51 protein-coding genes, 1 pseudogene and 1 riboswitch (1 of these 53 only partly in view) are annotated in these 56,106 nt (G+C 71.4%); of the genes and pseudogenes, 20 read left to right on the top strand and 32 right to left on the bottom strand.

All coding sequences use genetic code 11. From position 1 onward, the window contains the following. On the top strand, positions 1-147 hold the 3' portion of the coding sequence (locus tag ACFVYL_RS07550) for a hypothetical protein (RefSeq protein WP_389713577.1). The gene continues 105 nt to the left of window position 1, outside the view; 147 of the gene's 252 nt are visible here — the last part of the coding sequence; its start codon lies off the left edge, out of view; its stop codon occupies positions 145-147. Between the two features lie 101 nt (positions 148-248). Here ACFVYL_RS07550 and ACFVYL_RS07545 read toward each other — a convergent pair whose 3' ends face one another. The 5 genes from ACFVYL_RS07545 to tsaD form a co-directional block, all read right to left on the bottom strand. Then, a complete protein-coding gene (locus ACFVYL_RS07545) occupies positions 249-731 on the bottom strand; it encodes a DUF6099 family protein (RefSeq protein WP_389713576.1) in 483 nt (160 codons plus the stop codon). Between the two features lie 302 nt (positions 732-1,033). Then, entirely contained in the window at positions 1,034-1,369 is a 336-nt protein-coding gene (locus ACFVYL_RS07540; RefSeq protein ID WP_389713575.1) for a nucleotide pyrophosphohydrolase, read from the bottom strand. After that, positions 1,353-2,531, bottom strand: coding sequence for an ATP-binding protein (locus ACFVYL_RS07535; RefSeq protein WP_389713573.1), 1,179 nt, complete (start codon positions 2,529-2,531; stop codon positions 1,353-1,355). The genes ACFVYL_RS07540 and ACFVYL_RS07535 overlap by 17 nt, the downstream gene beginning before the upstream one ends. Before the next feature lie 122 nt (positions 2,532-2,653). Next, a complete protein-coding gene (locus ACFVYL_RS07530) occupies positions 2,654-3,046 on the bottom strand; it encodes a cell division protein SepF (RefSeq protein WP_389713571.1) in 393 nt (130 codons plus the stop codon). Positions 3,047-3,157: 111 nt separating this feature from the next. Beyond that, positions 3,158-4,228 carry a tRNA (adenosine(37)-N6)-threonylcarbamoyltransferase complex transferase subunit TsaD gene (gene tsaD / locus ACFVYL_RS07525; protein ID WP_389713570.1) on the bottom strand — a complete coding sequence of 357 codons (1,071 nt, stop codon included), beginning with the start codon at positions 4,226-4,228 and terminating at the stop codon, positions 3,158-3,160. Between the two features lie 144 nt (positions 4,229-4,372). On the opposite strand from tsaD, the gene cbiE reads away from it, so the two are divergent. Then, positions 4,373-5,623 carry a precorrin-6y C5,15-methyltransferase (decarboxylating) subunit CbiE gene (gene cbiE, locus ACFVYL_RS07520; protein ID WP_389713568.1) on the top strand — a complete coding sequence of 417 codons (1,251 nt, stop codon included), beginning with the start codon at positions 4,373-4,375 and terminating at the stop codon, positions 5,621-5,623. Further along, a complete protein-coding gene (cobM, locus tag ACFVYL_RS07515) occupies positions 5,620-6,369 on the top strand; it encodes a precorrin-4 C(11)-methyltransferase (RefSeq protein WP_389713567.1) in 750 nt (249 codons plus the stop codon). Before cbiE ends, cobM begins: the two co-directional genes overlap by 4 nt. An 84-nt stretch (positions 6,370-6,453) precedes the next feature. On the opposite strand, the gene ACFVYL_RS07510 is transcribed toward cobM, so the two are convergent. Then, positions 6,454-7,593: a cobalt-precorrin-5B (C(1))-methyltransferase gene (locus ACFVYL_RS07510; RefSeq protein WP_389713566.1), complete on the bottom strand. Its 1,140-nt coding sequence runs from the start codon at positions 7,591-7,593 to the stop codon at positions 6,454-6,456. A 17-nt stretch (positions 7,594-7,610) separates the two neighbouring features. On the opposite strand from ACFVYL_RS07510, the gene ACFVYL_RS07505 reads away from it, so the two are divergent. Beyond that, positions 7,611-8,378: a cobalt-precorrin-6A reductase gene (locus ACFVYL_RS07505; RefSeq protein ID WP_389713565.1), complete on the top strand. Its 768-nt coding sequence runs from the start codon at positions 7,611-7,613 to the stop codon at positions 8,376-8,378. A 115-nt stretch (positions 8,379-8,493) separates the two neighbouring features. Here ACFVYL_RS07505 and ACFVYL_RS07500 read toward each other — a convergent pair whose 3' ends face one another. From ACFVYL_RS07500 to ACFVYL_RS07490, 3 genes are read right to left on the bottom strand one after another with little or no spacing between them, the layout of a single operon-like run. Beyond that, positions 8,494-10,032, bottom strand: coding sequence for a precorrin-2 C(20)-methyltransferase (locus ACFVYL_RS07500; protein WP_389713563.1), 1,539 nt, complete (start codon positions 10,030-10,032; stop codon positions 8,494-8,496). After that, positions 10,029-10,670 carry a precorrin-8X methylmutase gene (locus ACFVYL_RS07495; RefSeq protein WP_389713561.1) on the bottom strand — a complete coding sequence of 214 codons (642 nt, stop codon included), beginning with the start codon at positions 10,668-10,670 and terminating at the stop codon, positions 10,029-10,031. Before ACFVYL_RS07495 ends, ACFVYL_RS07500 begins: the two co-directional genes overlap by 4 nt. After that, positions 10,667-11,950, bottom strand: a complete 1,284-nt coding sequence (locus tag ACFVYL_RS07490; protein ID WP_389713937.1) for a cobalamin biosynthesis protein CobG — start codon at positions 11,948-11,950, stop codon at positions 10,667-10,669. Before ACFVYL_RS07490 ends, ACFVYL_RS07495 begins: the two co-directional genes overlap by 4 nt. Before the next feature lie 120 nt (positions 11,951-12,070). Further along, a riboswitch (cobalamin riboswitch) is annotated at positions 12,071-12,187 on the top strand. A gap of 37 nt (positions 12,188-12,224) precedes the next feature. On the opposite strand from ACFVYL_RS07490, the gene cobN reads away from it, so the two are divergent. Further along, positions 12,225-15,830, top strand: a complete 3,606-nt coding sequence (gene cobN / locus ACFVYL_RS07485; RefSeq protein WP_389713559.1) for a cobaltochelatase subunit CobN — start codon at positions 12,225-12,227, stop codon at positions 15,828-15,830. 50 nt (positions 15,831-15,880) lie between these two features. Here the strand turns inward: cobN and ACFVYL_RS07480 are convergent, their stop codons facing one another. Together ACFVYL_RS07480 and ACFVYL_RS07475 are read right to left on the bottom strand one after the other, a co-directional pair. Next, positions 15,881-16,720: an IS5 family transposase gene (locus tag ACFVYL_RS07480; RefSeq protein WP_389713558.1), complete on the bottom strand. Its 840-nt coding sequence runs from the start codon at positions 16,718-16,720 to the stop codon at positions 15,881-15,883. Positions 16,721-16,999: 279 nt separating this feature from the next. Then, a complete protein-coding gene (locus ACFVYL_RS07475; RefSeq protein WP_389713557.1) occupies positions 17,000-18,256 on the bottom strand; it encodes an amidohydrolase in 1,257 nt (418 codons plus the stop codon). 215 nt (positions 18,257-18,471) lie between these two features. Here ACFVYL_RS07475 and ACFVYL_RS07470 point away from each other — a divergent pair, with 215 nt between their 5' ends. The 3 genes from ACFVYL_RS07470 (at position 18,472) to ACFVYL_RS07460 (ending at position 20,029) form a co-directional block, all read left to right on the top strand. Continuing rightward, positions 18,472-19,101, top strand: a complete 630-nt coding sequence (locus ACFVYL_RS07470) for a histidine phosphatase family protein (protein WP_389713556.1) — start codon at positions 18,472-18,474, stop codon at positions 19,099-19,101. A gap of 138 nt (positions 19,102-19,239) precedes the next feature. Further along, positions 19,240-19,422: a hypothetical protein gene (locus ACFVYL_RS07465; protein WP_389713555.1), complete on the top strand. Its 183-nt coding sequence runs from the start codon at positions 19,240-19,242 to the stop codon at positions 19,420-19,422. 259 nt (positions 19,423-19,681) lie between these two features. Then, positions 19,682-20,029: a hypothetical protein gene (locus ACFVYL_RS07460; protein WP_389713553.1), complete on the top strand. Its 348-nt coding sequence runs from the start codon at positions 19,682-19,684 to the stop codon at positions 20,027-20,029. Positions 20,030-20,051: 22 nt separating this feature from the next. On the opposite strand, the gene ACFVYL_RS07455 is transcribed toward ACFVYL_RS07460, so the two are convergent. Next, positions 20,052-20,405 carry a MerR family transcriptional regulator gene (locus ACFVYL_RS07455; RefSeq protein ID WP_389713552.1) on the bottom strand — a complete coding sequence of 118 codons (354 nt, stop codon included), beginning with the start codon at positions 20,403-20,405 and terminating at the stop codon, positions 20,052-20,054. Between the two features lie 667 nt (positions 20,406-21,072). On the opposite strand from ACFVYL_RS07455, the gene ACFVYL_RS07450 reads away from it, so the two are divergent. From ACFVYL_RS07450 to ACFVYL_RS07440, 3 genes are all read left to right on the top strand, one after another. Next, positions 21,073-21,432, top strand: coding sequence for a hypothetical protein (locus ACFVYL_RS07450; RefSeq protein ID WP_389713550.1), 360 nt, complete (start codon positions 21,073-21,075; stop codon positions 21,430-21,432). Between the two features lie 392 nt (positions 21,433-21,824). After that, the gene (locus ACFVYL_RS07445) at positions 21,825-24,050 is read left to right on the top strand and encodes a PIG-L family deacetylase (protein WP_389713549.1); all 2,226 of its coding nucleotides are present in this window, start codon (positions 21,825-21,827) and stop codon (positions 24,048-24,050) included. A gap of 22 nt (positions 24,051-24,072) precedes the next feature. Further along, the gene (locus ACFVYL_RS07440; RefSeq protein WP_389713547.1) at positions 24,073-25,134 is read left to right on the top strand and encodes an acyltransferase family protein; all 1,062 of its coding nucleotides are present in this window, start codon (positions 24,073-24,075) and stop codon (positions 25,132-25,134) included. A 137-nt stretch (positions 25,135-25,271) separates the two neighbouring features. Here ACFVYL_RS07440 and ACFVYL_RS07435 read toward each other — a convergent pair whose 3' ends face one another. From ACFVYL_RS07435 to ACFVYL_RS07420, 4 genes are all read right to left on the bottom strand, one after another. Further along, positions 25,272-25,793 carry a hypothetical protein gene (locus ACFVYL_RS07435; protein ID WP_389713546.1) on the bottom strand — a complete coding sequence of 174 codons (522 nt, stop codon included), beginning with the start codon at positions 25,791-25,793 and terminating at the stop codon, positions 25,272-25,274. A gap of 1,116 nt (positions 25,794-26,909) precedes the next feature. Continuing rightward, a complete protein-coding gene (locus ACFVYL_RS07430) occupies positions 26,910-28,253 on the bottom strand; it encodes a class I SAM-dependent RNA methyltransferase (RefSeq protein WP_389713545.1) in 1,344 nt (447 codons plus the stop codon). A gap of 101 nt (positions 28,254-28,354) precedes the next feature. After that, positions 28,355-30,448 (bottom strand): APC family permease, encoded by a 2,094-nt coding sequence (locus ACFVYL_RS07425; protein WP_389713544.1) that lies wholly within the window; start codon positions 30,446-30,448, stop codon positions 28,355-28,357. 60 nt (positions 30,449-30,508) lie between these two features. Further along, complete coding sequence (locus tag ACFVYL_RS07420; RefSeq protein WP_389713543.1) at positions 30,509-32,842, bottom strand: MMPL family transporter; 2,334 nt, start codon at positions 32,840-32,842, stop codon at positions 30,509-30,511. Positions 32,843-33,042: 200 nt separating this feature from the next. On the opposite strand from ACFVYL_RS07420, the gene ACFVYL_RS07415 reads away from it, so the two are divergent. From ACFVYL_RS07415 to ACFVYL_RS07400, 4 genes are all read left to right on the top strand, one after another. Further along, positions 33,043-33,375: an ArsR/SmtB family transcription factor gene (locus ACFVYL_RS07415; RefSeq protein ID WP_389713542.1), complete on the top strand. Its 333-nt coding sequence runs from the start codon at positions 33,043-33,045 to the stop codon at positions 33,373-33,375. Next, on the top strand, positions 33,375-33,614 hold the full coding sequence (locus ACFVYL_RS07410) for a hypothetical protein (RefSeq protein ID WP_389713540.1): 240 nt from the start codon (positions 33,375-33,377) through the stop codon (positions 33,612-33,614). The genes ACFVYL_RS07415 and ACFVYL_RS07410 overlap by 1 nt, the downstream gene beginning before the upstream one ends. A 251-nt stretch (positions 33,615-33,865) precedes the next feature. Beyond that, positions 33,866-34,534, top strand: a complete 669-nt coding sequence (locus ACFVYL_RS07405) for a potassium channel family protein (protein ID WP_389713539.1) — start codon at positions 33,866-33,868, stop codon at positions 34,532-34,534. Then, positions 34,534-35,199: a TrkA family potassium uptake protein gene (locus ACFVYL_RS07400; RefSeq protein WP_361731847.1), complete on the top strand. Its 666-nt coding sequence runs from the start codon at positions 34,534-34,536 to the stop codon at positions 35,197-35,199. Before ACFVYL_RS07405 ends, ACFVYL_RS07400 begins: the two co-directional genes overlap by 1 nt. Positions 35,200-35,452: 253 nt before the next feature. Here ACFVYL_RS07400 and ACFVYL_RS07395 read toward each other — a convergent pair whose 3' ends face one another. The 9 genes and pseudogenes from ACFVYL_RS07395 to ACFVYL_RS07355 all read right to left on the bottom strand — a co-directional run bounded on the left by ACFVYL_RS07395 (position 35,453) and on the right by ACFVYL_RS07355 (position 43,680). Further along, the gene (locus tag ACFVYL_RS07395) at positions 35,453-36,193 is read right to left on the bottom strand and encodes a DUF3159 domain-containing protein (RefSeq protein ID WP_389713538.1); all 741 of its coding nucleotides are present in this window, start codon (positions 36,191-36,193) and stop codon (positions 35,453-35,455) included. A gap of 3 nt (positions 36,194-36,196) precedes the next feature. Next, positions 36,197-36,595: an OB-fold nucleic acid binding domain-containing protein gene (locus ACFVYL_RS07390; RefSeq protein ID WP_389713536.1), complete on the bottom strand. Its 399-nt coding sequence runs from the start codon at positions 36,593-36,595 to the stop codon at positions 36,197-36,199. A gap of 106 nt (positions 36,596-36,701) precedes the next feature. Next, a complete protein-coding gene (locus ACFVYL_RS07385) occupies positions 36,702-37,385 on the bottom strand; it encodes a response regulator (RefSeq protein WP_389713535.1) in 684 nt (227 codons plus the stop codon). A 31-nt stretch (positions 37,386-37,416) separates the two neighbouring features. Further along, the gene (locus tag ACFVYL_RS07380; protein ID WP_389713534.1) at positions 37,417-39,963 is read right to left on the bottom strand and encodes an ATP-binding protein; all 2,547 of its coding nucleotides are present in this window, start codon (positions 39,961-39,963) and stop codon (positions 37,417-37,419) included. A gap of 142 nt (positions 39,964-40,105) precedes the next feature. Then, positions 40,106-40,225 (bottom strand): annotated as a pseudogene (locus tag ACFVYL_RS07375) (ABC transporter ATP-binding protein); the annotation flags it as partial. Between the two features lie 108 nt (positions 40,226-40,333). Further along, positions 40,334-41,566 carry an alginate lyase family protein gene (locus ACFVYL_RS07370; protein WP_389713533.1) on the bottom strand — a complete coding sequence of 411 codons (1,233 nt, stop codon included), beginning with the start codon at positions 41,564-41,566 and terminating at the stop codon, positions 40,334-40,336. Positions 41,567-41,784: 218 nt separating this feature from the next. Next, the gene (locus ACFVYL_RS07365) at positions 41,785-42,555 is read right to left on the bottom strand and encodes a DUF3710 domain-containing protein (protein WP_389713532.1); all 771 of its coding nucleotides are present in this window, start codon (positions 42,553-42,555) and stop codon (positions 41,785-41,787) included. Between the two features lies 1 nt (position 42,556). After that, entirely contained in the window at positions 42,557-43,099 is a 543-nt protein-coding gene (dut, locus tag ACFVYL_RS07360; RefSeq protein ID WP_389713531.1) for a dUTP diphosphatase, read from the bottom strand. Then, positions 43,096-43,680, bottom strand: a complete 585-nt coding sequence (locus ACFVYL_RS07355; RefSeq protein ID WP_389713529.1) for a PaaI family thioesterase — start codon at positions 43,678-43,680, stop codon at positions 43,096-43,098. Before ACFVYL_RS07355 ends, dut begins: the two co-directional genes overlap by 4 nt. Before the next feature lie 58 nt (positions 43,681-43,738). Between ACFVYL_RS07355 and ACFVYL_RS07350 the strand changes: the two genes are divergently transcribed. Next, a complete protein-coding gene (locus ACFVYL_RS07350) occupies positions 43,739-44,191 on the top strand; it encodes a DUF3093 domain-containing protein (RefSeq protein WP_389713527.1) in 453 nt (150 codons plus the stop codon). A 178-nt stretch (positions 44,192-44,369) separates the two neighbouring features. Here ACFVYL_RS07350 and ACFVYL_RS07345 read toward each other — a convergent pair whose 3' ends face one another. The 4 genes from ACFVYL_RS07345 to ACFVYL_RS07330 form a co-directional block, all read right to left on the bottom strand. Continuing rightward, on the bottom strand, positions 44,370-45,311 hold the full coding sequence (locus ACFVYL_RS07345) for a hypothetical protein (protein ID WP_389713525.1): 942 nt from the start codon (positions 45,309-45,311) through the stop codon (positions 44,370-44,372). Positions 45,312-45,324: 13 nt separating this feature from the next. Beyond that, positions 45,325-45,621 carry a DUF4193 domain-containing protein gene (locus tag ACFVYL_RS07340; protein WP_055544889.1) on the bottom strand — a complete coding sequence of 99 codons (297 nt, stop codon included), beginning with the start codon at positions 45,619-45,621 and terminating at the stop codon, positions 45,325-45,327. 394 nt (positions 45,622-46,015) lie between these two features. After that, the gene (locus ACFVYL_RS07335; protein WP_389713523.1) at positions 46,016-47,263 is read right to left on the bottom strand and encodes a sensor histidine kinase; all 1,248 of its coding nucleotides are present in this window, start codon (positions 47,261-47,263) and stop codon (positions 46,016-46,018) included. A 6-nt stretch (positions 47,264-47,269) separates the two neighbouring features. Next, the gene (locus ACFVYL_RS07330) at positions 47,270-47,923 is read right to left on the bottom strand and encodes a response regulator transcription factor (protein WP_389713522.1); all 654 of its coding nucleotides are present in this window, start codon (positions 47,921-47,923) and stop codon (positions 47,270-47,272) included. A 325-nt stretch (positions 47,924-48,248) separates the two neighbouring features. Here ACFVYL_RS07330 and ACFVYL_RS07325 point away from each other — a divergent pair, with 325 nt between their 5' ends. Further along, positions 48,249-48,422: a hypothetical protein gene (locus tag ACFVYL_RS07325; RefSeq protein WP_361731879.1), complete on the top strand. Its 174-nt coding sequence runs from the start codon at positions 48,249-48,251 to the stop codon at positions 48,420-48,422. 109 nt (positions 48,423-48,531) lie between these two features. On the opposite strand, the gene ACFVYL_RS07320 is transcribed toward ACFVYL_RS07325, so the two are convergent. Next, positions 48,532-49,329, bottom strand: a complete 798-nt coding sequence (locus tag ACFVYL_RS07320; RefSeq protein WP_389713936.1) for an inositol monophosphatase family protein — start codon at positions 49,327-49,329, stop codon at positions 48,532-48,534. Positions 49,330-49,357: 28 nt separating this feature from the next. After that, on the bottom strand, positions 49,358-50,485 hold the full coding sequence (locus tag ACFVYL_RS07315) for a ferrochelatase (protein ID WP_389713520.1): 1,128 nt from the start codon (positions 50,483-50,485) through the stop codon (positions 49,358-49,360). Between the two features lie 175 nt (positions 50,486-50,660). Between ACFVYL_RS07315 and ACFVYL_RS07310 the strand changes: the two genes are divergently transcribed. Together ACFVYL_RS07310 and ACFVYL_RS07305 are read left to right on the top strand one after the other, a co-directional pair. Next, positions 50,661-51,905, top strand: coding sequence for an MFS transporter (locus ACFVYL_RS07310; protein ID WP_389713519.1), 1,245 nt, complete (start codon positions 50,661-50,663; stop codon positions 51,903-51,905). Continuing rightward, on the top strand, positions 51,859-53,184 hold the full coding sequence (locus ACFVYL_RS07305) for a D-arabinono-1,4-lactone oxidase (protein ID WP_389713518.1): 1,326 nt from the start codon (positions 51,859-51,861) through the stop codon (positions 53,182-53,184). The genes ACFVYL_RS07310 and ACFVYL_RS07305 overlap by 47 nt, the downstream gene beginning before the upstream one ends. 8 nt (positions 53,185-53,192) lie before the next feature. On the opposite strand, the gene ACFVYL_RS07300 is transcribed toward ACFVYL_RS07305, so the two are convergent. After that, positions 53,193-54,473, bottom strand: a complete 1,281-nt coding sequence (locus ACFVYL_RS07300; protein WP_389713517.1) for a hypothetical protein — start codon at positions 54,471-54,473, stop codon at positions 53,193-53,195. A gap of 463 nt (positions 54,474-54,936) precedes the next feature. Between ACFVYL_RS07300 and sepH the strand changes: the two genes are divergently transcribed. Further along, positions 54,937-56,037 carry a septation protein SepH gene (gene sepH, locus ACFVYL_RS07295; protein ID WP_389713516.1) on the top strand — a complete coding sequence of 367 codons (1,101 nt, stop codon included), beginning with the start codon at positions 54,937-54,939 and terminating at the stop codon, positions 56,035-56,037. Positions 56,038-56,106 lie beyond the last annotated feature (69 nt).

Here is a 56,106-nt window from a genome sequence, read left to right as displayed (position 1 = left end):
GCAGCGCTCAACGCGGACCTGACCCAGCTCGACGCCGATCTGCAGCAGTCCACGTCCCCAGGCACGCCCTCGCCGGGCGTCTGCGCCCCGAGCGCCTCCACCCCGGCCGCCCGCCCGCAGAGCGACGACGGGCCCGGCCGCCACTGACGGCACCGGCGCTCCCCCGGGACCTGTACGACCTCTACGACCCGTGCGACCTGTGCGACCTGTGCGACCCTGCCGCCGGGCGGGGTCGGCACGAAGCCGCCTCACGGCGGGCCCGCCGCCGAGTCCGGCTGGGGCAGGCTCCCTTCGCGCACCGCTAGCCTGCGCAGCATTTCGATGACCCGGTCCCTCGACTCGTCGGCCGCGTCGATCGCCTCCATGCACTGCCAGTACACCCCCTCCTCCTCCGCGCTCATCGCGACGCCGACGAGCGCGATGCCCACCTCCCCGAGGAGCCTGCCGAGTCCGAGCAGGACCTCATGGGCGTCGCCGGTCCCCGTCAGCCGCGCGGCCCGTATGTCCTGCGTCCCGAGGCGCGGGGCGTCGAGCACCCCGCAGGCTCTGCCGCCGACCTCGCTCAGGCCCAGCGCCTCGCCCCGTAACTCAGGAGGGCCCGCGACCGCGAGGTGACTGCCGATCGCCTGCGCGAGGGCCTGTGACTGCCAGACCTCCACGACGATGTCCGCGGGCTCCTGACTCCGTGCCAGCGCACGCCGGTTCGCCTCGATGAGCCGCATCGCGTTCATACCCGGCCCCCTTCATCCCGCGCGCACTCGCCGCACGATTGCCCGAACTCCCCTGTCCACTACCCAGAGTGATACTCATCCGGGCGAAAAGCCAGGGGAAGCCGGAAATCTGTGGACAACCGGTCGAGTTTGGCCAAGCCATCCACTCCGGAGAGTGACGAAAGTACCGGAAGCGGAGGTTCCGGGCTCTGGACAAGGGAGTTCGGCAAGGGAGTTCGACGAGAGGGAGGCGACCGCGAGGAGAGGGCGAGGAGAGGGCGAGGGCGAGGAGGGCGGTGAAGTCACGTCTGCGCGCGGGCGGTTCAGGGGCCTTCGGGCGCCGGAAAGCGCCGCTCGTTCCGCTCGATCTTCGCCGCGAGCGCGGCCAGTACGTCGATTCCCAGGACCTCGCAGAACTGCAGCAGATAGGCGAGGACGTCCGCCACCTCGTCCGCCACCCGGGGCGCCGTATCGGGATCCTTCATCACCCGCGCCGACTCCTCGGGCGTCAACCACTGGAAGATCTCCACCAGTTCGGACGCCTCCACGCTGAGCGCGGCGGCCAGGTTCTTCGGGGTGTGGTACTGCTCCCAGTCGCGCGCCGCCGCGAACTCGGCCAGCCTGCGCTGCAGTACCGCCACGTCAAGTCGTTCCGTCACGGTCCAGGTCTACCACCGTGGCGCCCGCGGTGCCGGTGGCCCAGGCCGCGTCGCCCACCGCCCCCACAAGGCGGATGTGCCCGCGCGCACAGGTGCGGGCCGCCAGTTCGCCGAGTACGCGGACCTGGCGGACGTCGAGGTGACGGTCCAGGCCGTCGGCGAGGACCGTCAGGGTCTGGTAGGCCTGCGGCACCTCGGCGGCCGGGTCGACGGCGAGCACGCCGGGCCCGGTGAGCAGGACGAGGGACAGCGCCAGAAACCTCAACTCGCCGTCTCCGAGCCGCCCGAGCGGCGTCCGCACCCCGTCGCCCCGGTCGACGAAGGCCTGCACCGCGCCGTCCGCCCCCTCCTCGGCGAGCACGTCGGCGACCGGCCCCGCACACCCGGAACGCACCGCCGCGACGAGCATCCCGTGCCGCACCGCACACTCCGACCGGGTCCGCCACAGCACTTCGGCGAGGTTGTCGCAGCCGCCCAGGAGGCGGCCCGCACCGGCCGGTCCCGCCGGGACCGGGGCGCGCATGCGGCCGGGCCGCGGGTCACAGGCGAACGCCGAGCGCAGCGCGACCACGACCTGCTCCGCCGCCGCGAGCACGAGGCGCTGCCCGTCGGTCTTCCCCGCCACGCGCAGCGGCACGAGCGCCGTGCCGAGCCGGTCGTCCGGCATCGGGGCGCGCGTCACTGGCGCCGTGCCCGCGGTGTGCCAGGCCGCCTGGACCACGCGCCGGCCTGGATCGCGCAGCGCGGTCTCCAGGAGGACGAGTCCGTCCCTGGTCAGCCGCTCGCCGACGACGCGCAGTTCGGGTTCGGCCTGCACGGCGAGGTCGAGCCTGACCGCCCCCGCGGGCCCGTCGACCGTGCAGCCGATGCGGAAGCCGCGCCGCCGTTGGAGGTCGGCGCGGGCTCGTTCGGGCACGCAGGCGAGGGGGTCGGCGAAGACGTCCGGGAGTTCGGCCCCGGCGCAGAGCCGCGCCAGTGCCTCGTACGCGCCAAGGGCGCTGGACTTGCCGCTGCCGCTCGGCCCTGTGATCAAGGTCATCGGGCCGAGCGGGACCGCCGTGGCGCGGTGCCCGGCGAAAGCGGACAGGCGCAGTTCGGTGACCTGCGGCCTGACCTGGCCCGCCGGGGACTGCGTGCCCGACACCCGGGTATGCACCGTCATGCCCGGACGGTAAGCGGCGGCGATCTAGGCGAACCGTTACGCCGAACCGGCTTTCCTACGATCGAGGGATTACCCCCGAAGGTCCCCCGGGCCGGGCTCCGAGGAGCTACAGCCGCACATCCTCAGGACTGCGCGACCGCGTCCACCAGCCCCTGAACCTCCGTTCCCGGCGGGGCGAGGAGGAAGACGTTCTTGTCGACCCGGTGCATTCCGCAGCCCAGGCCGAGGACCACGCCGCTGCTGAAGTCCAGTACACGCTTGGCCACTTCGGTCTCCGCGCCGGTCAGATCGAGAAGGACCGGGATCTGCGCCATCACGGTCTCGGCGACCTCACGGGCGTCCGAGAAGACGTTCACCCGCATCACCACGAACCGGCGCCGCGTCTCGGTCTCCGCGTCGGGCAGCGCGCGGTGCCCGGGCCACGAAGGCCATTCGTTGCGGCTGCGCAGCGGTACGACCTGGGCGAGCCCTTCCCACTGTTCGTCGGTGACGTCGTGGCGCTGACTGCTGCTCACTTGCCCACCCCGTCCTGGCTCGTACTTGTTCTCTGCACCGGCCAATTCTTACGCCAAGTCACCCGTTCGGCCCAACACCGACACGGATGCCACCCTCGACACCCCCCTCCGTCAGGCGGCCGCCCTCGCCCCTCCCCGCGCCCCGAGCGGGTTGAGCGAGGCGAACTCCAGCGGCGCGGAAGGGTCGATGGAGACGTTCAGGGGCGCGGGCTCCGCACCCGCGCGCACCAGGAGGTCGCCGACCGCCGCGATCATCGCTCCGTTGTCGGTGCACAGGCGCAGCGGCGGGACCCGCAGCGTGACGCCCGCCGCCCGGCAGCGCTCCTCGGCGAGGGCGCGCACACGGGAGTTGGCCGCGACGCCGCCGACCACGACCAGCGTGCCGACGCCGTACTCGCGGCAGGCCGCGACCGCCTTGCGGGTGAGCACGTCGGCCACGGCCTCCTGGAGCGAGGCCGCGCCGTCGGCGACCGGCAGAGGCCGCCCGGCGTGACCCTCGGCCCAGCGTGCGGCGGCCGTCTTCAGCCCGGAGAAGGAGAAGGCGTACGGGGTGTCGCGCGGCCCGGTCAGCGGGCGCGGGAAGGGCACGGCGGCCGGGTCGCCCTCGCGCGCGGCCCGGTCGATGGCGGGGCCGCCCGGGTAGGGCAGCCCGAAGACCCGCGCCACCTTGTCGAAGCACTCCCCCGCGGCGTCGTCGAGGGTGTCCCCGAGGTGGACGATCGGGTCGCGCGCCAGGTCGCGTACGAGGAGGAGCGAGGTGTGGCCGCCGGAGACGATCAGGACCATGCAGGGGTCGGGCAGCGGGCCGTGCTCCAGGGTGTCGGCGGCGACGTGTCCGGCGAGGTGGTGCACGCCGTACAGCGGGACGTCCAGGGCGTACGCGAGGCTCTTCGCGCCGGCGAGGCCGACCTGGAGGGCGCCGGAGAGGCCGGGGCCCGTGGTCACGGCGACCGCGCCGATGTCGGACATCCGCAGGCCCGCCTCGTCCAGCGCCCTGCGGACCACCGGGGTGAGCGCGTGCACGTGGGCGCGGGCGGCGATCTCCGGGACGACGCCGCCGTAGCGGGCGTGCTCGTCCATGCTCGACGCCACCGCGTGGCCGAGCAGCCGCCCTTCGCGGACGAGGCCCGCGCCCGTCTCGTCGCAGGACGACTCGATGCCGAGCACCACCGGAGAGTCCATCGCGCTGTGGCCTTTCTGCCCAGAGGGCCGCGCGGTACGGCCGCACGGCTTATTGCAAGTAGTTCGCAATAAGGGTACGCCGCCCGGTCCCCAGTAGAGTGCGGCTGCGCAGCCCTTCCCGAACCCCGAGGTCAGGTACCAGCAGTGACCCCCGCATCCCCCGCAGGCATACCGGCCGTCACCGTCGTCGGGATCGGGGCCGACGGCTGGGACGGGCTCCCCGCGCCCTCGCGCGCGGCCCTCTCCGACGCCGAGGTCCTGATCGGCGGCCCCCGCCAGCTCGACCTGCTGCCCGCAGGCAGCTGCCCGGGCGAGCGCGTGGCCTGGCCCTCGCCGCTGCGGCCCGCCGTGCCCGGCCTGCTCGCCGCCCACGCGGGGCGCCGCGTCGCCGTCCTCGCCAGCGGCGACCCCATGTTCTACGGCATCGGGCGGGCCCTGACCGAGGAACTGGGCGCCGCCGCGCTGCGCGTGCTCCCGCACCCGTCCGCCGTCTCCCTCGCCTGCGCGCGCCTCGGCTGGCCGGTCGAGGACACCGAGGTCGTCACGCTCGTCGGCCGCCCGGTCGCCCGGCTCGCCGCCGCGCTGCACGACGGGCGCCGCCTCCTCGTGCTCAGCGCCGGCGCGGCCTCGCCCGGCGAGGTCGCCGCCCTGCTGCGCGAGCGCGGCTTCGGCCCGAGCCGGCTGCGCGTCCTCGAACAGCTCGGCGGCGAGGGCGAGTCGTCGTACGAGGGCACCGCGGAGACCTGGTCGCACGCGCCCGGTGACGCCCTGAACGTCGTCGCGGTCGAGTGTCTGCGCTCCCCCGACGCGCTGCGCCTCGGCGCCGTGCCGGGCCTGCCCGACGCCGCGTACGAGAACGACGGGCAGCTCACCAAGCGCTACGTCCGCGCCGCCACGCTCGCCGCGCTCGCGCCCGCCCCCGGCGAGCTCCTCTGGGACGTGGGCGGCGGCTCCGGCTCGATCGCCGTGGAGTGGCTGCGCGCGCACCCGTCGTGCCGTGCCGTCACCGTGGAGAAGAACCCCGTGCGGGCGGCGCGGATCACCCGCAACGCCGAGCGGCTCGGCGTGCCCGCGCTGCGCGTCGTCACCGGCGCCGCGCCCCCCGCGCTCGCCGGACTCCCCACGCCGGACGCCGTGTTCATCGGCGGCGGCCTCACCGCGCCCGGCCTCCTCGACGCCGCCCTGGCCGCGCTGCCGCCCGGCGGGCGCCTGGTGGCCAACACCGTCACGCTGGAGTCCGAGGCGCTGCTCACCGAGTGGTACCGGCGCCACGGCGGCGAACTGGTGCGGCTCGCGGTCGCGCAGGCCGTCCCCGTCGGCGGCTTCACCGGCTGGCGGCAGGCCATGCCGGTCACCCAGTGGTCCGTCACCAAGTCTGGAGAACAACAACGATGACCGTGTACTTCATCGGCGCGGGTCCCGGCGCCGCCGACCTGATCACGGTCCGCGGCGCGCGGCGGATCGCCGCCTGCCAGGTCTGCCTGTACGCGGGCAGCCTGGTGCCGCGCGAACTGCTCGCCGAATGCCCCGACGGGGCCCAGCTCGTGGACACCGCCCAGCTCAACCTGGACCAGATCACCGAGAAGCTGGTGCACGCACACGAGCAGGGGCTCGACGTGGCGCGGCTGCACTCGGGCGACCCCTCCGTGTTCAGCGCGGTCGCCGAGCAGATGCGGCGGCTCGACGCGGCCGGGGTGCCCTACGAAGTGGTGCCGGGCGTCCCGGCGTTCGCCGCCGCGGCGGCCGCGCTGAAGCGGGAGCTGACCGTGCCGACCGTCGGCCAGACCGTCATCCTCACGCGCATCGCCCAGCGGGCGACGGCCATGCCCGAGGGCGAGGACCTGGCCACGCTCGGCCGCAGCGGCGCGCTGCTCGTCCTGCACCTGGCCGCGGGTTACGTCGACCGCGTGGTCGAGGAGCTGCTGCCGCACTACGGCGCCGACTGCCCCGTCGCCGTGGTCGCCCTGGCCAGCCGCCCCGACGAGGTGATCCTGCGGGGTGCCCTCGGCGACATCGCGGAGCAGGTGAAGGCGGCGGGGATCTTGCGGACCGCAGTCATCATGGTGGGGCGGACGCTGGGCGCCTCCCAGTTCCGGGACAGCCACCTGTACTCGGCGGAGCGGGACCGGCACGTGTGCTGAGCGGGGCGTCCCGCAGGGATGCAGGCGGGGGCTGTTCGTCGGCTGCGGCTCGGCTGTGGCTGGGCGCGCAGTTCCCCGCGCCCCTTAAGGGGCGCGGACCTCGCTGCGGCCCACCACCGTTCCCGCCCTGTCGATGCAGATGACGTCCACCGCTACGGGGGCGCCCCGCAGCACCGCGAGTGCCTCGTCCCTTGCCGTGAGCGCCACCAGGTCGCCGAGTGGCACCCCGGCCGCCGCGCACAATTGCAGCGCCGCGAGGCCGGTGTTGGCGGTCGCCACCTCGGTGGCGAGGGCGTCGGACGCCCCGCCCGCGCGGGCGAGCTCCGCGAGGAAGCCCTTGTCGACCTGGGAGCGCGCCGAGTGCAGGTCCAGGTGGCCCGCCGCGAGCTTCGACAGCTTGGCGAAGCCGCCGCAGACGGTGAGGCGGTCGACCGGATGACGGCGTACGTACTTCAGGACCGCGCCCGCGAAGTCCCCCATGTCGAGGAGGGCGTCCTCCGGCAGCCCGTACTCGGCGACGACGGTCTTCTCCGACGTCGACCCCGTGCACCCGGCGACATGCGTGCGCCCGGCCGCCCGCGCCACGTCCACGCCGCGCCGGATCGAGTCGATCCACGCCGAGCAGGAGTAGGGGACGACGATGCCGGTCGTCCCGAGGATGGAGAGCCCGCCGAGGATGCCGAGGCGCGGGTTCCAGGTGGACCGGGCGATCTCCTCGCCGTGGTCGACGGAGATCGTGATCTCGACGTCCGGCGTGACCCCGGCGCGCTCGGCCACCAGCGCCACGTGGTCCCGCATCATCTGCCGCGGCACGGGGTTGACGGCGGGCTCGCCGACGTCGAGGGGCAACCCGGGACGGGTGACGGTGCCCACACCAGGACCCGCCCGGAAGACGACGCCCGCACCGGCGGGCAGCCGCCGCACCGTCGACCGCACCAGCGCGCCGTGCGTGACGTCCGGGTCGTCGCCCGCGTCCTTGACGATGCCCGCCATGGCGTGGGAAGTGCCGAGTTCCTCGGCGGCAAGCGCGAAGGCGGGCGTCTGGCCCTTGGGCAGCGTGATGGTCACCGGGTCGGGGAAGTCGCCGGTGACCAGGGCCGTGTACGCGGCGGTGGTGGCCGCGGTCGCGCAGGCTCCGGTCGTCCAGCCGGGCCGCAGCCCGGTGTGCTTGAGTTGGGCGCCGCGTCCGCCCTTGGCCTCGCCCGCCCCGCTTGCCTCACTCATGAAGGGAACCGAACTCCGTGCACGTACTGATTCTGGGAGGAACGACCGAGGGGCGCCGGCTGGCGGAGCTCCTCGCGGGCGACCCGGCACTGCGGGTGACCAGTTCCCTGGCGGGCCGGGTCGCCGCGCCCCGGCTGCCGCCCGGCGAGGTCCGTGTCGGTGGCTTCGGCGGGCCCGAGGGGCTGGCGGCGTGGCTGGCCGAGCACCACGTGGACGCGCTCATCGACGCCACCCATCCTTTCGCCGGGACGATCTCGTTCAACGCGGCGCAGGCCGCCGCCACCGCCCATGTTCCCCTGCTCGCCCTGCGCAGGCCCGGGTGGGTCGCGGAAGACGGGGACGACTGGCATCCGGTCGACTCCCTGGAGCAGGCGGCACGGGTGCTGCCCGCGCTGGGCGAGCGGGTGTTCCTCACCACCGGGCGGATGGGCCTCGCGGCGTTCGCGGGCCCCGGGACGGCAGCCCTGTGGTTCCTCGTACGCTCCGTCGACGCCCCCGAGCCGCCGTATCCCGCCCGCATGGAGGTCCTCCTCGACCGGGGGCCCTTCACGCCCGACGGGGAGCGCGAGCTGCTCCGTACGCACCGGATCGACGTCGTCGTGACGAAGGACAGCGGCGGCGCGGCGACGGCCCCGAAGCTTGTCGCCGCACGCGAGGCGGGGGTTCCTGTCGTGGTGGTCCGGCGCCCTGCCCTGCCGGGGGACGTCCCCGAGGTCGCCACACCGGAGGAAGCCGTCGACTGGGTGCGTCTGCTGCACGGCCAGGTGCGGGTGTTCCGTGGCTGAGCGCGCGGTTCCCCGCGCCCCTAAAAGCGGGGCTGCTAAAAGCGGGGCTGCGCCCCCGTAAGGGGCGCGGGGAGCTGCGCGACCAGCCACAACACACCAGCAGAGAACAAGCCGCCTACCCGTCCTCGGGATACCTGCGCGGCGTCCAGACGATCTGCTCCCCGCCCCCGCGCCGCCGCGACACCCGCGTCTGCGAAGAGCCGACGATGAGCAGCGTCCGCATGTCGACCTCCGCCGGATCGAGGTCCGCGAGCCGCACCACACGGACGGACTCCTCGGGGCCGCCCACGTCCCGTCCGAGAACGACCGGCGTGTCCGGCGCCCGGTGTTCGAGCAGCAGCTCCCGTGCCTTGCCCACCTGCCAGGTGCGGCTGCGCGAGCCCGGGTTGTAGAGCGCGAGGACGAGATCCGCGGCGGCGGCCGCCGCGAGCCGCTCCGCGATGACCTCCCAGGGCTTGAGCCGGTCGGAGAGGGAGATCGTCGCGTAGTCGTGGCCGAGCGGGGCCCCCGCCCGGGCCGCCGCCGCGTTCGCGGCCGTCACACCGGGCAGCACCCGTACCGGAACGTCCGCGTACGCGTCCTGCGAGGCCGCCTCCAGGACGGCCGTGGCCATCGCGAAGACGCCCGGGTCGCCGCCCGACACGACGGCCACCCGCCGCCCGCGCCGCGCCAGCTCCAGGGCGAACTCGGCGCGTTCGGACTCGACGCGGTTGTCGGAGCCGTGCCGCCGCTGGCCGGGGCGGTGCGGCACGCGGTCGACGTACGTGGTGTAGCCGACCAGGTCGTCGGCGGCGGCGAGCGCGCCGCGCGACTCGGGGGTCAGCCACAGCGGTCCCGCTGGACCGGTGCCGACCACGACGACCTCGCCGCGCTCCGGGGCCCTGCCCGGCGGCTCGGGCGCGGGGCCGCCGGTCAGCGGCGCGACCCGGCTCGGCAGCACCGCCACGGAGAAGTACGGCACCGACTCCGGGTCCACTTCGGCCAGTCTGCCGGTGCGCTCGCCCGCCATGGTGGCCCGCTCGACGTAGCGGGCCTCGTCGAGGCGGCCCGCGGTCTCCAGGGCGCCGCGCACCTTCCCGAACGTGCGGCCCAGCTTCATGACGACCGCAGAGTCCGTCGCCGCGAGGCGCGCGGCGAGCTCCTCCTCGGGGAGCGTGCCGGGCAGCACGGTGAGGACCTCCTCGGCCTCCACCAGCGGCTCGCCGAGGCGGGCCGCGGCCGCGCTCACCGAGGTGACGCCGGGGATCACCTCGGTCGGGTAGCGGTGCGCGAGGCGCTTGTGCATGTGCTGGTAGGAGCCGTAGAAGAGCGGGTCGCCCTCGGCGAGCACGGCGACCGTGCGGCCCGCGTCGAGGTGGACGGCGAGCCGGGCCGCGGCCTCCTCGTAGAAGTCGTCCAGGGCGCCGCGGTAGCCGCCGGGATGGTCGGTGTTCTCCGTGGTGACGGGGTAGACCAGCGCCTCCTCGATGTGGTCGGCGCGCAGGTGCGCGGCCGCGATCGAGCGGGCGATGGACCGGCCGTGCCGCGCCGAGTGGTAGGCGACGACGTCGGCCGACGCGATCACCTCGACGGCGCGCAGGGTCATCAGCGACGGGTCGCCGGGGCCGAGGCCGACCCCGTAGAGCCGCCCCTGCGGGCGCTGTTCGGTGTTCACTCCGCCTCGCTCGCAATCGCGTTGATCGCCGCCGCGGCCATCGCGCTGCCGCCGCGACGCCCCCGTACGACCAGGTACTCAAGGCCGGAGGGGTGTGCGGCCAACGCGTCCTTGGACTCGGCTGCGCCGACGAAGCCGACCGGGATGCCGAGGACGGCGGCCGGGCGCGGCGCGCCTTCCTCGATCATCTCCAGGAGGCGGAAGAGCGCGGTGGGCGCGTTGCCGATGGCGACGACGGAGCCTTCGAGGCGGTCGCGCCACAGTTCGAGGGCGGCGGCGCTGCGGGTGGTGCCGAGCCGCGCCGCGAGGTCCGGCACGGCAGGGTCTGCCAGCGTGCAGATCACGTCGTTGTCGGCGGGCAGCCGCTTGCGCGTGACGCCGCTCGCGACCATGTTCGCGTCGCAGAGGATCGGCGCGCCGTCGCGCAGCGCCTTGCGGGCGTCGGCGATCACCTGCGGGCTGTGGGCGAGATCCTTCACGAGGTCGACCATCCCGCAGGCGTGGATCATCCGGACCGCGACCTGGCTGACGTCGGCGGGCAGGCCGTGGAGGTCCGCCTCCGCGCGGATGGTGGCAAAGGACTCGCGGTAGATCGCCGCGCCGTCCTTCTCGTAGTCGAACACTGTGCTCTCGCTCATCTCGTGGACGTAGTTGTCGTCTTGGTCGTACGTGCCCTGGTGACCTGCTCGGTCAGGGTGGCGCCGGTCACGGGCACCCGCTCGTCGCCCGCGGTGCGCACCGTCACCTCGTACCGCCCGTCGCCGGTGGCGAGGACGTCGGCCCAGTCGCCGCGCGGATGCCCGCACCGCCGCTCGCAGCCGGACCAGTGGACGGGGAGCCCGCCGGGGCCCGGCACCACGTCCGCGCGCACGTCGGCGAGGGACTTGGCGCAGCCCGGACGGCCGGTGCAGGCGCCGACCCCCAGCCAGGGCGAGTCGGGGGTGGTGACGTATCCGGCGGCGGCGAGCTCGCCCAGCCGGTCCCGGGCCGCGGCCGCGTCGGCGAAGCCGGGGAGCACGAAGCCGCGCCACGGGGTGACCCGCAGCTCGTCGGCGGGCAGCGGGAGCAGGGCCCGCCACTGGGCGACGGTGACCCGGCCGATGCGGGCGTTCACCGCGACCGCGTGTCCGGCGGCGCCGGGGACGGGCGGGGCGCCGCGGGCCGTGTCCGGGAGCTCGGTCCGCTCGGCCGCGACGTCCGCCCGCTCCAGCGCTCCGGCCAGGTCCACGTCCTGCCCCGCGGGTAGTTCCGTGACCCGCCAGGCTCCGTTGCCCGCCGCGCGCACGGCGTCGAGGAAGGCGCCGGCGGCAGCGAGGGCGGCGCGCGGGGCGTCGGCGCCGGCGATCCGGAAGGCGCCGCCCCCGACGCGTACGACCGCCGTCCCGCCCGATTCTGCGATCAAGGTCACATCCGCGCCGATCCCGGCCAGGTCTGCGCGCCCGTCGTCCAGGGCGAAGAGGAAGCGGCCGGAGAGCGCCGTCGTCCACTCCCGCGCGCAGAGGAGTCCGTCCAGCTCACGGGCCCACAACTGCACGTCGGCGTGGCCGAGTCCGTCGGTTCCCGCGAGCGGGGACGCGAGGACGTTCCGCACGCGCTCGTGCCGTTCGGAGGGCAGCAGGCCCGCGTCGGCGAGCAGGCGGGAGAGTTCGCCGCCGCACGCGTCGCCGAGGCCGCGCAACTCGATGTTGCCGCGCGAGGTGACGCTGAGGTTCCCGTCGGCAAGACGCTCCGCCGCGGTGCCGAGCACGGCAGCCTGACGGGACGTCAGGAGGCCGCCGGGCAGCCGGAGTCGGGCGAGCCGGCCGTCGTCGGCGAGGTGCAGGCGAAGGGCGCCGGGGCAGGCGTCGCCCCGGTCGCGTATGAGGGATTCGCCCTGGTCTGGGGAAGAGGCTCGGGTGGGCGGCATGGCGGCGAGCATACCCACGCGGATCCGGCCGGTCGCCTCCCGAGACGGGCCGTCCTGGCAGGTGGCCGCCCCGCACGCGGCGGGCAGGACTTACTATGCAGGCGGCGGGCTACCAAGTCCGCCGACGCCAGCGACGGCGTGGGTCCACCAGGACCCGAGGGAGGAAGCCCGGTGCGAATCCGGCGCGGTCCCGCCACTGTGAACCCGGCCGCCGGGTGAGCCAGGAACTCCTGCCGTCCATACGACCACCCGGGGCGCGGACACCCCGAGGAAGGCCTGCGCCCGCATGCTTCTGCTGTTGTCGACCTCCGACACCGACCTGCTCAGCGCCCGCGCGGCGGGAGGCCCCATCGACTACCGGTTCGCCAACCCCTCCCGCCTCGACCTCGACGGGCTGCCCGCCCTGCTCGACGGCGTCGACCTCGTCGTCGTACGCCTCCTCGGCGGCGTCCGCGCCTGGCAGGACGGACTGGACCAGCTCATCGCCACCGGCCTCCCGGTCGTCGTGCTCACCGGCGAACAGGCGCCCGACGCCCAGCTGATGGCCTCCTCGACCGTGCCGGTCGGCATCGCCGCCGAGGCGCACGCCTACCTCGCACACGGCGGCCCCGCCAACCTGGAGCAGCTGGCCCGCTTCCTCTCCGACACCGTGCTGCTCACCGGCCACGGCTTCGAGCCGCCCGCGCCCGCCCCGTCCTGGGGGCCGCTGGACCGCGTCGCCCGTGACATCGAGGGCCCGACCGTCGCGGTGCTCTACTACCGCGCTCACCACATGAGCGGCAACACCGCGTTCGTGGACGCGCTGTGCGGCGCGATCGAGGACGCGGGCGCCCGCGCGATGCCGCTGTACGTGGCTTCGCTGCGCGCCCCCGAGCCCGAGCTGATCGACGAGCTGCGCGCCGCCGACGCCATCGTGACCACCGTCCTCGCGGCGGGCGGCACCAAGCCCGCCGAGGCGTCGGCGGGCGGCGACGACGAGTCGTGGGACGCGGGCGCGCTGAGCGGCCTGGACGTGCCGATCCTGCAGGCCCTGTGCCTGACCGGGTCGCGCTCCGCCTGGGAGGAGAACGACGAGGGCGTCTCGCCCCTTGACGCCGCGAGCCAGATCGCGGTGCCGGAGTTCGACGGACGCCTCATCACGGTACCCTTCTCCTTCAAGGAGATCGACGAGGACGGCCTCCCCGCCTACGTGGCCGACGCCGAGCGCGCGGCCCGCGTCGCCGGAATCGCCGTACGCCACGCGCGCCTGCGGCACATCCCGGCCGCCGACAAGCGCCTCGCCCTGGTCCTCTCCGCCTACCCGACGAAGCACTCCCGCATCGGCAACGCGGTCGGCCTCGACACCCCCGCCTCCGCCGTCGCGCTCCTGCGCAGGCTGCGCGCCGAGGGCTACGCGTTCGGCCCCGAGGCCGACCTCCCCGGCCTGGTCTCCGGTGACGGCGACGAGCTGATCCGCGCGCTCATCGACGCGGGCGGCCACGACCAGGACTGGCTGACCGAGGAGCAGCTCGCCGCCAACCCGGTGCGCATCCCCGCCGCCGACTACAAGCGCTGGTACGCGACGCTCCCGGCCGAGCTGCGCGAGTCCGTCGAGGGGCACTGGGGCCCGCCGCCCGGCGAGATGTTCCTGGACCGCTCCCGCGTGGGCAACGGCGGCGACCCGGAGGGCGACATCGTCCTGGCCGCCCTGCGCCGCGAGAACCTCCTCATCCTCATCCAGCCGCCGCGCGGCTTCGGCGAGAACCCCATCGCGATCTACCACGACCCCGACCTGCCCCCGTCGCACCACTACCTGGCGGCGTACCGCTGGATCGCCGCGTCCGCCGACGACGGCGGCTTCGGCGCCGACGCGATGATCCACCTCGGCAAGCACGGCAACCTGGAGTGGCTGCCCGGCAAGAACGCGGGCCTCTCCGCGGCCTGCGGCCCGGACGCGGCGCTCGGCGACCTGCCGCTGATCTACCCCTTCCTGGTCAACGACCCGGGCGAGGGCACCCAGGCCAAGCGCCGCGTGCACGCCACGCTCATCGACCACCTGGTCCCGCCGATGGACCGCGCCGACTCCTACGGCGACATCGCGCGCCTGGAGCAGCTCCTCGACGAGTACGCCCAGATCAGCTCCATGGACCCGGCGAAGCTGCCCGCGATCCGCGCGCAGATCTGGACGCTCATCCAGGCCGCGAAGCTCGACCACGACCTGGGCCTGGAGGACCGCCCGGACGACGACGGCTTCGACGACTTCCTGCTGCACGTCGACGGCTGGCTCTGCGAGATCAAGGACATGCAGATCCGTGACGGTCTGCACGTGCTCGGCACCGCCCCGGCGGGCGCCGCCCGCGTCAACCTCGTCCTCGCGATCCTGCGGGCCCGCCAGATCTGGGGCGGCACGACCGCCCTGCCGGGCCTGCGCGAGGCCCTGGGTCTCGACGAGTCCGCGGCGACGCGCACCAGCGCCGACGCGGCCGAGGACAAGGCCCGCGCGCTGGTCCAAGCGATGGACGACGCGGGCTGGGACCTCGCGGCGATCCCGCGCGACCAGGGTGAACAGGTCGCCGCCGTCCTGGAGTTCGCGGCCCGCGAGGTCGTCCCGCGCCTGGCGGCCACCACCGCCGAGCTCGACCACGCGGTGCACGCCCTCAACGGCGGCTTCGTCCCCGCGGGCCCGTCCGGCTCGCCGCTGCGCGGTCTGGTCAACGTCCTGCCGACCGGCCGCAACTTCTACTCGGTCGACCCGAAGGCCGTCCCCTCGCGCCTCGCCTGGGAGACGGGCCAGGCCCTGGCCGACTCCCTGATCGATCGGTACAAGTCCGACAACGGCGAGTACCCCACCTCCGTGGGCCTGTCCCTCTGGGGCACCAGCGCGATGCGCACCGCGGGCGACGACGTCGCGGAAGCGATGGCCCTGCTCGGCATCCGCCCGGTCTGGGACGACGCCTCGCGCCGCGTGACGGGCCTGGAGGCCATCCCGTACGAGGAGTTGGGGCGCCCGCGCATCGACGTGACGCTGCGCATCTCGGGCTTCTTCCGCGACGCGTTCCCGCACACCATCGGCCTGCTCGACGACGCAGTACGGCTCGCCGCCTCCCTTGAGGAGCCCGCCGACCGCAACTACGTGCGCGCCCACGCCCAGGCCGACCTCGCCGAACACGGCGACGAGCGCCGGGCCACCACCCGCATCTTCGGCTCGCGCCCCGGCACGTACGGCGCGGGTCTGCTCCAGCTCATCGACTCCCGCGACTGGCGCACCGACGCGGACCTCGCCGAGGTCTACACGGTGTGGGGCGGTTACGCGTACGGCCGCGGCCTCGAAGGCCGCCCGGCCCGTGCCGAGATGGAGACGGCGTACAAGCGCATCGCGGTGGCCGCGAAGAACACGGACACCCGCGAGCACGACATCGCGGACTCGGACGACTACTTCCAGTACCACGGCGGCATGGTGGCGACCGTGCGCGCGCTGCGGGGCACGGCTCCGCAGGCGTACATCGGGGACTCGACCCGCCCCGAGACGGTCCGCACGCGCACGCTGGTGGAGGAGACCTCGCGGGTGTTCCGCGCGCGCGTGGTCAACCCCAAGTGGATCGAGGCGATGCGCCGCCACGGCTACAAGGGCGCCTTCGAACTCGCCGCCACCGTGGACTACTTGTTCGGCTACGACGCGACGACCGGCGTCGTCGCCGACTGGATGTACGACAAGCTCACGGAGACGTACGTCCTGGACCCGACGAACCGTCAGTTCCTCCAGGAGGCCAACCCCTGGGCCCTGCACGGCATCGCGGAACGCCTCCTGGAGGCGGAGTCGCGCGGCATGTGGGCCAAGCCGGACCCGGCGGTGCTCGAAGCGCTGCGCCAGGCCTACCTGGAGACCGAGGGCAACCTGGAGGACGAGGGCTGAGAGGGCGTTTTGACCCGTTGTTTCATCCCGTTCCGCGTACTTGATGTGGTTCATGCTCCTCGCCAGGTTGGCGTGGATTCGTGGGTGAGGCGGCGGGTCATGAGGGCGATCATCGCGATGTAGATCATGGCCGTGGAACGGGTGGGCAGGGCTTCGTAGTCCCGGGCCAAACGGCGGTGGTGCATCAGCCAGCCCAGGGTGCGCTCGACCACCCACCTGCGGGGCAGGACCTTGAAGCCCTTCGTGCCGGGGGCACGTCGGACGACTTCGAGGTCGATGCCGAGGCGGGCGGCGTGGTCAACGAGGTACTCGCGGTAGCCGCGGTCGGCCCAGCCTTTGCGGAGGCTGGGGTGGTCGGCGGCGAGGCGGTTGAGGAGGAGCTCGCCGGCGACGGAGTCCTGGATGCTGGCGGCGGTGACCAGCACGGTGAGCATCAGGCCGGTGGTGTCGATGATAATGCTGCGCTTGCGGCCGACGATCCGTTTGCCCACGTCAGCGCCCTGTTCACGGGCGGGAACGTTGGTCGAGGTCTTCACGCTCTGGGCGTCGATCACAAAGCCCGTCGGCTCCGCGTTGCGGCCCTCTTCCTCGCGGACCCGGCGCCGCAGCAGGGCATTGAGATGCTCGAAGATGCCGTCCTTCTCCCAGCGGCCGAAGTATTGGTAAACAGTGTTCCAGTGCGGGTAGTCGTGCGGCAGGTAACGCCAGGGAATGCCGGTGCGGGCGACGTAGAGGATGGCATCGAGCAGGTCGCGCAGATCATGCTGGGGCGGGGTGCCGATGTTGATCCCGCGGCGAGCCTTGTCGTCCCGCCACCTCGTCAACAGCGGTTCTACCAGGGCCCATCGGGCATCGGACAGGTCGCTGGGATACCGCTGCCGTTCGCTCATACTGCCAGGAGGCGGCAAGCGCGAGCGGGACGGCAGGGCGCGCGAGACTGAAGCTGAAGCATTCGGCGTGAACCAGCGCCTGTCGGGATGAAACAGGAGCAGATGGGGCGCAACAACGACGTCACTGTCTCCTCCACCTCACCCGAACCGCTGCCCCCTCCACCCCCATCAATCACTCGCCATCAAAAGGCCTTAAACACCACAGAAACGGACTAAACATTCTCTGAGAGCCTGTCTTTGAACCCGCACCTCCCCTGAGGCCCCCCGTGCGGCCGCCCGTCACGCCGGCGGGCGGCCGCCGAGCCAGGCCAGCGCGCCCGCCGTCAGGGCCGTGACGCCGGTGGTGAGGGTCGGCTCGACCAGTGGCGCGAAGGACGGCGAGTGGTTCGAGGGGATGTCCCGCTCGAAGGTGCCCGCCTGCTGCGCGGCGGCCACCTCCGCCGGGTCGGCGCCGCCGAACAGCCAGTAGCAGAGCGGCACTTCGGGCCCGGCCGCGGTGGCGAAGATGCCGACGTCCTCGCTGCCGGTCACCTGGCCGGGGTCGATGACCCGCGCATCGCCGATGACCGCGCCGATGGCCGCCATCGTCCGGTCCACGGCGGCTGGGTCGTTCGTGACGACGGGGAAGGTGTCGATCGCCGTGATCTCCGGCTCCTTCTCCGCTCCGGCCGTCACCGCCTCACCCCTGACGATCCGCTCGACGGCCGCGAGGACCCGCGTACGGACCTCGGGCGTGTAGGTGCGGATGTTGAGCTGCAGCTCGGCCTCGTCGGGAATGATGTTGTGCTTCGTGCCCGCCCGCATCGCACCGACCGTGACCACGGCGGTCTCCCCGCCCGCGATCTCACGGGACACCACCGTCTGGAGCCGCAGCACGGTGGCCGCCGCCATCACCACGGGGTCGACCGAGGTCTCCGGGCGCGAGGCGTGCCCGCCCGTGCCGAACAGCCGCACCCGCCAGGCGTCCGTGGCCGCGAACGCGGGTCCCGCGTGGGCGCCGATCCACCCCGCTGGCAGCGGCGCCACATGCTGGCCGAGCACGACGTCCGGTGTGCCGAACCGCTCGTAGAAGCGGTCGTCGACCATCTCCCGCGCGCCCTGCCCGGCCTCCTCGGCGGGCTGGAACACCGCGACGATCCGGCCGGACCAGTCGCCGCGGGCCTCCGCGAGCAGCCGCAACGCGCCGAGCAGGCACGTGACATGCATGTCGTGGCCGCACGCGTGCATCACGCCGTCGGTACCGGACGCGTACGGCAGGCCGGTGCGCTCGGTCACCGGGAGCGCGTCCATGTCGGCGCGCAGCAGGACGGCGGGGCCCGCCCCGTTGTCCAGGACGGCGACCACGCCGGTACGGCCGACGCCGGTGGTCACCTCGTATCCGTACGAGGTGGCGCGGCGGGCGACCTCGGCGGCGGTGCGGTGCTCCTCGAAGGACAGCTCCGGGTGGGCGTGCAGATCGCGGTAGAGGTCGGCCAGATCGTCCTTGATGGAGTCGAGTCCACGCAGGGCGGAAGGCTTCGGGTCGGCGGCGCTCATGTCACGCTCCTCGTCATCGATGCTTCCGCCACCCTACGTACGGTCCTCCCGGGCGTCCCGTCCGGCGGCTGTCGCAACCGGACAGGTCACGGGCACGTCCCTCCAGCTGTCAGTTCGACTGTCCATGTGACTGCCAGTTCGGCTGCCAGCTCGGCTGTCCATGTGACTGTCAGCTCGGCTGCCGGTTCAGCGAGACCGTAAGGGGCTGCTCCACCATGACCACACCCGCGACCGCGACACGTCACCTCTATGTCACCCGGCACGGCGAGGCCACCCCCGACGAGAGCGGGCTGACGGGGGCGGGCCTGCGCCAGGTGGTGCTGCTCGGCGAGCGGCTCCGCGAGACGCCCCTCACGGCGATCCACCACGGCCCGCTCCCCCGGGCCGAACAGAGCGCCCGCCTCATCGGCGAGCAACTGCCCGGAGTCCCCCTGCACCGCTCGGACCCGGCCGGCGACTACCTCCCGTACCTCCCCCACAAGGACGAACTGCCCCCGGAGTCGGCCGATGCCACGCTGCTGCGCCTGGCCCAGTTCCCGGAGGCGGAACGTGAAGGCGGCCCCGCACTGGCCCGGGAGGCGCTCGCCCGCTTCACCGGCCCCGTCCCCGGCCCCGAGCCGCGCCACGAACTCCTTGTCACGCACAACTTCCTGATCGGCTGGCTGGTCCGCGCCGCACTCGACGCCCCACCGTGGCGCTGGCTCGGCCTCAACCACTGCAACGCGGCCCTGACCGTCATCCGCTACGCCCCCGACCGCCCCGCCGCGGTGGTCTTCTACAACGACATGCGGCACCTGCCCAAGGAACTGCGCTGGACGGGATTCCCGCCCGAACTCCGCGCCTGAGCGGGCGGAACCCGTTCGTATGGGACCGACGACTCTGAGGTTCGTCTGCCTGATCGCGGCGCGGCGGGGAACACGGTTGAAAGCCGCACCGCCACGGGACTCCCCCGTGGCCGGCCGTCCCCCGGCAGGAGAAGACAGATGCTCGCCATCGCCGCAGCCGTGCTCTTCGTCATCGCCTTTGTCATCCACGCCACCGAGACGTCGACCGAAGCGGTTTTCAGCCCGACGAGCCTCCTGCTCGTCGGGCTCGCGCTTCTCGCCCTGCACTCGGCGGGCATGGGCTCCGCCTGGTCCTCCCGCCGCCGCGGAAGCCGTCGCTGAGCTCCGCATCCCGGCTCCTCAGGGGCGCCCGGCCGGCGAAGAGCATCCGCCTGGGCACCTCGTTGACAGGGGCCGCCGCCGCACGTTGACTGACACCACGGCACAGGGCCACGCCCCTCCGGAGCACCCCCGTGAAGCAGCACCCCCGTGAAGCCCCTGGTGGCGCCCCAGCAGGACGGACCAATGCTCGGCGGGCCGGAGAAGCCACCCGTCGAGAACACCGAGAACGCCTACGTGTTCGGAACGGAAACGGCACCTGATGATGTACGACCAGACACGCGCCCAGCAGCCCGCGGGTGAGCCCCGGGGCCGGAGCGGACGAGCTGCCTCCGGCCCGGAGCCGCTGCTCCCGTCGGACGAACGGGACAAGATCGCGCTGCGCCTCGGCCACGCCATCAACACCTTCGCCGACACTCCGCACGCGGCTCTGGAGGAGGCCGACGCCGCGCTGGACGAAACCTCGGCCCAGCTGGTGAAGGCCCTGGCGGAACTGCGGCGGGTCCTGCGCGAGACCTGGCAGGAGCAGGACGCCGAAACAGAGTCCACCGAACTCCGCCTGGCGCTGCGGCAGTACCGGGAGATCACGCAGCGTCTGCTCCACCTCTAGGACCCTTGCAGCAGCCGCGCGGTTACGGCGCCGCCGCCTGCGTCGGCTGCGTCGGTTGCGCCGACTGCTCGGTGCGACGGTATTCGGCATTGATGCGCTGAGCTTCTTCGAGCTGGTCCTCGAGGACGACGATGCGGCAGGCGGCCTCGATGGGGGTGCCCTGGTCGACGAGCTCGCGGGCGCGGGCGGCGATGCGCAACTGGTAGCGGGAGTAGCGCCGGTGGCCGCCCGCGGAACGCAGCGGAGTGATGAGCCGGGCTTCGCCGACGGCACGGAGGAAACCCTGCGTGGTGCCGAGCATCTCGGCGGCCCGGCCCATGGTGTAGGCGGGGTAATCGTCGTCGTCGAGACGGCCGTTCGAGTCATCTGCTGTCATTTGCACCTCTCTGTGGAACACGCGTCGAGGGGCCCTGGCGCCGTACTGGCACCAGGGCCCCGAAGGAACTGCTACACCATCTGCCGACTCCGACTTCGAGCCGGCCTTCTGTTTCCGCGGCCTCGGCCTGAGAACTGCCGAGTATGCGGGGATCGCGGATGCGTGACCGGAGACCACCTGCCTATCGATGTCCTGCGGTACCCGGACTCATTACTCCCGTCCGGGCGATCCTGATGGCGCTCAACTCCTCCGTTCTGTCCTCGGATTCGTTCACTACCTACACGGAACTGCGTACTGCCTGTACTGCTTGTTCTGCATGAACTGCTCTCGGCGGCCCCTGATCACTGCGGGCCACCCGGTCCGGTCGTCAGCCCCGTCACCGTCCTGCTACTGCCCTGGCTCCGGAACTCCACCACCGCACCGTCCTGCGCCACGGCCCTACTCCTGCGACCGCGGGTACTGCTGCCCGGCAGTGCATCCCTGCCGGGCCCTTCTTGATCTCGGTTACGAGAGAAACCATAGCCACTCCGCATCCCAATGTCTACTCCAGCCGACACAGATTTTCAGGCACTCGAAGAAGAGGTAGTCCGTGTCGGCCGACATGTCCGCGCCGGGAAGCGGACCGTCCGCTTGGGTCGCCGATTCGCCGGGAAATATAGTTGGCCCCATGTCGAAGCCTGACGAGTTGCTCGTTGACGTCGCCGCCCTGGTGGAGTCCGGGCGGAGCAACCAAATGTCCTTGACCGTGGTCGCGGGTGGCGCTGTCATCACCGGCCGACTGGCCCCCGAAGCGGTGTGGCGGCAGCGAGTGTCGGATGTACTGACGGATTCGGACCGCTTGAGCGAGTTCTCCCGCGTCTTCGACGCCCCCACAAAGAGGGACGGCCCGCCCACGCACCTGCACTTCCACGTGGCCCGCATCATCCAGGGCACGGTAGGCATCCCGGAGACGGGCGGCATGTACCGCGTCGCCATCAAGGACGTCAGCGCCTGGACGATGGGCGACTTCAGCTACTCCGACCACTGACCACGCACTCCCCCGAAAGCAGTGCGGCCCCGGCCGGCAGGCGCCGCCCGGGGCCGCCGACCGCTGCCAGAAGCCATCCGCGAGCTCGCACTCGACGATCTGCGGCTGCGGCTGCGGAACGACATCCGCCGGTCGGTCTTCGACCGCTGAGCCGCGCTCCCGGCCCGCCGCCGAAACCCCACCCCCGCCCCACCTCCACCCTCAAAAAGAACTGAGCAAGAACCCCAGCTGAACCCCCTCTGACGCCGTGAGGAAGGTCACTGAGGACAACCCGCCGCAGGCGCTGGTCATCCTCCTTCGTGATCAAGGAGGCCGCAGCGGCAGCTGTTGGCCGACTGGCCGGTACGTCAGATAAGGCAGCACCATCCATGCCTCCCGTAACGCGCGGTTCCGTGCGCGCAACCCGTCGCAATGTCCTCGCAGCCACCGTGCTGGGCGCCACCGCCCCCATAGGCATCGGCATAGGCATGGCCGTCCGCTCCTCGAAGAGTGACGGTGGCGACGCGGCCGTCACGCCGCATCAGTCACCGGACATGCGGACGGCCGCCCCCACCGGCACGTGGGCCGCCTCCGGGCCGCAGCCGCAGACCGAGGAATCGGTGGTGCAGATCGTCGCCCACCCCGACGACGACCTGTTCTTCATCAACCCCGAGGTCGGGCAGTCGCTGCGCAGCGGCCGGCCCCTGACGACGATCTATCTGACGTCCGGAGAATCCAACGGTGTCAACGGCCCGCGGAAGGGCACGTTCCGGGGCATGCCCCGCCCCGCACGCGACCAGCGCAGATACGCCAAGGCGCGACAGAACGGTATCCGCGCCGCCTACGCCGAAATGGTGACCGGACGGCCGGACCATCCATGGCGGCGCTCCGTCATCCCGACGGCGGGCGGCGGGCAGGCGGAGCTCGACACGTTGCGGGGCCACCCCCACATCCAGCTGGTGTGGACGCTGCTGCACGAGGCGGGCAGCATCACCGGTGACCGCCCGCACAGCCTGCACGGGCTGTGGGAGGGCCGGGTCGGCCTGCTCGGCTCGCAGTTGGCGCACGGTGGCGCGGTCACCCGTGACTTCTCGTACACGAAAGAACAGCTCATCCGGACGTTGACCGGCTATCTGGAGCGGTTCCGGCCGACGCAGGTGCGGATGCAGAACCCGACGCCGGGCCGTCTGGACCGCAACCTCAAGTGTTCCGACCACCAGGATCATCGCTTCGGCGCCCGGTTCGTCCAGCAGGCTCTCGCCCGGTACGCCTCCTCCGGATCGCGTCCCCACTTCACCGTGCAGACCTACCTGGGGTACTTCAACGGAGGTCTGCCGCAGGCGCTCGACCCCGAGTCCGGCGCGTCCAAGGCCCGTACGCTCGAAACGTACTCCTGGAGCGACGCCCCACGGGACTCCTGCGGCGACCCGGCGGGCTGCGGCGACCTCAAGGTCGCCGCTGACCCCAAGCCCCGCTGGTCGCACACCATCCACCACGCCGGTGAGAGCGGCGCCGACTGGCTGCTCGCGGCCAAGGACGACAGCCTGTGGGCCTTCGCCGTACTGGACGGGCGGATCGCGCACTGGCATCGGCCGGGCGGCAAGGGCGGGCAGTGGAGCGCGAGCCGGTGGACGGGGCCCGTGCTCCAGGAGGAGACCGGGATCGATACGGGCGTGCGGCCGGTGGCCCTGCCCGACGGACGTATCGCCGCCTTCGCCACCCGCACGCTGTTCGGCGATCATCCGGCCGACTACCGCAAGGAAGTGGGATTCATCGTTCAGGAGGCCCCGGACCGGCCTTTCGGCCCCTGGCAGTCGCTGGACAGCCCGGAGCTGTCCGACGAGGTCGGCACGAACGACATCAGTTCACCCGCGGTCGTGGTGCACGACGACGGCACGATGTCGGTGTTCGTGCGCGACAGCGGCCACCGGCTGACCGCGCGCGTCCAGCAGCCGGACGGGACGTGGACGCCCTGGCGTGACCTGGGCGGCGCGGCCGTGCACGGCGATCCGGTCGCCGCCACGGACCGCGCCGGGCGCGCCTACGTCCTTGCCGCCACCCCGCACAGCGTCCTGGCCTGGCTCCAGGACCGGCCGGGTGCGGACGTGCGCGGCCCGCTGGCCACCGGCATTCCGCCCACCACCCTGCCGTTGACGGTCCGCCCCGACGACGACGGCGTCCGGGTCTTCCACCGCACTCCCGGCTCCGGGAACGTGCGCTCCACCCGCCTGCACGCGGACGGCCTCACCCCCTCGGCGCAGCCGCGCGGGGCGCGCCGGGCGTCCACCACCCACACCTCGGCGGCCCTGACCGATCTGGGCGGGGCGGGCGGCTACGGCCCGGTGAGCGTCACCTCGGACGGCTGGGGCGGCGTCCTGCTCGCCGCCCGGACCGCCACGGGCGATGTCGCCACGGCGTGGGGCACGTCGGGCGCCGCCAGGAACCGGCCGCAGTGGAACCACACCGGCGTGCTGCCGGCGGGTGCGCCTTCGAGCGCCCCGCTGGCGTCGGGAGGCGTCGTGCTCACCATGCTCGGTCTCGACAGCCGCCTGTACTGGACGCACGCCACGCGCGCGGGAGGGCGCCTCGCCCCCTGGCGACCGGTCGAATCCCAGACGGCGGAGAGGTCCAGGGCGTGATGAGGTCAAAGACGTGATGCGGATGCCCACCACCGAGCCGCTGGAACTGCGCAAGACGCGGGCCACGGCGGATACGACGGACACGCGCGACCCGTTCTTCGACAACGCGAAGTTCCTCCTGATCGTGCTGGTCGCCCTCGGCCACTCCTGGGAACAGATCTCCTACGGCACGCACGCGCTCCAGTCGGTCCACACCGTGGTGTACACGTTCCACATGCCGGCGTTCATCCTGCTGTGCGGCTACTTCTCCCAGCGCTTCACCGGCCGCCCCGACCAGGTACGCCGCCTTATCGAAGGCGTGCTGATCCCCTACCTGCTGTTCGAGACGGCCTACTCCGCCGCGAACAGCGTGGTGCGGGGCGAGCCCTTCGTCCTCACCCCCACGGAACCCACCTATCTCTGCTGGTTCCTCATCGCCCTGTTCCTGTGGCGTCTGAGCACCCCCCTGTGGCGGGCGATCCGCCACCCCGTGCCCATCGCCGTACTGATCTCCCTCGCGGCCGGCCTCACGACCATGGGCTACGACCTGGCACTCCCGCGGGTGCTGATGTTCCTGCCGTGGTTCGTCCTCGGCCTGAACCTCCGCCCGGAGCACTTCGCCCTCCTGCGCACGAGGGTGGCCCGTCGCTGGGCCGTGGTGGCGCTGGTCTGCGCCGTGATCGGGGCGTACCGGCTGATCCCCGCTCCCGACGAGCACTGGCTGTCCATGGACGCCGGCTTCACGGAGTTCGACATGGGCCGGCCGCAGTACCTGGCCGTGCGCATCGGCATCTTCGCGCTGAGCGCGGTGCTGGTCGCCGCGTTCCTCGCCTGCGTGCCCCGACGCCGTACGCCCTTCACCGCGCTCGGCGCCGCGACGATGTACCCCTACCTCCTGCACGGTCTCCTGATCCGGGTGTGCGAGGCGGCGGGCCTGTACCCGGTCCTGAAGAACCTGGGCCTGACGGGCCAGATCCTCCTCACCCTCGGCGTCGTCACCGCGGTGTTCCTGCTGTCGAGCCCGCCGGTGCGGAAGGTGTTCCGTCCGCTGGTGGAGCCTCGGCTGCCGCGTGGTGCGGTGCCGGTGGACCAGCGTTCGCGGTAGCAACCGGGGGTCATCCACTGCGCCCTTGTTTTCGTCTGGTGTGGAGCGATCCCGGCGAGGGCAGCGCGAAGGCCCCAGGAGCTCAGTCCTGGGGGCCTCCGTGGCAGCGTGGCATCTGCAAAACGCGCCCCTGGGCTCTACTGGCCGTCTACGGGGATCAGATTGGACTGTGCAATGGGCTGGTACCAGTCCTTGGTCTTGCTGTCGTAGCGCAAAACCTTAAGCCGTACGTTGCCCTTCTCCTTGTAGTCCTTGTTGCAGTAGCCCCAACTGCCGGCCTTGCTGCTGTTGACGCAGCCGTAGGCCGGGCGTCCGTAGTCGGTGTAGACGACCGTGACGGACGAGAGGCCGTCCGACGCGGTGTCCTGCGACCAGATGAGGTCGCCGTAGGGCTGGAAACAGCCGGTCGATCCGTAAGTGGAGGTCACACCCAGGCAGGGGCGGCTCGGAGCCTTGGAAACAGCCGCAGAATCGGGCGCCGGGGTTGCCGCTGTCGCAGGAGCTGCCTCCACGATCTCCAGATCCGCTGGCATCTCCACCTTGACGAGCTCCGCTGGCGGCTGGTCGTCAGCCTGTGCCGGGAACGCGACGATCGCGGACAGTGCAAACATCGCTGCGCCGCTCAGGACAGCACCCTTCAAACGCGTCTTCGTGCTCATGTATCCGTGCCCCCACCCCTGACCTCATAGTTGAGGTCTTCAATCAATTATGAACGCGCCGTGATCGTAATCGAAGGAGCACGTGAAAAGTAAGGGGATTTTGTGAACATGGAGGCGTAGGGCAGCCTCGGTCGCGCTCATCCTGGGCGCGACCGACAAAGCCGGGGTCGCATAACAGATGTGACGCTCGATCGAGCGGGCACCGCGGGCTCACCGACGGCACTCTCAGCCCTGCCGACTCCGCCGCTCCCCCGTCAAGCCAGGCCGCCCGTCATGGGCACAGTCACTTCGTCGGGGGTACCCACGCATTCGTCGCAGGCGGCTCCGTGGCGGGAGTTGCCTCGCCCATCTCGGCTACATCCATGTCGATCGCGCAGTCTTCCGGGATCTTCTCGCTAAAAGTCGCGCAGGCCGAGGGATCGGCATCGGGGGCGACCCTGTTCGCCTGGCGCTGGCTCTTGCCCTGCTCGTCCGAGGTCGAAGTCCCTGATGCCGGGTTGCCGTCCGAGGACGACGAGCAGGCCGCCGAGCCCAACACGGTGCACAGGATCAAAACGGCCGAAGCTGCAGCAGTACTACGAGTACGCATGAAAGTCCCCCCAACACGGACGCGGAGTGTCCGGCCCGTCAGTCGATCAACCATGCCACCTTGTGTCGTGCAGCTGGCGCGCAAAGTGTGAAGAGATCACATGCCTGCTTGACGCGTATGCGCCTAAATCTGACATTCGGCACAAGATCGCGTCCCGGACCTGACAGGCGCTCACGTTATGAAGCGGAGCTGGAGATCGGGTGTGGAGCAGGCCGACCAGACCGAAGCCGCAAGCCCGTGGATCGCCCAGGTGCAGAGCGTCGGCGAGGGTCGCGTCAGCCGCCTGGCGGGAACCGACCCTCTGTAGCCCAGTTGAGACGGTGTCTTGACAGGCCTGCCGACGCTTCACGGACTGGCCGACGGCCCCGGCCTGGGCCAAGCTGCACCGTGTGGTCGGCTTGGCGCCAACGGCGAGCTGGAACGTCAACTGCGCGAGCAAACCTCTGACGCTCCATCAGAACGTGCGTCAAACATGCGTCAAGATATCGCCCGTAACGCACACAACGCACACTCAGCAAAACAGCAGGTCAGCGGCCTTTTTCGGCAGGCTCAAGGATCGCGACGCACTCCACATGATGCGTCATCGGAAACAAATCAAACGCCCGAAGCGTCCGCACCCGATACCCGCCCTCCCGGAAGTAGCCCAAATCCCGCGCCAGCGCCGCCGGATCGCACGCCACATACGCGATCCGCCGCGCGCCCAGGCCCGCCAGATGCTTCACCGTCTGCTTGCCCGCGCCCGCGCGGGGCGGGTCCAGGACGATCAGGTCGACCTCGGTGATGCCCGTGCGCGGGAGGACCGATTCGACCTTGCCCTGTTCGATGCGGACGCGGTCGAACGCGTCGAGGTTGTGGCGGGCGTCCTCCACCGCGCGCTTGCTGGACTCGATGCCGAGCACCGCGCCCTTCTCGCCGACGCGGTCGGCCAGCGCGCCGGCGAAGAGGCCGACGCCGCAGTAGAGGTCGAGGGCCGTGTCGCCCTTGCGGGGGGTGAGGCCCTGCATGACGGCGAGCATCAGGGTGTCGGCGGCCTTCGGGTGGACCTGCCAGAAGCCGCCGCTGCCGACGCGGTACGTGCGGCCGTCGGCCCGTTCGCGGACGAAGGGACGGCCGTGGACGCGGTGGATGCCGCCGTCCTTCTCCTCCACCCGCATCACCGAGACCGGCTTGTCCAGCTCGACGATGGGCAGGCGCGCCCCGGGCTTGGGGGCCAGGATCACCTGGCGGTCCTGGGAGCCCGTCGCGGCGATCGCCTCGATGGACGCCATGCCGGACCAGTCGCGCTCCTCGATGCCGAGTTCGGAGACGCCCTCGGCGGCGATCATGCAGTGCTCGATCGGCTCGACCTCGTGCGAGCGGTGGCGGCGCAGGCCCGCGTTGCCGTCGGCGTCGACCGCGTACTGCACGCGCGTGCGCCAGGAAGGGACCTCGCCCGCCGGGAGCTTGTCGCCCTCCGCCGGCATGACCGTGCCGTCCCAGCCTGCCTCTTCGGGGGTCAGGCCCGCGAGGCGCTGCAGCTGTTCGGCGATGACCTCGCCCTTGAGGCGGCGCTGCGCGCCCGGCTTCGCGTGCTGCCAGTCGCAGCCGCCGCAGCGGCCGGGGCCGGCGTAGGGGCAGGGGGCCTCGACGCGGTCCTTGGAGGGGTCGAGGATCGTCACCGCGTCGGCCCGCAGGAAGCGCGCGCCCTCCTCGCCCTCGGTCACGCGTGCGACGACCTTCTCGCCGGGCAGCGCGTGCCGTACGAAGAGCACCTGGCCCTCGGCCGTACGGGCGATGCAGTGGCCGCCGTGCGCGACGGGGCCGATCTCGACCTCGTACTCCTGGCCGACCAGCGAGTTCCCCGCCTGCGGATTCTTCGGTTCTGCCTGCATGGCGGGGTGACTCCACAACGTAAAAGAGGAACGGCCGGACAACAGCCCACCAGTCTACGTGGGTGTCGTCCGGCCGCTCACCACAAGCGGTGGCGCAGGCGTCAGGCCTTCTTGCTCGGCTCCCTCTTGCCCTGCTCCTTCTTGTTCTGCTCCTTGGGACGCCGCGGCTTCTCCACCGAACCCACCGGGCCCCGCCGCACCGCACCCGGCGCGTGCCATTCCGAACGCCTGCGGGCCCGCTTCTTCGCGGCCTCGGAGGAGTCCAGCTGGTAGGGGACGGACGTCACCATCACGCCGGGCGTGAACAACAACCTGCCCTTGAGGCGCAGGGCGCTCTGGTTGTGGAGCAGGTGCTCGTACCAGTGGCCCACCACGTACTCGGGGATGATCACGCTGACGACGTCGCGCGGGCTCTCCCTGCGCAGGTTCTTCACGTACTCGATGACCGGCCGGGTGATCTCGCGGTAGGGCGAGTCGAGGACCTTCAGCGGCACGGTGATGCCGCGTCGCTCCCACTCGTCCTTGAGGGCCTTGGTCTCCGTCGGGTCGACGTTGATGCTGAGCGCCTCGAGGTCGTGCGAGCGCATCAGCTTCGCGTACGAGAGGGCGCGCAGCGTCGGGCGGTGGATCTTGGAGACCAGGACGATGGAGTGGACGCGGGAGGGGCGCATGCTCTCGTCGCCCGGGGTGTCGGGGGCGGCGATCTCCTCGGCCACGCGGTCGTAGTGGCGGCGGATCGCCGTCATCGTCACGTAGAAGATGCACATGCCGAGCAGTGCGACCCAGGCGCCGTGGGTGAACTTGGTGACCAGGACGACGACCAGCACGAGGCCCGTGAAGAAGGCACCGAAGGTGTTGATCGCGCGGGAGCGGACCATGGGACGGCGCTTGTTCGCGTCCTTCTCCCTGGCCAGGTGGCGGTTCCAGTGCCGGACCATGCCGATCTGGCTGAGCGTGAAGGAGACGAAGACGCCGACGATGTAGAGCTGGATGAGGCGGGTCGAGTCCGCGCCGTAGATGACGACCAGGAGCGCTGCCGCACCCGCGAGCAGCACGATGCCGTTGGAGAACGCGAGGCGGTCGCCGCGGGTGTGCAGCTGGCGCGGCAGGTAGCGGTCCTGCGCGAGGATCGAGCCGAGCAGCGGGAAACCGTTGTACGCGGTGTTGGCCGCGAGGAAGAGCACCAGCGCGGTCGCCGCGGCGAGGACCATGAAGAGGAAGCTGCCGTGGCCGAAGACCGCCTCGGCGACCTGGGAGATCACCGGGTTCTGGACGTAGTCCGAGCCGACCGGGACGCCGTTGTGGAAGAGGTCCTTCCCCGGGAACTCCGCCATCCGCACCTTGGTCATCATGGCGAGCGCGATGATGCCGCAGAACATCGTGACGGCCAGGCCGCCCATGAGCGCGAGCGTCGTGGCGGCGTTCTTGGACTTCGGCTTGCGGAACGCCGGTACGCCGTTGCTGATCGCCTCGACGCCGGTGAGCGCCGCACAGCCCGAGGAGAAGGCGCGCAGCAGCAGGAAGACGAGCGCGAAGCCGGCCAGGCCCTGGTGCTCGGGCTTGATCTCGTAGTCCGCGGTGGGCGCCCGCATGGTGGCGTCGAGGACGATGCCGCGGAAGGCGCCCCACGCGATCATGATGAAGACGCCCGCCACGAAGACGTACGTCGGGATGGCGAAGAGCTTCCCGGACTCCTTCACGCCGCGCAGGTTCATCAGCGTGAGGAGGACGATGACGGCCACCGCGCAGAGCACCTTGTGCTCGACCACGAACGGGACGGCGGAGCCGAGGTTCTCGATGCCCGAGGAGATCGACACCGCCACGGTCAGGACGTAGTCGACGAGCAGGGCGCTCGCGACGGTGAGTCCGGCCTTGGGGCCGAGGTTGGTGTTGGCGACCTCGTAGTCGCCGCCGCCGCTCGGGTACTCGCGCACGTTCTGTCGGTACGAAGCGACGACCGTGAACATGAGTACGACGACCGCGACGGCGATCCACGGGCTGAAGTGGTAGGCCGACACACCCGCGATGGAGAGGACCAGGAGGACCTCTCCCGGCGCGTACGCCACGGAGGAGAGTGGGTCGGACGCGAAGACGGGGAGTGCGATGCGCTTCGGCAGGAGCGTTTCTCCGAGCCGGTCACTGCGCAGTGCGCGCCCGATGAGGATCCGTTTGGGCACGTCGGTCAGTTTGGACACGCAGAGGATCGTAAGCGTTCGAACGGGGGCGCGCCCACCCACCACCCCCAACTGCACCGGTTATCGGCCCTGTGCGATCCTGCGCTCCTCCTCTTGCCGGGCTGAATGCTCCGCGGAGCGGCCCGGAACATGGGCCGAAGCGGGCCCCGAGGCGTGAGCCGGAGCGTGGGCCGGAGCCTCGTACCGCTGCGCGAGCCGGGCCTCGGCGCGGCGGATCGCGCCGGACGGCCACCAGGTGGCGCGCCCGAGGAGGAGCAGCGCCGCGGGCAGGATCATGATGCGGATCACGAAGGCGTCGAGCAGGACGGCCGCCGCGAGGACGAAGCCCATCTGCTTCATCTCCAGGATGTGCAGCATCACGAAGCTCGCGAACACGGTGACCATGACGATCGCCGCGCTGGTGACGACCTTGGCGGAGGACGCGATGCCGTCGAGGACCGCCTGCCGCGTGGGCACGCCGTTCAGGGCGGCCTCGCGGATCCGGCTGACCACGAAGACCTGGTAGTCCATCGAGAGCCCGAAGAGGATCACGAAGAGGAAGAGCGGGACGCGCGAGGAGATGCCGCCGAGCGAGTCGAAGGAGAGCAGCCCCTGTGCCCAGTCGCCCTGGAAGACGAGGACGAGCAGTCCGAGCGCGGATCCTACGGAGAGCAGGTTGAGGAGGGCGCCAAGCAGTCCGAGCACGACGGAGCGGAAGGCGAACACCGTCATGGCGAAGGTCATCAGGAGCAGGAAGCCGAGGACGAGCGGCAGCTTCTGGTTCTGGTGTGCCACGTAGTCGACGCCGCGCGGGACCTCGCCGGTGACGGCCGTCTCCACGCCGGGCAGCTTGCCGACGGTCTTGGGCAGATAGTCGTCGCGGAGGTGCTCCAGCGAGACTTCAGCGTCCTTCGAGTACGTGGGGTGTACGGAGTTCAGTTCCAGGGTGGTGGTCGTCCGGTCCTCCGAGGAGCGGAGGAGCGGAGTGCCGGAGGCGTGCGCGAAGAGCGGGTCGTGCCGGACGGTGCGGTCCAGCTCCGTCAGGGCCTCGCGCACGTCGCCGGCGCGCGAGGCCTCGGCCCGCACCACGACGAGGTGCCGCACGCGCAGCTCCGGGAAGGCGTCGAGCAGCCGGTCGTACCCCTTCATGGCGGGGATGTCGCGCGAGAAGCTGTCCCGCGCCGGGTTCTTGAGGTGCATGTTCAGGGCCGGCAGCGCGAGGCCGAGCAGGACGAGGACGGAGAGGCACAGGGTGAGCGCGGGGCGCTTGCGGGCCGGGGCGAGCAGGGCGTGCCAGACCCGGCCTGACTCCTTCTCCCCGGCCCCCTTCCCCGCGTGCGCGCGCTCTCCGTACGTGCGGGTGGGCTTGCCCTTCGACAGGCGCCGGGCCGCGCGCCGCTCGGTCCGGCGGCCGAGCTTGACCAGCAGGGCGGGCAGCACCGTCACCGAGCTGACCACGGCGACGGCGACGACCAGGATGGTGCCGGTGGCCAGCGAGTCGAAGATGACGTCACGGGCCAGGTAGAGCGCGGTGGTGGAGACGATCACGGCGAGCCCGGAGACCACGATGGCGCGGCCCGCCGTGGCGGCGGCGGCCTCGACCAGCGCCTCGGAGGTGAGGCGACCGCCCGCCCGGGCCCGCTCCTCGCGTTCGCGCTTGAGGTAGAAGAGCGTGTAGTCGACGCCGACGGCCATGCCGATGAGCAGGATCATGCTCATGCCGACGCCGGTGTCGGGCAGCAGGTGCGAGGCCAGCATCGCCAGGCCCATCGTCGCCATGATCGAGGTGACGGCGAGCAGCACCGGTACGCCGACCATGAGGACCGAGCCGAAGACCACGGCGAGCGTGATCAGCGTGATGGGCAGCGTGATCGCCTCGGAGAACTGCAGGTCCTTGCCGCGCTGGTCGTCGACGCCCTTGCTCACGGAGGCGTCACCCGTCTCCTCGACGACCAGGTCCGGGTGGGCCTTCGCCACCTTCTCGGTCTCGGCCTGGAGCGGGGGGACGTTCTTCTGGTCGTCCTGCTCGGAGCCGTGCAGCTCCACCTGGACCCGCAGGACGCGACCGTCGGCGGAGCGCACCGGGGGCGCGACCGAGGCGACCTCGGGCAGGGCCTTCATCCGGGCGGTGACGTCCTTGGCCGCGGCGGCGGCCGCCGCCTTGTCCGGCGGGCCCGACCGGGTCCGTATCAGTACGTGTTCCGTGGACCGCAGCGGGAGACCGCCCTCGGTCGCCAGCGCCTCGGCCCGGCCCGCCTCGCCCACGCGGAAGTCCTGCGAGGTCGCGCTGTTCATTCCGGCGGCGATCCCGCCGCCGAGGCACAGCGCCACGAAGAGCAGCCAGCCGGTGATCGCCCGGCCCGGGTGCAGTGCGCTCCAGCGGGCCACGCGCACCGTGACCGATCGCTTTCTCATTCCCGTTCCCCCATCGATGCCTCTTGCTTCATGTGTAAGAGGAGACTGACAGGTGTCGGAACGAGTCGTCAACTGTCATTCGAGACGGAGAGGTGGCGCTCCGAGCGCCGGGCGCAAGCCGGAAGAACGCGGATTGACAGCAGAACCCGTCATACGTAAGCCTTGACTGACAGGTTTCGGGACCAGCGCGAAGGCGGGCCATGGACAGCGAGGAGCTACTGGCTTTTCTCGCGGCGATCGGCCACACGCAGCGCATCCGGATCATCAACGAGCTCTCCGCGGGACAGCTGTACGTCAGCGAACTGGCCCGTCGGCTCGGGGTGTCCCGCCCCCTGCTCTACATGCATCTGGAACGCATGGAGAAGGCCGGTCTCGTCGTCGGCCGCTTGGAGCTCTCCGACGACGGCAAGGCGCTCAAGTACTTCGAACTGGCGCCGTTCGACGTCCGGTTGAACGTGGATACGATCGTCGCCGCCCTCCGGCAGGACCGGCCGGGCGAAGACGAACAGCACTCATCAAGGGGGACGTCCTAGTGGAAGACGTGATCATCCCGGTCGCCTTTTTCCTGATACTCGCCGGCGCGGTCGTCGCCGTCGCGTACTTCCAGACGCAGCGCAACAAGGAACGCGACCGCCAATACGCCGAGGCCATGCAGGGTTACCGCGAGGCCGTCGAGCGCGCCAGGTCCGAGCAGGAGGCGAACCGCCTGCAGCTCGTCGAGCTCGGCCACCGGCTGCAGAACGTCGAGGGCCTGCTCCGCAGCGTCGACTGACCGGGCCCGCCCGGTCGCCTGCCGGGCCCGCCGCGCCGCACCGGGTGCTCCCAGGATCCGGCCGGGCCTCATCCCGCGCCGGTCCTTTCGCGTCTACGCGGGTGAGTGTGTGAACCCGGTTGCGGCTTAAGCTCGTCTCTTGGCAACGCCGCACGCTGTTGCCCCGTTGTTTCCAGCAGAGTGAGAGAGAAGAGTGAGCACGATGTTTTCGCAGGTCAGCGGGATGACCAGGAGTGCGGGGTAACGGACAGGTGCACATCGTCATCATGGGCTGCGGGAGAGTCGGGTCCGCTCTCGCACAGAACCTCGAACAGCAGGGGCACACGGTCGCCGTGGTCGACCAGGACCCGACGGCCTTCCGTCGCCTGGGCGCCGGGTTCGGCGGCCGCCGCGTGACCGGCGTCGGCTTCGACCAGGACACCCTGCGCGAGGCCGGCATCGAGGAGGCGGGCGCCTTCGCCGCCGTCTCCAGCGGCGACAACTCCAACATCATCGCCGCCCGCGTGGCCCGCGAGATGTTCGGCATCGAGAACGTCGCGGCCCGCATCTACGACCCGCGCCGCGCCGAGGTCTACCAGCGCCTGGGCATCCCGACGGTCGCCACGGTCCGCTGGACCGCCGACCAGATGCTGCGCCGGCTGCTCCCGTCCGGCGCCGAGCCGCTCTGGCGCGACCCCACCGGCGGTGTGCAGCTCGCCGAGGTGCACGCGTCGGCGGCCTGGATCGGGCACAAGATCAGCCAGCTCCAGGAGGAGACCGGCGTGCGCGTGGCCTTCCTCACCCGGCTGGGCGAGGCGGTGCTGCCGACCTCGCAGACGGTTCTGCAGGAGGGTGACCTGGTGCACGTGATGATGCGCACCGACCAGGTCGACAAGGTCGAAGCGGCGTTCGCCGAAGGCCCCGAGGAGGGCGGTCACTGATGAGGGTCGCCATTGCCGGAGCCGGCGCGGTGGGACGTTCCATCGCCGGTGAGCTCCTGGAGAACGGCCACGAGGTCCTTCTCATCGACAAGGCGCCGACGGCCATCTCCGTCGAACGCGTCCCGCAGGCCGAGTGGCTGCTCGCCGACGCCTGCGAGATCACCTCCCTCGACGAGGCGGCGCTGCAGCGCTGCAACGTCGTGATCGCCGCGACCGGCGACGACAAGGTCAACCTCGTCGTCTCGCTGCTCGCCAAGACGGAGTACGGCGTCCCGCGCGTCGTCGCCCGCGTCAACAACCCCAAGAACGAGTGGCTCTTCAACGAGTCCTGGGGCGTCGACGTCGCGGTCTCCACGCCGCGCCTGATGTCCGCGCTCGTCGAGGAGGCGGTGAGCGTCGGCGACCTCGTGCGGCTGCTCCGCTTCAGCCACGGTGACGCGAACCTCGTCGAGCTGACGCTGCCGCCCGAGTCGGCCCTCGCGGGCACGCAGGTCGGCGACGTGCAGTGGCCCGAGGACACCTCGCTCGTCACGATCATCCGCGGTACGCGGGTTCTCGCGCCGACCGCGGACGATTCTCTGGAGGCGGGGGACGAGTTGCTCTTCGTGGCGGCGCAGGCTCGGGAGGAGCAGTTGGAGGACCTGTTGTCGGTTCGGCGGGACTGAGGTCGCCGTTGCGGCTGGCGGTACGTCGATGGGGGGCGCCCGGGAAGTTCCCGGGCGCCCCCATCGTTTCTTTCTGCGTCTCGCGATGCCTGCGGGTGCGTCGTGGCTTGTCGCGCAGTTCCCCGCGCCCCTGGAAAACCGGTCACCCGGGGCCCGCGTCCCCGCACAGTGCGCCTGCGCCGCGGCTGGGTGCGCAGTTCCCCGCGCCCCTAGAAGCGGTTCCCCGCGCCGCTGGAAGCGGCAGACGTCGCGCCTAGGCGTCCCGGCGCTCCCGCTCGCGTTCCGCCTTGCGGGTCTCCTCCGCCTTTTCCGCTGCTTCCATCTCCGCGAAGACGTCGATGGGGGGCGGGGCCTTGGCCAGGAAGACCCAGGTGAAGTAGACGGCCAGGAGGAACGGGGGGATCTTCAGGGCCACCAGGACCCAGCCGAACTGGGTCGTGTCCGCCCACCAGTACAGCGGGAAGAGGATCGCGCACTTGGCGAGCAGGATCAGGCCCCAGGCCCAACTGGCCTTCGCGTAGGCCTTCTTGCGGCCCGGGTTGCGGGTGCGCCAGGAGAGGTTCTCCTTGAAGACCGGGCCCAGGATGAGGCCGATCAAGGGCACGCCCGCGAGGGTCGTGATCATGTAGGCCAGGGAGAGGCCGAGGGTGTAGAGCATGCCCGGCAGGTAGAAGTCCTTGGCGTTGCCGGTCATCATCGCGAAGACCACGCCGAAGACGACGCCGAAGACGCCGCTGAAGGCGTGCTTGACGGTGTCCTTCATGACCAGGCGGACCACGACGAGCACCAGGGACACCGCGAGGGCCGCGATGGCCGACATGTGCAGGTCCTTGTTGATCGTGAAGATGGTCACGAAGAGCAGGCCGGGGACGACCGTCTCCACCATGCCCCGCACGCCGCCGAAGGCTTCGAAGAGCGCTGCCTCGGTCACGGCCCGGGAATCGGCGTCCTGATCCGTGTTCCCATGGTCCGTCGGCTTGTCGAGGGACGTCACCGGCTACTCCCGTCCGAGGGGTCTGAGTTCGTACTTGGGGTTGAAGAGCACCCGGCGGCCCCGGCTCTCCGAGATCCGGCCGGATGCGATCAGCCTGCGCCCCGGTTCGATTCCCACGATGGAGCGCCTGCCGAGCCACACCACGTCCAGCGCCGCCGAACCGTCGAACAGCTCGGCCTCCAGCGCGGGAACCCCGGCGCGTGGTCGCAGGGTGACCGTGCGCAAGGTACCAGTAACGGTGACTATCTGGCGGTCGCGGCAGTCGCCGATGCGGACGCAGCCCGCTGTCTCGGCGTCCTCCCTCAGCTCCTCCGACTCCAGGTCCTCCTGTGAGGAGGAGAGCCGGTCGAGCATGCGCCGGAAGCGGCCCGCCGGCTTTTCGGAACCAGGAACAGCACTCATACAAGAAGCGTACCGGGGTACGCCGACACAGCGGAAAGCGGTGCGCTCATCTGTGCTTATGTCCGCTCAGTACCCGCTGTGACGCCCCCTGAAGCGAATAATCCGGTCACTTCTCGAACCGGTATCCCATTCCCGGCTCCGTGATGAAGTGCCGCGGATGCGCCGGGTCCGTCTCCAGCTTGCGGCGCAGTTGCGCCATGTAGACGCGGAGGTAGTTCGTCTCCGTGCCGTACGAGGGGCCCCAGACCTCCTGGAGCAACTGCTTCTGGCTGACCAGGCGGCCGGTGTTGCGCACCAGGACCTCCAGGAGGTGCCACTCGGTGGGGGTGAGGCGGACGTCGCGGCCCTCGCGGTTGACCTTCTTGGCGGCCAGGTCGACGGAGAAGTCCCCGGTGTCGACCATCACGTCGTCCTCGCCCGGTCCGGTGGGCTCCGCCCTGCGGACGGCGGCGCGCAGCCGGGCGAGGAGCTCGTCCATGCCGAAGGGCTTGGTCACGTAGTCGTCGGCGCCCGCGTCCAGTGCCTCGACCTTCTCGTCCGAGCTGTGCCGGGCGGAGAGGACCAGGATCGGGACGCGCGTCCAGCCGCGCAGGCCCCTGATGACCTCCACGCCGTCCATGTCGGGCAGACCGAGGTCGAGCACGATCACGTCGGGGTGGCGGGCGGCGGCGACCTGCAGCGCGGTGGCGCCGTCGGGGGCCGAGTCCACCTCGTACTTGCGCGCCTTCAGGTTGATCACGAGGGCACGTACGATCTGCGGCTCGTCGTCGACCACGAGCACCCGGGTCATGATTGCCTGCCTTTCTGGCATCTGTTCGAGGTCACGAGGTGACCTGTGCCGAGAGCTCCGAGCGGGTCTGCGGCCGCCCGGCCGCCGCCCGCAGGGTGAGGACCATGGTGAGGCCGCCGCCGGGGGTGTCCTCGGCGGCGAGGGTGCCGCCCATGGCCTCGGCGAAGCCACGGGCGACGGCGAGGCCGAGACCCACCCCGGCGCCGCGCGGAGCGTCACCGTAGCGCTGGAAGGGCGCGAAGATGCGGTCCTTCGCACTGTCGGGGACACCGGGGCCGCGGTCCACCACGCGGATCTCGACCCGCTCGCCGAGAGCGCTGGCGGAGACCTTGACGGGCTCCCCGTCGGGGGCGTATTTCACGGCGTTCTCGACGACGTTGGCGACCGCCCGCTCCAGGAGGCCCTTGTCGACGGCGACCATCGGCAGCGTTTCGGGGATGTCGAGGTCCGCGCTGCCGTCGGGCACCCCGCCCAGGGCCATGGGGACGACCTCGTCGAGGTCGATCTCGCGGATCAGCGGGGTGACGGTGCCGGTCTGCAGGCGGGACATGTCGAGGAGGTTGCCGACGAGGTGCTCCAGGCGGTCGGCGCCCGCCTCGATGCCTTCGAGGAGCTCGGCCTCGTCCTCATCGGACCACTCCACGTCGTCGGAGCGCAGCGAGGACACGGCCGCCTTGATGCCCGCGAGGGGCGTACGGAGATCGTGGCTGACGGCGGCGAGCAGGGCGGTGCGGATGCGGTTGCCCTCGGCGAGGGTGCGGGCCTTGTCGGCCTCGGACAGCAGGCGCTGGCGGTCCAGGACGACGGCGGCCTGCGCGGCGAACGCGGCGAGCACGCGTCGGTCCGCGGCGGGCAGGACCCGGCCCGACAGGGCGAGCGCCATGTGGTCGCCGACGGGCACGTCCACGTCGGCGACCTCGGGGCGTTCCAGCGGGCGGCCGTCGCCGGCGCTGCCCGCGCAGGTCCAGGGCTCGGTGTCGCTCTCGCGCTCCAGAAGGGCCACGGACTCCATGGCGAAGGTCTCGCGGACGCGTTCGAGAAGGGCTTCCAGGCTGGTCTCGCCGCGCAGCACGCTGCCGGCGAGGAAGGAGAGTATCTCCGCCTCGGCCCGCAGCCGGGCCGCCTGGGCGGTGCGCCGGGCCGCGAGGTCCACGACGGAGGCCACCGACACCGCGACACCCACGAAGACGGCGATCGCAAGGATGTTCTTGTTGTCGGAGACCGTCCACAGGTGCTTCGGCGGCGTGAAGTAGTAGTTGAGGAGCAGCGAGCCGAACGCCGCCGACGCGAGCGCCGGGAACAGCCCGCCCACCAGCGCGGCGGCGACCGTGAGCGCCAGGAAGAGCAGCATGTCGTTGGCGAGGCCGAGATCGGCGTCGACATGGGCGAGCAGGAGCGTCAGGAGCGCAGGTCCGCCGACGCCGACCAGCCAGCCCCAGATGACCCGGGAGCGGCCGAGGCGGGCCCCGCGGGCGACGGGAAGGCCGCGCCCCTTGGCCACCTCGCCGTGCGTGACGATGTGCACGTCCAGGTCGGGCCCCGAGTCCCGCGCGACGGTCGCGCCGACGCCGGGCCCGAAGACATACTGCCAGGTCTTGCGGCGGGAGGAGCCGAGGACGATCTGGGTGGCGTTGACGCCGCGCGCGAAGTCCAGGAGCGCGGCCGGTATGTCGTCCCCTATGACGTGGTGGAAGGTGCCGCCGAGGTCCTCCACCAGGGTGCGCTGGACGGCGAGTTCCTTGGGGGACGCGCCGGTGAGGCCGTCGCTGCGGGCGATGTAGACGGCGAGGATCTCGCTGCCGGAGCCCTTGGCGGCCATGCGGGAGGCGCGTCTGATCAGGGTGCGGCCCTCGGGCCCGCCGGTCAGGCCGACGACGATGCGCTCGCGGGCCTGCCAGGTGGAGCGAATGTTGTGCTCGCCCCGGTACTGCTGGAGGTACTCGTCGACGCGGTCGGCGACCCAGAGCAGGGCGAGCTCGCGCAGCGCCGTGAGGTTGCCGGGCCGGAAGTAGTTGGAGAGGGAGGCGTCGATGCGGTCGGGCTTGTAGATGTTGCCGTGCGCCATGCGGCGGCGCAGCGCCTGGGGCGACATGTCGACCAGCTCGATCTGGTCGGCGCGGCGGACCACCTCGTCAGGCACCGTCTCGCGCTGGCGTACGCCGGTGATCGACTCGACGACGTCGCCCAGGGACTCCAGGTGCTGGATGTTCACCGTGGAGACGACGTCGATGCCGGCCGAGAGGAGCTCCTCGACGTCCTGCCAGCGCTTGGCGTTGCGGGAGCCGGGGACGTTGGTGTGGGCGAGCTCGTCGACCAGGGCGATGGCGGGAGAGCGCTCCAGGACCGCGTCGACGTCCATCTCGGTGAAGGCCGTGCCGCGGTACTCCAGGTCCTTGCGGGGGACCTGTTCCAGACCGCTCAGCATCACCTCGGTGCGCGGCCGGTCGTGGTGCTCCACGAAGGCGACCACGCAGTCGGTGCCGCGCTCGGTACGGCGGTGGGCCTCGGAGAGCATGGCGTACGTCTTGCCGACGCCCGGTGCCGCACCGAGGTAGATCCGAAGCTTGCCGCGTGCCATGGCCTCATTGTCTTCCCGAAAACGCTGTGTACGCAGCGTCGACCTTACGGCCAACAATTCCGGCATTACGGACGAGGGGGTGCGGGGGTGTCGTCCTTGACACAACCCTGATGCGAGCGGCCGCGGCGCCGGAGAACGCAGGTCAGTGCGTGACGACCGCGCCGTCGCACAGTTCCAGGACCCGGTCGGCCAGGCCGGGCAGCGTCGCGTCGTGCGTGGCGACCAGCGCGGTGACGCCCTCGCTGCGGACGACCGCGCGCCACCGATCGCTCCCCTTTTGTGCGCCCCTGGGTCCGCAGGGGCCGGGCGCCAGTATTGCCACCGGATGCCCGGCCCGACAAGGTCCGGACCAGTGCCGGAGCGTGCGGGATCAGCGCGGGTTGCCCGCGTGCGTCAGGGTCTCCCAGGCGACGAAGAGGTTGTTGGAGCCGGCCGGGCGGTTGCGTTCGGTGAGCTTCTGGGTGTTGGTCATGGCCTGGCCGAGGCGGCCGGCGATGGCGTTGTAGCCGACCTCGGTGACGGGTCCCAGGCCGCGGTGGACGGTGCCCTTGCAGAGCGAGGCGGGCGGCGCCTCCCCCAGCTCGTACCTGGCCTGGAAGCCGAGGCCCTGGCGCAGCCGCTCGCCGACGTCCGTGGCGTAGAGGTCCTGGCCCTGGACGCGGCTGGTCTCGGCGACGTGGGAGATCGCGGAGAGGCCGTAGCCGGTGTGGGTGAGGTCCCGGCAGGTCTCCTGGGTGAGGCCGGTGGTGAACGTCCCCTGGCCCTGCCAGTACTTGACGATCTTCTCGCGGGTGTCGAGGTGCTGGCTGGGCACGGTCTTCGGCAGCGCACCGTCGGAGGCGAGGTAGACGTACGCGGCCGTGCGCGTCCGGAACTTCGCCATCGCCTTGTCGTACGACGCCTTGTCCTCCAGGAAGACGGAGATGCCGACGGCCGCCTCCATCATCGACAGCTCCCAGTTGCCGTTGGAGTGGGAGCCGTTGATGACCTCGGGCAGGTAGACGTCGCGCAGCATCGTGGCGAAGCGTGCGGAGTTCGCCCAGTTCCCCGTGTACGTGTACTTGATGATCTCGGCGGCGCGCGGCCAGCTGGATCCTGCCCAGCCGGTCTGCAGCGGGGCGTTGCTGTTGGTGTGGTCCTTGAGGGTGGCCGACCAGGCGTCCATGAGTTCGATGGACTTCTCGGCGTAGCGCTCGTCACGCGTGACGTACCAGGCGAGCGCGGTGGTGTACGCGGCTATCGCGTCCTCGCGCTCGTCGGTGCAGCCGTGGTCGGGGTCGGAGTACGAGCCGCACTCCACGACCGCGCGGGGCTTGGGGGCGCGGGAGAGGGAGGCGTACTTGCTGCCCATCATCTGCTCGTGGGCGGACTTCCAGGGCTGGGCCCCCGCGGCGACCTTCTCGCGGGTGAAGTCCAACTGGCCGCGGGAGACGGTGACTCCGGGGTGGACGAAGGACGAGGGGGCGGCCTCGGCCCGCTCGGCGCCGGGCCAGGCCACGAATCCGGCGACCAGGGCGGTCACGGCGGCGACGACGGCCGCCCCTAAGGGAAGTCGCGCTCTGTGGCGGTTCTGGCGGCGTGCGGAGATGGAGGCGTACGGCATGGGGGACCATCCGTCCTGAGAGGTCTCGGGTTCTCGTATGTGAACGTCAAGCGCCTTTCTGAACACGGGTGTTGGCCCGTGACCATAGGTACGGACCAGACCTCCGTCAAGACATGGAGCCGAAGAACCGGGATGCCGCGGGGCCGTACACACTTGTGACCCGCGGCGGTCCGGACGAACCGGAACCACCGCGGGTCACAAGGGAGTTGGAGGAGCGGTCAGCGCACCTCGGTGATCTCGGGACCGCGCTGGAGCTGCCCCATGCCGCCCGAGAAGCGCGAGCCCTCCTGCTGCTCCTGCTGGACGTTCTCCGCGACCATCTGGGCGTCGTCCGGCAGCTTCAGGACGATCGGGTCACGCGGCGCCATCGGGCCCTCGCCGCGCACGACGACCGTGTCCCGGAAGATCTGCTCCAGGAGACCGGCCGTCTGCGGCTGCACCGCGCCCTGCCCGGAGATCACACCGCGCAGGAACCAGCGCGGCCCGTCGACGCCGATGAAGCGCACGACCTGCACGCCGCCCGTACCGTCCGGCAGCTGCACCGGAACCTGGGCACGCAGCTCCCAGCCGAGCGGGCCCTCGACCTCGTCGATGACACCGCCCTGCTGGGTGATGCCCGAGGCGATCTCCTCGCGGACCTCGCCCCAGATGCCCTCCTTCTTGGGGGCGGCGAAGCCCTGCAGCTGGATGGCGCTGTCCTGGAGCACGACGGTGGCCGCGACGATCGCGTCGCCCGCGACCTCCACCCGCAGCTCCATGCCCTCGACGCCCGGCACGAAGAGCCCACCGAGGTCCACGCGGCCCTCGCCGGGCTCACGGACCTCGGAGAGGTCCCAGGGGCCGTCGGGACGGGGCTCGGGCTCGAGCCTCGCGCGCGAGCGCGCGACGCCGGCGTCAGCGGAGTCATCGCTGTCCATGCCGTCGACGACCTGCTCGTCCGCGCCCGCCGCGTCCTCGGCGGCACTGTCCTTCTTGCGACGTCCGAACACGTCACTGTCCTTCCCGGTCGGATACGACCGATGCGTATCGATTCCCACCCGTTTGATCACCCGGGCTCACACCTGGGCCGACGCCCACGGCGGCATGGCCACCGGTGGACCCGAAGCCCCCCTCGGCCCGCGCCGATGCGGGAAGCTCCGCCACCTCCTGGAAGCGGACCTTCTCGACCTGCTGGACGACCAGTTGGGCAATCCGGTCGAAGCGCTCGAACCGCACGGCCTCGCGCGGATCGAGATTCACCACGATCACCTTGATCTCCCCACGGTACCCGGCATCCACCGTCCCCGGGGCATTCACCAGAGCGACACCACAGCGGGCGGCGAGCCCGGAACGGGGGTGCACGAAGGCCGCGTACCCCTCGGGGAGCGCGATGGACACCCCGGTCGGCAGGACCGCGCGCTCGCCGGGGGCGAGTTCGCGGGACTCCGTCGTGCGCAGATCGGCACCGGCGTCACCGGGCTGCGCGTACGCGGGCAGCGGTACATCGGGGTCGACGCGCCTGATCAGCACGTTCAGCTCGTCGGAGGGCGTCACGGGTTCACCTCGAAAGCGCGGGCACGCCGGACCTGGTCCGGGTTGTTCATGGCCGCCTGGATCTCCTCCGGGCGGCCGTTGTCGATGAAGTGGTCGACCTTCACCTCGATGAAGAGGGCGTCGGCGCGGACGGCGACGGGCCCGTCGGGACCGCCGATCCGTCCGGTGGCGGTCGAATAGATCTTCCGTCCGGCTACGGCGGTGACCTCGGCCTCCAGGTACAGCACGGTGCCCAGCGGCACGGGCCGCACGAAGTCGGTCTCGAGCCGCCCGGTCACGGCGATCACGCGCAGCAGCCAGTTCAGCGAGCCGAGCGTCTCGTCGAGCGCGGTGGCGAGGACGCCGCCATGGGCGAGGCCGGGGGCACCCTGATGCGCCTCGCGCACGGTGAACTCGGCGGTGATGGCCACGCCCTCACCGGCTCGCGCCGCGAGGTGCAGTCCGTGCGCCTGTCCCTCACCACAGCCGAAACAGTGCTCGTAATGGGCACCGATGAGCTCACCCGGGGCGGGCGCGTCGGGGTGGCGGACGGGCGCTATCGCGTCGGCCGGGGGCGTCAGAGCTGCAGATGTACCACTCACAGGCGCAGACCTTACCTCCGCGTCAGCGCGGCAACCGCACCGTGCCAAGCTTGGTTCCATGCAGCCTTATGAAGAACGCCTGACCGCGCCCCGTTCGTGGTGGTTCGCCTCGGTCCTGGTGGGCGTCGCGATGGCCCTGATCCTGCTGCCGTTCGGCACCCTGCCGCTCCTCGGCGGCCTGGTCGGCGGCACGGCTGTGGCAGCGGTCGTCACCAGCGCGTACGGCGCCGTGCGCGTCCGGGTGGTGGCGGGCTCACTGGTCGCGGGGGACGCGAAGATCCCGGTGTCCGCCCTGGGCGACGCGGAGGTCCTGACCGGCGAGGAGACCCGCGCCTGGCGCACTTACAAGGCCGACCCGCGCGCCTACATGCTGCTGCGCGCCTACATCCCCACGGCGCTGCGGGTGAACGTCACGGACCGCGATGACCCCACCCCGTACGTGTACGTCTCCACGAGACACCCGGAGGAACTGTCGGCGGCGCTGGACGCGGTACGCCAAAGCGCCCCGTAAGGGTCGCGGGATCAGGGGCGCGGGGAACTGCATCAGGGGCGCGGGGAACTGCGCGACCAGCCAGAGGCGGCCCGCAGACCGGCACGAAAGCGCAGACCGACACGGAAGCGCAGGCCCACGAAAGAAGAACAGCCGTACCGCCTGCGGCACGGCGGCGAGGGGCACACAGGGGCCGAGCTCAGCGCCCCAGCTCCCGGGGGACCTCCCCCACCCGCAGAGGATCGTCCGGCTTCTCCAGAGGCGGCAGCTCCGCCAGCGCGTCCCACGGCACCTGCGTCTTGCGCAGGTCCTGCCGGATCCGTCCGGCCAGCTTCTTGGTGTCCCGGCGGTTCATGACCGCTCCGACCGCGGCGCCCACCATGAAGGGCATGAGGTTCGGCAGGTTGCGGACCATCCGCTTCATGATCTGCTGGCGCAGCTCGCGCTTCATCTGGCCGCCCAGCGCGGTGTTGAAGGTCGCCGGCTTGGCGACGTCGATACCGCGCTCCTCGGACCAGGAGTTCAGGTACGCCATGCTGCGCTGCTTGAGGTTGCCCTCGGGCCGTCGGCCGTAGACCTCGTGCAGCTCGGCGATCAGCTTCAGCTCTATGGCGGCGACGCCGGTGATCTCCGCCGCGAGCTCGGCGGGCATCGCGGGCGGCACCGGCAGCATCGCCGCGGCCCCCACTCCCGCACCTACGGTGGACGTGGCGTTGGCGGCGCCCGCGACGAGTTTGTCCGCGAGCTGCTCGGGGCCGAGGCCCGGGAACTGCTTGCGGAGGGTCGCCAGATCGCGGACCGGGATCCGCGGGGCGTTCTCGATGAGCCGGTCGGCGAGATAGCCGATGCCGGCCTTGGCGCCGCGCCCGCCCATGCGCACGCCTTGCATCACTCCGCCCGTGACGGCGGCAACGCGGCCGCCCCTGGACCCGGCCTCACCGGCTTTCCGAGTGGTCCTGGGCGCCCTGTCGACCGCCGTCTCGTCCGGCGCCGCCTCGGCGGCGGTCACCGGTTCGAGCGAGGCTGCCCCAGTCGCGGAAGAGCCTCGCCCGTCGTCACACACACCGGCGTCCGGGACGCCGGCCTCGTCCGCCCCGCGCTTGCGGAAGCGGCGCTTCCAGGACGGGGTCGAGCCAGTCACGGCCGACCCCGCCTCAGTCGCAGTCGCGGCAGATCGGCTGGCCGTTCTTCTCGCGGGCCAGCTGACTGCGGTGGTGCACCAGGAAGCAGCTCATGCAGGTGAACTCGTCCTGCTGCTTCGGGAGCACGCGGACGGCGAGCTCCTCGTTGGAAAGGTCGGCGCCGGGCAGCTCAAGGCCCTCGGCGGCCTCGAACTCGTCGACGTCGACGGCCGAGGTCGACTTGTCGTTCCGCCGTGCCTTGAGTTCCTCGATGCTGTCCTCATTGACGTCATCGTCGGTCTTACGTGGGGTGTCGTAGTCCGTTGCCATGTCGCTCTCCCCCTCTGGGTGTCTGCGGTGTCTCAAGCGCTCGTAACGCGTGAGAGGCCGGACTTGTGCCCGACCTGAAGCGGAGATTTTGCCTCACATCAAGGTCTGTTACTCAATCGACACCCAACCGGACCCCTGGAGGGGTGATCGGTTTGGATGGCGATCGGGACCGTACACGGTCCGAATGTCGCACTTCACAGGCGCCACCCCGTGTACTTCCCGTGATCAAGACCCCTAAAAACCCGGATTTTCCCGGCTTTCCGACGACTTTCACGATCACGGAGAGTAGATGGACCGAAAATTCGCCCCTGTGATCGATCACACATGAAATTCCCAGGAAGAGGCCCGGAAATTCCGCGTTGAGCGAACATCGCGGCGCGTCCGCGGCAGCATCTCAGAGAGGAAGGGTGACTCGCATGACGAGCCCACCCCCCTCGCGCGGCTCCGCGATGATACGGCCCCCGTGGGCCCGCGCCACCGACCGGGCGATCGACAGGCCGAGACCGACGCCCTTGTCACTGCCCGTCCGCTCGGTCCGCAGCCGCCGGAACGGCTCGAAGAGGTTGTCGATCTCGTACGCGGGCACCACGGGACCCGTGTTCGACACCACCAGGACCGCCTGGCCGTGCTGGGCCTCCGTGGTGACCTCGACCCAGCCCTCGTCCGGCACGTTGTACCTGACGGCGTTCTGTACGAGGTTCAGGGCGATCCGCTCCAGGAGGACGCCGTTGCCCTGCACGACGGCCGGAGCGCGCTCTCCGCGGATCTCCACGCCCTTCGCGTCGGCCTCGGCGCGCACCTGGTCCACGGCGCGGTCGGCGACCTCGGCGAGGTCGACCGGTTTGCGCTCCACGATCTGGTTGTCACTGCGGGCGAGGAGCAGCAGACCCTCCACGAGCTGCTCGCTGCGCTCGTTGGTGGCGAGCAGGGTCTTGCCGAGCTGATGGAGCTCGGGCGGCGCCCCGGGGTCGGAGAGGTGCACCTCCAGGAGCGTGCGGTTGATCGCCAGGGGCGTGCGCAGCTCGTGCGAGGCGTTGCCGACGAACCGCTGCTGGGCGGTGAAGGCGCGTTCCAGACGGTCCAGCATCTCGTCGAAGGTGTCCGAAAGCTCCTTCAACTCGTCGTCGGGGCCGTCCAGTTCGATGCGCCGGGACAGGTCCGTGCCGGCCACCCTGCGCGCGGTGCGCGTGATGCGGCCGAGCGGCGAGAGGACCCGGCCCGCCATCGCGTAGCCGAAGGCGAAGGCGATCACGGCGAGACCCAGGAGGGCGAGCAGCGAGCGGCTGAGGAGATTGTCCAGGGCGTGCTGGCGCACCTGGTTGACGCAGTCGTTCAACGCGTTGTTGAGCTGCACTTCGGTGGGGTGCTCGGAAAGACCCCGGAAACTCTCGCAGGTCTGACTGCTCACGGTGCTGTTGCCGGTGACCTGGAACGGCAGCTCGCTGCCCACGTTCAGGGCCTGCGCGGCGAGCAGATAGATGATCGAGAGCAGCAGGATGCCCGCGATCAGGAACATGCCGCCGTAGAGCAGCGTGAGGCGTATACGGATCGTGGGACGCAGCCACGGGAAGGGCGGTTCGACCTTGCGCGGGTCCCACGTGGGCTTCGGAGGCGCGGCTGGTGGCGCCGGGGACGCGGCCACCGGGGATCAGATCCGGTAGCCGGAGCCGGGCACCGTCACGATGACGGGGGGCTCGCCGAGCTTGCGGCGCAGGGTCATGACGGTCACCCGGACGACGTTCGTGAACGGGTCCGTGTTCTCGTCCCAGGCCTTCTCCAGGAGCTGCTCGGCGGAGACCACCGCGCCCTCGCTGCGCAGCAGCACTTCGAGGACGGCGAACTCCTTGGGGGCCAGCTGGATCTCCCTGCCGTCGCGGAAGACCTCGCGGCGGTTGGGGTCGAGCTTGATCCCGGCGCGCTCCAGGACGGGCGGCAGCGGCACGCTGGTACGCCGTCCGAGGGCACGCACGCGTGCCGTGAGCTCGCTGAACGCGAAGGGCTTGGGGAGGTAGTCGTCGGCGCCGATCTCCAGGCCCTCGACGCGGTCGCTGACGTCGCCCGACGCGGTGAGCATCAGGACGCGGGTCGGCATGCCGAGCTCGACGATCTTGCGGCAGACGTCGTCGCCGTGGACGAGCGGGAGGTCCCGGTCGAGCACCACGACGTCGTAGTCGTTGACGCCGATGCGCTCCAGAGCGGCCGCTCCGTCGTACACGACGTCGACGGCCATGGCCTCCCGGCGCAGTCCGGTGGCCACCGCATCGGCGAGCAGCTGCTCGTCCTCGACGACGAGTACGCGCACGTCGCTGTCCTTCCTCTGTGCCCCTGCGGGCAGGTCTGTCGTGGGGTAGGGCTCCATCCTGCCCCTTTCGGCCATAAACCGGCTGTAAGACAGCCTGTCATCGGAGCCGGGCCCGGGGCCGGGTCGCGGGAATGCCGGATTTTCTCCGCGGGTTGAGGTTTCTGCGGAACCGAGCGAGGGGAGGACGGGTTTACACCCGCGATCACGCTTTGTATGTAGCACGCCACAAACTGCTTTCCGCAGAGCGGCTTGAGACGTGATCGCCCCTTCCTTGAGGGCACACCCCCGTGCCATCGACCCACGACCCAGCCGAGGGGGCGCAACCATGGACGCATTCACCGCAGGACTGCTGCAGCGCATAGAGGCCACGGAGTCCGACCTCACGAAGGCCCGTGAGACGGGCGACGACTTCCTTGCCGAGGTCGAGCTGGCCGAGCTGGAAGACCTCCACCGCCTGGCGGCCGAGCACGGCGTCGAGGTGGGCGCCCTGCACGCCTGACCGACGTCCCAGTACACACACGGAAGGGCCCCGGCACCTGTGGGACGAGGTGCCGGGGCCCTTCCGTGTGTGCGGGGGTCCTTCCGTGTGTGCGGGGGCCCTTCGTGGGTCAGTCGTGCCAGGCGCCGAGGTCCTCCAGGAGGCCCTGGAGCGTCTCGAAGAGGGCGGGCGGCCCCGCGATGGCCAGCTCGCCCGAGAGCGCCTCTCCGGGGCGGCCACCGGTCAGCGCGCCCGCTTCCCGCGCGACGAGGTCGCCTGCCGCGAAGTCCCACGGGTTCAGCCCCCGCTCGTAGTACGCGTCGAGGCGGCCCACCGCGACGTCGCACAGGTCGATCGCGGCCGAGCCGCCGCGCCGGATGTCCCGGACCTTCGGGATCAGGTGACGCGCCACCTCGGCCTGCTGCGCGCGGCGCTCAGCGATGTACCCGAAGCCGGTGCCGATCAGGGCCTGGTCCAGGGAGGGGGCGGGGCGCACCCGGGCGGGCACGTCGTTGAGGTGGGCGCCCTCTCCGAGGACCGCGCGGTACGTCTCCCCGCGCATCGGCGCGTGCACGACTCCGACGAGCGTCTCGCCGTCCTTGCGGGCGGCGATGGACACGGACCAGTCGGGGCGGCCGTAGAGGTAGTTGACGGTGCCGTCGATGGGGTCGACGACCCACTGGACGCCGCTGGTGCCCTCGGAGCTCGCGCCCTCCTCGCCGAGCACGCCGTCGGCCGGCCTGCGCTCGGCGAGGAAGGCGGTGATCAGCTTCTCGGAGGCGATGTCCATCTCGGTGACGACGTCGACGGCGCTCGACTTGGTGGCGGCCACGCCGAGGTCGTCGGGCCGTCCGTCGCGCAGGAAGGCTCCGGCGCGGTGCGCGGCCTCCAGGGCGAGGGCGAGGAGTTCTGCCTTGAGGTCGGTCACGTCGGTCACTGCGTTACCTCGGGGTTCTTTACGCGTACGGGCTGTCGGCGCCCGCGGCCGCGGGCTTCGGGGCGCGGGCGGGGCAGCAGCCCACCGGGCACAGGTCATGGCTCGGGCCGAGGGAGCCCAGGGCGCAGGGGGTGACGGCCGCGCCGCTCTCCGCGGCGGCCCGCTCAAGGACCAGTTCCCTGATCGCCGCGGCGAACCGCGGGTCGGCGCCGACGGTCGCCGATCGGCGCACCGGAAGACCCAGCTCCGCGGCCTTGGCCTCGGCCTCGGTGTCGAGGTCGTACAGGACCTCCATGTGGTCCGAGACGAACCCGATGGGGACCATGACCACGGCGGGGGCACCTGCCGCGTGCCGCTCCTCCAGGTGGTCGCAGATGTCCGGCTCCAGCCACGGGATGTGCGGGGCGCCGCTGCGCGACTGGTAGACGAGCTCCCAGGGGTGCGCGGCGCCGGTCTCCTCCTGGACGGCGTCGGCGATGAGGCGGGCCACGTCCAGGTGCTCCTTGACGTACGCACCGCCGTCGCCGTGCTCCTCGACGGGGCCGGAGGTGTCCGCGGCGGCGGTCGGGATGGAGTGCGTGGTGAAGGCCAGGTGCGCTCCGTCCCGCACGTCCTCGGGGAGTTCGGAGAGGGACTTCAGAACACCGTCGATCATGGGGCGGACGAAGCCGGGGTGGTTGAAGTAGTGCCTGAGCTTGTCGACCTTGGGCAGTTCGAGGCCCTCGGACTCCAGGACGGCCAGGGAGTCCGCGAGGTTCTCGCGGTACTGACGGCAGCCCGAGTACGAGGCGTACGCGCTGGTGGCCAGGGTCAGGATGCGGCGGTGGCCGTCGGTGACCATCTCGCGCAGGGTGTCGGTCAGATAGGGCGCCCAGTTGCGGTTGCCCCAGTAGACCGGCAGGTCCAGGCCGTGCTCCACGAAGTCCTTGCGCAGGGCGTCCAGGAGGGCGCGGTTCTGGTCGTTGATCGGGCTGACCCCGCCGAACAGGAAGTAGTGCTGCCCCACCTCCTTGAGCCGCTCCGTGGGGATGCCGCGCCCGCGCGTCACGTTCTCCAGGAACGGGACGACGTCGTCCGGGCCTTCTGGGCCGCCGAACGAGAGCAACAGCAGGGCGTCATAGGGAGTCGAATCCAGCGCATCGGACATGCATCCGATCCTGCCACCCGCCACTGACAGCCGGAAAACGGCCTCCGCCGAACGGAAAAACCCGGTGCGCCAGGCCGCTTCGGAGCCGTAACCTGTATTGGCCATCTTTACGCCTTACCCGGAGCCTCCGCCGCCACGGAAGCGGCAGCCGTTCCGGAGCCCTAGCGGAGTCCACGTGCCCAGCCCCTACCGCGCCATCTTCGCCGCCCCCGGCACGAAGGCCTTCTCCAGCGCCGGGTTCCTCGGCCGCATGCCGCTGTCGATGATGGGCATCGGCATCGTGACCATGGTGTCGCAGCTCACCGGGCGTTACGGCCTCGCGGGCGCCCTGTCGGCGACGGTCGCGCTGTCGGCCGCCGCGATCGGGCCGCAGATCTCCCGGCTCGTGGACCGGCACGGCCAGCGCCGGGTGCTCAGGCCCGCGACGCTGGTCTCCCTGGCCGCGGTCGCCGGGCTGCTGCTCTGTGCGAAGTTCGAGGCGCCCGACTGGACGCTGTTCCTCTTCGCCGCCCTGGTCGGCTGCGTGCCGAGCGTGGGCTCGATGATCCGGGCGCGCTGGGCCGTCCTGTACCGCGACACCCCGCAGCTGCACACCGCGTACTCCTTCGAGTCGGTGGTGGACGAGATCTGCTTCATCTTCGGGCCGATCATCTCGATCGGTCTCTCCACGGTGTGGTTCCCGGAGGCCGGTCCGCTGCTGGCCGGGGCCTTCCTCGCGGTGGGCGTCTTCTGGCTGACGGCCCAGCGGGCCACCGAGCCGGTGCCGCATCCGCGGGAACACCACACCAGGGAGTCGGCGCTGCGCTCCGGGGGCCTGCAGGTGCTGGTCGCCACCTTCGTCGCGACCGGCGCGATCTTCGGTTCGATCGACGTGGTCACCGTGGCGTACGCGGAGGACCAGGGCCACAAGTCCGCGGCCAGCCTGGTGCTCGCCGTCTACGCGCTCGGCTCCTGCGTGGCGGGCGCGGCCTTCGGGCTCCTGCGCTTCGAGGGGGCGCCGGCCCCCCGGTGGCTGCTGGGTGTCTGTGCGATGGCCGTGAGTATGATCCCGCTTCAACTGGTCGGGAACCTTCCGTTTCTGGCCGTGGCGTTGTTCGTCGCGGGCCTCTCCATCGCACCGACAATGATCACGACGATGGCCCTCGTCGAGCAGCACGTACCACGCGCGAAACTGACCGAGGGCATGACCTGGGTGAGCACCGGGCTCGCGGTCGGGGTCGCGCTCGGCTCCTCCGCGGCCGGGTGGGTCATCGACGCCGCGGGATCGGACGCCGGATACGGGGTGCCGGGGATCTCCGGAGCCGTCGCGGTCGCGGTCGGATTCCTGGGGTATCGCCGGCTGAAGCGGCCGGTTCCGCGACGGGGAGGGACCCATGAATACGGGCACGAGCAGCGGGAAGAGCACAGCGACGTGGCGTAACTGGGCGGGCAACGTGACCGCGCGGCCGGCCCGGGAGACCACCCCCGCCTCGGTCGACGAGCTGGTCGCGGCCGTGCGCCGGGCCAAGGAGGACGGCCTGAAGGTGAAGCCCGTCGGCACGGGCCACTCCTTCACGGCGACCGCCGCGACCGACGGCCTCCTCATACGCCCCGACCTGCTCACCGGCATCCGGGCGATCGACCGCGCGGCCGGCACGGTCACCGTGGAGGCCGGCACTCCGCTGAAGCGCCTGAACACGGCGCTGGCCCGCGAGGGTCTGTCGCTCACGAACATGGGCGACATCATGGAGCAGACCGTCTCCGGAGCCGTCAGCACCGGCACGCACGGCACGGGCCGCGACTCGGCCTCGATCTCCGCCCAGATAACGGGACTTGAGCTGGTCACCGCGGACGGCACGGTCCTGACCTGCTCCGCCGACGAGAACCCCGAGGTGTTCACCGCGGCCAGGACAGGGCTCGGCGCCCTCGGCGTCATCACGGCCATCACCTTCGCCGTGGAACCGGTCTTCTACCTCACCGCTCGCGAGGAGCCGATGACCTTCGACAGGGTCACCGACGACTTCGACGCACTCGTCACCGAGAACGAGCACTTCGAGTTCTACTGGTTCCCGCACACCGGCAACTGCAACACCAAGCGCAACAACCGCAGCCCGGGCCCCGCGGCTCCGCCCGGCCGGATCAGCGCCTTCGTAGAGGACGAGTTGCTCTCCAACGGCCTCTTCCAGGTGGTCAATTCCCTCGGCCGCGCCGTCCCCGCGGCCATCCCCGGCATCGCCAAGATCTCCAGCAAGGCGCTCTCCGCGCGGACCTATACGGACATCCCCTACAAGGTCTTCACCAGCCCGCGCCGCGTCCGGTTCATGGAGATGGAGTACGCGGTCCCGCGCGAGGTCCTCGTGGAGACCCTGCGCGAACTGAAGGCGATGGTGGACCGCTCGCCGCTGCGGATCAGCTTCCCCGTGGAGGTCCGCACGTCCCCCGCCGACGACATCACGCTCTCCACGGCGTCGGGCCGGGAGAGCGCGTACATCGCCGTCCACATGTACCGGGGCACGCCGTACCAGGCGTACTTCACGGCCGCCGAGCGGATCTTCACCGCGCACGAGGGGCGGCCGCACTGGGGCAAGGTGCACACGCGCGACGCGGAGTACTTCTCCAAGGCGTACCCCCGCTTCGGCGAGTTCACGGCCCTGCGCGACCGCCTCGACCCGGACCGCCTGTTCGGCAACGACTACCTGCGGCGGGTCCTGGGCGCCTGAAACGTCCGCTACGGAGTGGGCGTAGCGCCGCCCTGCTGCGGGTCTCCGCCCGTGCCCGAGCCCTTCGAGGGCGTGGGCGTCGGGGTGGGCTTGGGCGTGGGCGTCGGGTCCGTCGTGGAACTGTCGTCCCCGGAGTCGGAGCCGTCGTCCTTGCCCTTGTCCGGGTCCGTGCCGGTGCCGTTTCCGGTGTCGTCCTTCGAACCGGAGTCGGTGCCGTTGCCGTTCCCCGTGCCGTTGCCGGAGTTGTCGCCGCCGGTCCCGTTCGGGTCCTGCGACGCGTTGTCGCCGCCCTGCCGGGAGCCGTCATCCGTGCCCGGCGTGCCGTCGTCCGAAGGCTGTACGGAGGGTTCGTCCGCGGGCGGGGGCTGCTTCCTCGGAGAGGAGTTGTGCCCCGAGACACCGTTGCTGATCGTGGTGCCCTCGCCGCCGCTCAGGTCCTTGCCGGAGACCAGCTCGTACGTGGTGATACCCGCCATGGCGACACCGAAGACGACGGCCGCGGCGATCAACGGCCGCTTCCAGCTGCGGACCTGCGTGCGGTGCGTGGTGCCCTCGGTGAACTCCTCCGACGGGAGTGCCGGTTCGAAGGCGGTCGTCGGCGTCGGCACTTGGCCGGGGCCCGTGGTGCGCAACACGCGCGTGGCGTCGTCGTGCGGCAGCGCCTGGGTGGCGTCGACCGCCCCGAGAAGCTGCGTCCTCTCGGCGTCGGCACCGGCTCCCGCGGTGGGCAGCAGCGTCGTGGCATCCGCGTCGCCCGCGGGCGGCGGCACCGTCGTGGGGTCCGTGCCCGCGGCGGGCAGGACCGCGGTGGGATCCGCCGCGGGATCCGCGTCCCCCGCCGTGGGCAACAGCGCGGTCGCGTCGGCATCGGTGCCGGGGGCGGCCGCCTCCGGTCTCCCCCACGTCGTGGTCACCGGGCCCGTCGCGCCGAGAGCTCCCGGATAGGCGGCGGCCCTGGCGGCGGTCCTGAATGTCTCGGGCACCTGCGTCGCGGCCGTCACCGGAACCTGCCGGGCCCTCGGCTTGGCCTGCACCGTGACGTCACGTATCTGCTCGCCCGTACGCTTGAAGAAATGCTGGAAGACGGTGCCGCCACAGGTCGCGATCGCGCTCACGACACCGGCGCCGAGGATCGTTCCGTAGACGCCGAGGTTCGAGGCGAGCTTCGCCGCCACGACCGCGGCGATGGCACTTCCGGCCACCTGCGGCACACTCAGATCGAGGCGCCGCTTCTCGCCCGGCTCCTCCTGGTCCTTCGACTCCTTGCCGGAATCCGGCTTTTCACGCATCTCCGACCCTTGCCTGCCTTTCTCGACCGACTACACGAGACAGGGACGTATGGGCGAAGTGTTTAGTTCCGTTTCGGGACATACCGTGAAGTGCGCCACCCGCGTGGAGGCGTGACAGGGCCGGAGCGGGCGCCAACTGCCGTCCTCCATGAGAAGTTCGGCGGCGCGGCGGTCCACCCGCGTGGCCCGAATGGAGTACTGTTGCGAGCCCTGGGTCCGGTCTCCCGCCAGGGTGCCCGGGGCCTCGAAGGACCGCCGGGTGGGGGGCTCGCTGCACAGGGTGACGAACCTCGTCACTTAGCGTTGCGAAATGGTAACCGTGCCATAACGGCGATCCAGGGCCCATGCCCGACACGCCGGGCAACTCGGCAAGGTTGTGGCAGGCTGCACCCGGGCAGGCCACACTCGACTAGCGGAAGCAGCGACGCACGTGACGTCGGCAGGCACCACCCGGGAGGTCCCCATGCCCGAACTGCGTGTCGTGGCCGTCAGCAACGACGGCACACGGCTGGTGCTCAAAGCTGCGGACAGCACGGAGTACACGCTTCCGATCGACGAACGGCTGCGTGCCGCAGTCCGCGGCGACAGGCCCCGACTCGGACAGATCGAGATCGAGGTGGAGAGCCACCTCCGACCGCGCGACATCCAGGCACGGATACGTGCCGGCGCCAGCGCGGAAGAAGTGGCCCAGTTCGCCGGCATCCCCGTCGACCGCGTCCGCCGCTTCGAAGGACCCGTGCTCGCGGAGCGCGCCTTCATGGCGGAGCGCGCCAGGAAGACCCCCGTGCGCCGTCCCGGCGAGAACACCGGACCCCAGCTCGGCGAGGCCGTGCAGGAACGGCTGATGCTGCGGGGCGTCGACAAGGACACCGTCCAGTGGGACTCCTGGCGCCGTGACGACGGCACGTGGGAGGTCCTGCTCGTCTACCGCGTCGCGACCGAACCGCACTGCGCGAGCTGGACGTACGACCCGCCCCGGCGGCTCGTCCAGGCCGTGGACGACGAGGCGCGTTCGCTCATCGGCGAAACGGACGACGTCTCCGCGCCCGAGCCCAGCTTCCCGTTCGTGCCGCGCATCGCCCGGCTGCCCCGGGACCGCCCCGCGGACCGGCCGCTCGACCGCGCCCTGGACCGTCAGCTGGAGCGCCCGAGCATCCCGCTGCCCCCGGCCGAATCGCCGGAGGAAGGCACCGGCGCCGGCTCCGCGGTCGCCGAACAGGAGCGCGACTCGCTGACCAGCCTCCTGGAGGCGGTGCCCAGCTTCCGCGGCGACATGGTCGTACCCGAGCGCCCCTCGGCCACGACCACCACGGAACTGCCGCCGCCCGCCCAGGAGGAGCCCGAGCAGGAGCCGGACGCCGAGGAGCCCCCGGCGGCATCGGCGGGCGCCGGCGCGGCCTACGCGGACGTGCTCATGCCGCGCTCGGTGGCGAGCCACCGCGACCGCCTCGTCGGCTCCACGGACCGTCAGGCCGAGGCCGACGGCGTGCGCCCGGGCCGCCGCGCCGCGGTGCCCAGCTGGGACGAGATCGTCTTCGGCACGCGCCGCAAGAAGCAGGAATAGCGCCTCGGCGGGAAAGCCGCTCAGGCAGCTGTCTACGGAGTGGGGGGCCACACCCGGCCGGGTGTGGCC

Origin of the sequence: Streptomyces sp. NPDC058308, assembly GCF_042880275.1 — a bacterium.
Taxonomy (GTDB): Bacteria; Actinomycetota; Actinomycetes; order Streptomycetales; family Streptomycetaceae; genus Streptomyces.
Note: the sequence above shows the minus strand (reverse complement) of the source record. Positions and strands in the feature narration are given on the sequence as shown.

Coding starts and splice junctions, on each gene's coding strand:
- ACFVYL_RS07545 (WP_389713576.1), bottom strand. CDS start 731: ATGAACGCGATGCGGCTCATCGAGGCGAACCGGCGTGCGCTGGCACGG.
- ACFVYL_RS07535 (WP_389713573.1), bottom strand. CDS start 2,531: ATGACGGTGCATACCCGGGTGTCGGGCACGCAGTCCCCGGCGGGCCAG.
- tsaD (WP_389713570.1), bottom strand. CDS start 4,228: ATGGACTCTCCGGTGGTGCTCGGCATCGAGTCGTCCTGCGACGAGACG.
- cobM (WP_389713567.1), top strand. CDS start 5,620: ATGACCGTGTACTTCATCGGCGCGGGTCCCGGCGCCGCCGACCTGATC.
- ACFVYL_RS07510 (WP_389713566.1), bottom strand. CDS start 7,593: ATGAGTGAGGCAAGCGGGGCGGGCGAGGCCAAGGGCGGACGCGGCGCC.
- ACFVYL_RS07495 (WP_389713561.1), bottom strand. CDS start 10,670: ATGAGCGAGAGCACAGTGTTCGACTACGAGAAGGACGGCGCGGCGATC.
- ACFVYL_RS07490 (WP_389713937.1), bottom strand. CDS start 11,950: ATGCTCGCCGCCATGCCGCCCACCCGAGCCTCTTCCCCAGACCAGGGC.
- cobN (WP_389713559.1), top strand. CDS start 12,225: ATGCTTCTGCTGTTGTCGACCTCCGACACCGACCTGCTCAGCGCCCGC.
- ACFVYL_RS07480 (WP_389713558.1), bottom strand. CDS start 16,720: ATGAGCGAACGGCAGCGGTATCCCAGCGACCTGTCCGATGCCCGATGG.
- ACFVYL_RS07475 (WP_389713557.1), bottom strand. CDS start 18,256: ATGAGCGCCGCCGACCCGAAGCCTTCCGCCCTGCGTGGACTCGACTCC.
- ACFVYL_RS07470 (WP_389713556.1), top strand. CDS start 18,472: ATGACCACACCCGCGACCGCGACACGTCACCTCTATGTCACCCGGCAC.
- ACFVYL_RS07465 (WP_389713555.1), top strand. CDS start 19,240: ATGCTCGCCATCGCCGCAGCCGTGCTCTTCGTCATCGCCTTTGTCATC.
- ACFVYL_RS07460 (WP_389713553.1), top strand. CDS start 19,682: ATGATGTACGACCAGACACGCGCCCAGCAGCCCGCGGGTGAGCCCCGG.
- ACFVYL_RS07455 (WP_389713552.1), bottom strand. CDS start 20,405: ATGACAGCAGATGACTCGAACGGCCGTCTCGACGACGACGATTACCCC.
- ACFVYL_RS07450 (WP_389713550.1), top strand. CDS start 21,073: ATGTCGAAGCCTGACGAGTTGCTCGTTGACGTCGCCGCCCTGGTGGAG.
- ACFVYL_RS07440 (WP_389713547.1), top strand. CDS start 24,073: ATGCCCACCACCGAGCCGCTGGAACTGCGCAAGACGCGGGCCACGGCG.
- ACFVYL_RS07435 (WP_389713546.1), bottom strand. CDS start 25,793: ATGAGCACGAAGACGCGTTTGAAGGGTGCTGTCCTGAGCGGCGCAGCG.
- ACFVYL_RS07430 (WP_389713545.1), bottom strand. CDS start 28,253: ATGCAGGCAGAACCGAAGAATCCGCAGGCGGGGAACTCGCTGGTCGGC.
- ACFVYL_RS07420 (WP_389713543.1), bottom strand. CDS start 32,842: ATGAGAAAGCGATCGGTCACGGTGCGCGTGGCCCGCTGGAGCGCACTG.
- ACFVYL_RS07415 (WP_389713542.1), top strand. CDS start 33,043: ATGGACAGCGAGGAGCTACTGGCTTTTCTCGCGGCGATCGGCCACACG.
- ACFVYL_RS07400 (WP_361731847.1), top strand. CDS start 34,534: ATGAGGGTCGCCATTGCCGGAGCCGGCGCGGTGGGACGTTCCATCGCC.
- ACFVYL_RS07390 (WP_389713536.1), bottom strand. CDS start 36,595: ATGAGTGCTGTTCCTGGTTCCGAAAAGCCGGCGGGCCGCTTCCGGCGC.
- ACFVYL_RS07385 (WP_389713535.1), bottom strand. CDS start 37,385: ATGACCCGGGTGCTCGTGGTCGACGACGAGCCGCAGATCGTACGTGCC.
- ACFVYL_RS07380 (WP_389713534.1), bottom strand. CDS start 39,963: ATGGCACGCGGCAAGCTTCGGATCTACCTCGGTGCGGCACCGGGCGTC.
- ACFVYL_RS07370 (WP_389713533.1), bottom strand. CDS start 41,566: ATGCCGTACGCCTCCATCTCCGCACGCCGCCAGAACCGCCACAGAGCG.
- ACFVYL_RS07350 (WP_389713527.1), top strand. CDS start 43,739: ATGCAGCCTTATGAAGAACGCCTGACCGCGCCCCGTTCGTGGTGGTTC.
- ACFVYL_RS07340 (WP_055544889.1), bottom strand. CDS start 45,621: ATGGCAACGGACTACGACACCCCACGTAAGACCGACGATGACGTCAAT.
- ACFVYL_RS07325 (WP_361731879.1), top strand. CDS start 48,249: ATGGACGCATTCACCGCAGGACTGCTGCAGCGCATAGAGGCCACGGAG.
- ACFVYL_RS07315 (WP_389713520.1), bottom strand. CDS start 50,485: ATGTCCGATGCGCTGGATTCGACTCCCTATGACGCCCTGCTGTTGCTC.
- ACFVYL_RS07305 (WP_389713518.1), top strand. CDS start 51,859: ATGAATACGGGCACGAGCAGCGGGAAGAGCACAGCGACGTGGCGTAAC.
- ACFVYL_RS07300 (WP_389713517.1), bottom strand. CDS start 54,473: ATGCGTGAAAAGCCGGATTCCGGCAAGGAGTCGAAGGACCAGGAGGAG.
- sepH (WP_389713516.1), top strand. CDS start 54,937: ATGCCCGAACTGCGTGTCGTGGCCGTCAGCAACGACGGCACACGGCTG.